The sequence below is a fragment of the Cytobacillus sp. genome (assembly GCF_032154635.1).
Taxonomy (GTDB): domain Bacteria; phylum Bacillota; class Bacilli; order Bacillales; family Cytobacillaceae; genus Cytobacillus.
The window spans coordinates 1-57671 of sequence record NZ_JALDXW010000016.1 but is presented as its reverse complement, the minus strand read 5'-3'; the positions used below and the strand labels follow the sequence as shown (position 1 = coordinate 57671).

The 57671-nt window shown below is 37.9% G+C and carries 52 protein-coding genes and 2 other annotated features (1 of these 54 running past the window's edge); of the genes, 9 read left to right on the top strand and 43 right to left on the bottom strand.

All coding sequences use genetic code 11. From position 1 onward, the window contains the following. Positions 1-1001, bottom strand: partial view of a M42 family metallopeptidase gene (locus RUH74_RS12940; protein ID WP_313800725.1) — the 5' portion only. It extends 85 nt beyond the left edge of the window; 1001 of the gene's 1086 nt are visible here — the first part of the coding sequence; its start codon is at positions 999-1001; its stop codon lies off the left edge, out of view. A 323-nt stretch (positions 1002-1324) separates the two neighbouring features. On the opposite strand from RUH74_RS12940, the gene RUH74_RS12935 reads away from it, so the two are divergent. From RUH74_RS12935 to RUH74_RS12925, 3 genes are all read left to right on the top strand, one after another. Next, positions 1325-1894, top strand: a complete 570-nt coding sequence (locus tag RUH74_RS12935; RefSeq protein ID WP_313800724.1) for a CotY/CotZ family spore coat protein — start codon at positions 1325-1327, stop codon at positions 1892-1894. A gap of 140 nt (positions 1895-2034) precedes the next feature. Continuing rightward, complete coding sequence (locus RUH74_RS12930) at positions 2035-2778, top strand: CsxC family protein (protein WP_313800723.1); 744 nt, start codon at positions 2035-2037, stop codon at positions 2776-2778. An 8-nt stretch (positions 2779-2786) separates the two neighbouring features. Next, positions 2787-4202, top strand: coding sequence for a hypothetical protein (locus tag RUH74_RS12925; protein WP_313800722.1), 1416 nt, complete (start codon positions 2787-2789; stop codon positions 4200-4202). A 64-nt stretch (positions 4203-4266) separates the two neighbouring features. Here the strand turns inward: RUH74_RS12925 and RUH74_RS12920 are convergent, their stop codons facing one another. After that, on the bottom strand, positions 4267-5106 hold the full coding sequence (locus tag RUH74_RS12920) for a CsxC family protein (protein WP_313800721.1): 840 nt from the start codon (positions 5104-5106) through the stop codon (positions 4267-4269). A gap of 157 nt (positions 5107-5263) precedes the next feature. Beyond that, complete coding sequence (locus RUH74_RS12915; protein ID WP_313800720.1) at positions 5264-5755, bottom strand: dUTP diphosphatase; 492 nt, start codon at positions 5753-5755, stop codon at positions 5264-5266. A gap of 139 nt (positions 5756-5894) precedes the next feature. On the opposite strand from RUH74_RS12915, the gene RUH74_RS12910 reads away from it, so the two are divergent. After that, positions 5895-6311: a sigma-w pathway protein ysdB gene (locus RUH74_RS12910; RefSeq protein ID WP_313800719.1), complete on the top strand. Its 417-nt coding sequence runs from the start codon at positions 5895-5897 to the stop codon at positions 6309-6311. 49 nt (positions 6312-6360) lie between these two features. Here the strand turns inward: RUH74_RS12910 and RUH74_RS12905 are convergent, their stop codons facing one another. The 28 genes from RUH74_RS12905 to citZ form a co-directional block, all read right to left on the bottom strand. Beyond that, positions 6361-6930: a TVP38/TMEM64 family protein gene (locus tag RUH74_RS12905; protein WP_313800718.1), complete on the bottom strand. Its 570-nt coding sequence runs from the start codon at positions 6928-6930 to the stop codon at positions 6361-6363. A 58-nt stretch (positions 6931-6988) separates the two neighbouring features. Continuing rightward, positions 6989-7258: a DUF1294 domain-containing protein gene (locus tag RUH74_RS12900; RefSeq protein WP_313800717.1), complete on the bottom strand. Its 270-nt coding sequence runs from the start codon at positions 7256-7258 to the stop codon at positions 6989-6991. Positions 7259-7459: 201 nt separating this feature from the next. Further along, positions 7460-7819 (bottom strand): 50S ribosomal protein L20, encoded by a 360-nt coding sequence (gene rplT / locus RUH74_RS12895; protein WP_102274312.1) that lies wholly within the window; start codon positions 7817-7819, stop codon positions 7460-7462. A gap of 25 nt (positions 7820-7844) precedes the next feature. After that, positions 7845-8045: a 50S ribosomal protein L35 gene (rpmI, locus tag RUH74_RS12890; RefSeq protein ID WP_009333215.1), complete on the bottom strand. Its 201-nt coding sequence runs from the start codon at positions 8043-8045 to the stop codon at positions 7845-7847. 14 nt (positions 8046-8059) lie between these two features. Further along, entirely contained in the window at positions 8060-8563 is a 504-nt protein-coding gene (gene infC, locus RUH74_RS12885; protein WP_313800716.1) for a translation initiation factor IF-3, read from the bottom strand. A 178-nt stretch (positions 8564-8741) separates the two neighbouring features. Further along, positions 8742-8875 (bottom strand) — a sequence feature (ribosomal protein L20 leader region). Positions 8876-9067: 192 nt separating this feature from the next. Further along, positions 9068-10999 (bottom strand): threonine--tRNA ligase, encoded by a 1932-nt coding sequence (thrS, locus tag RUH74_RS12880; RefSeq protein ID WP_313800715.1) that lies wholly within the window; start codon positions 10997-10999, stop codon positions 9068-9070. A gap of 47 nt (positions 11000-11046) precedes the next feature. Continuing rightward, positions 11047-11334: a binding site (T-box leader), on the bottom strand. Between the two features lie 60 nt (positions 11335-11394). After that, positions 11395-12267 (bottom strand): putative sporulation protein YtxC, encoded by an 873-nt coding sequence (ytxC, locus tag RUH74_RS12875; protein ID WP_313800714.1) that lies wholly within the window; start codon positions 12265-12267, stop codon positions 11395-11397. Positions 12268-12601: 334 nt separating this feature from the next. Next, positions 12602-13531 (bottom strand): primosomal protein DnaI, encoded by a 930-nt coding sequence (dnaI, locus tag RUH74_RS12870; RefSeq protein ID WP_313800713.1) that lies wholly within the window; start codon positions 13529-13531, stop codon positions 12602-12604. Further along, positions 13531-14952: a replication initiation and membrane attachment family protein gene (locus RUH74_RS12865; protein ID WP_313800767.1), complete on the bottom strand. Its 1422-nt coding sequence runs from the start codon at positions 14950-14952 to the stop codon at positions 13531-13533. The genes dnaI and RUH74_RS12865 overlap by 1 nt, the downstream gene beginning before the upstream one ends. A gap of 77 nt (positions 14953-15029) precedes the next feature. After that, entirely contained in the window at positions 15030-15488 is a 459-nt protein-coding gene (gene nrdR, locus RUH74_RS12860) for a transcriptional regulator NrdR (RefSeq protein ID WP_102274306.1), read from the bottom strand. Positions 15489-15635: 147 nt separating this feature from the next. Continuing rightward, positions 15636-16010, bottom strand: coding sequence for an adenosylmethionine decarboxylase (gene speD / locus RUH74_RS12855; RefSeq protein WP_053477268.1), 375 nt, complete (start codon positions 16008-16010; stop codon positions 15636-15638). Between the two features lie 332 nt (positions 16011-16342). Beyond that, positions 16343-18073: a thiol reductant ABC exporter subunit CydC gene (cydC, locus tag RUH74_RS12850; protein WP_313800712.1), complete on the bottom strand. Its 1731-nt coding sequence runs from the start codon at positions 18071-18073 to the stop codon at positions 16343-16345. Continuing rightward, positions 18070-19797 carry a thiol reductant ABC exporter subunit CydD gene (gene cydD, locus RUH74_RS12845; protein WP_313800711.1) on the bottom strand — a complete coding sequence of 576 codons (1728 nt, stop codon included), beginning with the start codon at positions 19795-19797 and terminating at the stop codon, positions 18070-18072. The genes cydC and cydD overlap by 4 nt, the downstream gene beginning before the upstream one ends. Beyond that, positions 19797-20810 carry a cytochrome d ubiquinol oxidase subunit II gene (gene cydB / locus RUH74_RS12840; protein ID WP_313800710.1) on the bottom strand — a complete coding sequence of 338 codons (1014 nt, stop codon included), beginning with the start codon at positions 20808-20810 and terminating at the stop codon, positions 19797-19799. The genes cydD and cydB overlap by 1 nt, the downstream gene beginning before the upstream one ends. Further along, positions 20797-22200, bottom strand: a complete 1404-nt coding sequence (locus tag RUH74_RS12835; RefSeq protein ID WP_313800709.1) for a cytochrome ubiquinol oxidase subunit I — start codon at positions 22198-22200, stop codon at positions 20797-20799. The genes cydB and RUH74_RS12835 overlap by 14 nt, the downstream gene beginning before the upstream one ends. A gap of 529 nt (positions 22201-22729) precedes the next feature. Then, positions 22730-23764, bottom strand: coding sequence for a glyceraldehyde-3-phosphate dehydrogenase (locus RUH74_RS12830; RefSeq protein WP_313800708.1), 1035 nt, complete (start codon positions 23762-23764; stop codon positions 22730-22732). Positions 23765-23944: 180 nt separating this feature from the next. Then, complete coding sequence (coaE, locus tag RUH74_RS12825; RefSeq protein ID WP_313800707.1) at positions 23945-24544, bottom strand: dephospho-CoA kinase; 600 nt, start codon at positions 24542-24544, stop codon at positions 23945-23947. A gap of 21 nt (positions 24545-24565) precedes the next feature. Then, on the bottom strand, positions 24566-25201 hold the full coding sequence (ytaF, locus tag RUH74_RS12820) for a sporulation membrane protein YtaF (protein ID WP_313800706.1): 636 nt from the start codon (positions 25199-25201) through the stop codon (positions 24566-24568). A 258-nt stretch (positions 25202-25459) separates the two neighbouring features. Further along, on the bottom strand, positions 25460-26287 hold the full coding sequence (gene mutM, locus RUH74_RS12815) for a DNA-formamidopyrimidine glycosylase (RefSeq protein WP_313800705.1): 828 nt from the start codon (positions 26285-26287) through the stop codon (positions 25460-25462). A 51-nt stretch (positions 26288-26338) separates the two neighbouring features. Next, on the bottom strand, positions 26339-28969 hold the full coding sequence (gene polA, locus RUH74_RS12810) for a DNA polymerase I (RefSeq protein WP_313800704.1): 2631 nt from the start codon (positions 28967-28969) through the stop codon (positions 26339-26341). 98 nt (positions 28970-29067) lie between these two features. Continuing rightward, a complete protein-coding gene (hflC, locus tag RUH74_RS12805; protein WP_313800703.1) occupies positions 29068-30003 on the bottom strand; it encodes a protease modulator HflC in 936 nt (311 codons plus the stop codon). Beyond that, positions 29996-30961, bottom strand: coding sequence for an FtsH protease activity modulator HflK (gene hflK / locus RUH74_RS12800; RefSeq protein ID WP_313800702.1), 966 nt, complete (start codon positions 30959-30961; stop codon positions 29996-29998). Before hflK ends, hflC begins: the two co-directional genes overlap by 8 nt. A 231-nt stretch (positions 30962-31192) precedes the next feature. Further along, positions 31193-32965 (bottom strand): two-component system histidine kinase PnpS, encoded by a 1773-nt coding sequence (pnpS, locus tag RUH74_RS12795; RefSeq protein ID WP_313800701.1) that lies wholly within the window; start codon positions 32963-32965, stop codon positions 31193-31195. Beyond that, positions 32962-33678, bottom strand: coding sequence for a response regulator transcription factor (locus tag RUH74_RS12790; RefSeq protein WP_313800700.1), 717 nt, complete (start codon positions 33676-33678; stop codon positions 32962-32964). The genes pnpS and RUH74_RS12790 overlap by 4 nt, the downstream gene beginning before the upstream one ends. A 200-nt stretch (positions 33679-33878) precedes the next feature. Further along, positions 33879-34355, bottom strand: a complete 477-nt coding sequence (locus RUH74_RS12785; protein WP_102274296.1) for a MaoC/PaaZ C-terminal domain-containing protein — start codon at positions 34353-34355, stop codon at positions 33879-33881. Between the two features lie 184 nt (positions 34356-34539). After that, a complete protein-coding gene (gene mdh / locus RUH74_RS12780) occupies positions 34540-35478 on the bottom strand; it encodes a malate dehydrogenase (protein ID WP_102274295.1) in 939 nt (312 codons plus the stop codon). A gap of 84 nt (positions 35479-35562) precedes the next feature. Next, entirely contained in the window at positions 35563-36831 is a 1269-nt protein-coding gene (icd, locus tag RUH74_RS12775) for an NADP-dependent isocitrate dehydrogenase (protein WP_313800699.1), read from the bottom strand. Positions 36832-37032: 201 nt separating this feature from the next. Next, positions 37033-38151 (bottom strand): citrate synthase, encoded by a 1119-nt coding sequence (citZ, locus tag RUH74_RS12770; RefSeq protein WP_313800698.1) that lies wholly within the window; start codon positions 38149-38151, stop codon positions 37033-37035. Between the two features lie 634 nt (positions 38152-38785). On the opposite strand from citZ, the gene ytvI reads away from it, so the two are divergent. Beyond that, positions 38786-39913, top strand: coding sequence for a sporulation integral membrane protein YtvI (gene ytvI / locus RUH74_RS12765; RefSeq protein ID WP_313800697.1), 1128 nt, complete (start codon positions 38786-38788; stop codon positions 39911-39913). A 110-nt stretch (positions 39914-40023) separates the two neighbouring features. On the opposite strand, the gene RUH74_RS12760 is transcribed toward ytvI, so the two are convergent. The 8 genes from RUH74_RS12760 to dnaE all read right to left on the bottom strand — a co-directional run bounded on the left by RUH74_RS12760 (position 40024) and on the right by dnaE (position 51014). Beyond that, complete coding sequence (locus RUH74_RS12760; protein ID WP_313800696.1) at positions 40024-40410, bottom strand: FxsA family protein; 387 nt, start codon at positions 40408-40410, stop codon at positions 40024-40026. A gap of 78 nt (positions 40411-40488) precedes the next feature. Then, a complete protein-coding gene (gene pyk, locus RUH74_RS12755; RefSeq protein ID WP_313800695.1) occupies positions 40489-42249 on the bottom strand; it encodes a pyruvate kinase in 1761 nt (586 codons plus the stop codon). An 88-nt stretch (positions 42250-42337) separates the two neighbouring features. Beyond that, positions 42338-43297 carry a 6-phosphofructokinase gene (gene pfkA, locus RUH74_RS12750; RefSeq protein WP_313800694.1) on the bottom strand — a complete coding sequence of 320 codons (960 nt, stop codon included), beginning with the start codon at positions 43295-43297 and terminating at the stop codon, positions 42338-42340. Between the two features lie 304 nt (positions 43298-43601). Further along, positions 43602-44579, bottom strand: a complete 978-nt coding sequence (accA, locus tag RUH74_RS12745; RefSeq protein ID WP_313800693.1) for an acetyl-CoA carboxylase carboxyl transferase subunit alpha — start codon at positions 44577-44579, stop codon at positions 43602-43604. Continuing rightward, on the bottom strand, positions 44573-45382 hold the full coding sequence (gene accD, locus RUH74_RS12740) for an acetyl-CoA carboxylase, carboxyltransferase subunit beta (RefSeq protein ID WP_313800766.1): 810 nt from the start codon (positions 45380-45382) through the stop codon (positions 44573-44575). The genes accA and accD overlap by 7 nt, the downstream gene beginning before the upstream one ends. A gap of 215 nt (positions 45383-45597) precedes the next feature. Further along, positions 45598-46221: a FadR/GntR family transcriptional regulator gene (locus RUH74_RS12735; protein WP_313800692.1), complete on the bottom strand. Its 624-nt coding sequence runs from the start codon at positions 46219-46221 to the stop codon at positions 45598-45600. 9 nt (positions 46222-46230) lie between these two features. Next, the gene (gene ystJ, locus RUH74_RS12730; RefSeq protein ID WP_313800691.1) at positions 46231-47469 is read right to left on the bottom strand and encodes an NADP-dependent malic enzyme; all 1239 of its coding nucleotides are present in this window, start codon (positions 47467-47469) and stop codon (positions 46231-46233) included. A 182-nt stretch (positions 47470-47651) separates the two neighbouring features. Continuing rightward, a complete protein-coding gene (gene dnaE, locus RUH74_RS12725) occupies positions 47652-51014 on the bottom strand; it encodes a DNA polymerase III subunit alpha (RefSeq protein ID WP_313800690.1) in 3363 nt (1120 codons plus the stop codon). A gap of 188 nt (positions 51015-51202) precedes the next feature. Here dnaE and ytrH point away from each other — a divergent pair, with 188 nt between their 5' ends. Beyond that, positions 51203-51538, top strand: coding sequence for a sporulation membrane protein YtrH (gene ytrH / locus RUH74_RS12720; protein WP_313800689.1), 336 nt, complete (start codon positions 51203-51205; stop codon positions 51536-51538). After that, on the top strand, positions 51535-52035 hold the full coding sequence (ytrI, locus tag RUH74_RS12715) for a sporulation membrane protein YtrI (RefSeq protein WP_313800688.1): 501 nt from the start codon (positions 51535-51537) through the stop codon (positions 52033-52035). The genes ytrH and ytrI overlap by 4 nt, the downstream gene beginning before the upstream one ends. A gap of 101 nt (positions 52036-52136) precedes the next feature. On the opposite strand, the gene RUH74_RS12710 is transcribed toward ytrI, so the two are convergent. Beyond that, entirely contained in the window at positions 52137-53072 is a 936-nt protein-coding gene (locus RUH74_RS12710; protein WP_313800687.1) for a DHH family phosphoesterase, read from the bottom strand. Positions 53073-53337: 265 nt separating this feature from the next. On the opposite strand from RUH74_RS12710, the gene RUH74_RS12705 reads away from it, so the two are divergent. After that, positions 53338-53634, top strand: a complete 297-nt coding sequence (locus RUH74_RS12705) for a YtpI family protein (protein WP_313800686.1) — start codon at positions 53338-53340, stop codon at positions 53632-53634. Positions 53635-53684: 50 nt separating this feature from the next. On the opposite strand, the gene RUH74_RS12700 is transcribed toward RUH74_RS12705, so the two are convergent. The 3 genes from RUH74_RS12700 to RUH74_RS12690 all read right to left on the bottom strand — a co-directional run bounded on the left by RUH74_RS12700 (position 53685) and on the right by RUH74_RS12690 (position 56317). Then, positions 53685-55001, bottom strand: a complete 1317-nt coding sequence (locus tag RUH74_RS12700; protein WP_313800685.1) for a CBS domain-containing protein — start codon at positions 54999-55001, stop codon at positions 53685-53687. Between the two features lie 103 nt (positions 55002-55104). After that, entirely contained in the window at positions 55105-55347 is a 243-nt protein-coding gene (locus tag RUH74_RS12695; protein ID WP_313800684.1) for a hypothetical protein, read from the bottom strand. A 289-nt stretch (positions 55348-55636) separates the two neighbouring features. Then, positions 55637-56317, bottom strand: coding sequence for a metal-dependent hydrolase (locus RUH74_RS12690; protein WP_313800683.1), 681 nt, complete (start codon positions 56315-56317; stop codon positions 55637-55639). 236 nt (positions 56318-56553) lie between these two features. On the opposite strand from RUH74_RS12690, the gene RUH74_RS12685 reads away from it, so the two are divergent. Continuing rightward, positions 56554-57651, top strand: a complete 1098-nt coding sequence (locus RUH74_RS12685) for a M24 family metallopeptidase (protein ID WP_313800682.1) — start codon at positions 56554-56556, stop codon at positions 57649-57651. Positions 57652-57671: the final 20 nt, after the last annotated feature.

Below are 57671 nucleotides of genomic sequence, written 5' to 3'. Positions count from 1 at the left end.
TCACGATGAAGCATTGCTGCATGTGAATGGATATAGCGAGTTGCAATGGTAATGGAAAGGGCCGGCACTCCATTATGTGTTAAATGGATTGCTCCAGAATCTGTACCGCCGCCAGGAACTGTATCAAATTGGTATGGGATATTCAGTTCGTCTGCAGTATCTGTTACAAGATCACGCAAGCCTTTATGAGATACCATAGATGCATCATAAAGGATTATTTGAGGACCTTTGCCCATTTTACTTAGAGCTTCTTTTTCAGTAATTCCTGGTGTATCCCCTGCAATACCAACATCAACACCGAAAGCAATGTCCGGTTCGATTTTTTGTGCGGATGTACGTGCACCGCGAAGTCCTACTTCTTCCTGAACAGTTCCGACACCATAAACAACATTTGGATGATCCACATCTTTTAGCTCTTTTAATACATCAATAGCAATTGCACAACCGATTCGGTTGTCCCAAGCTTTTGCTAATAACATTTTTTCGTTATTCATTACTGTAAATTCAAAATAAGGAACGACCATATCCCCTGGCTTAACTCCCCATCCAGCTGCTTCTTCTCGGCTAGATGCACCGATATCAATAAACATATCCTTAATATCTACTGGCTTTTTGCGTGCTTCTGGAGGAAGAATATGCGGTGGCTTGGAACCGATTACTCCTGTTACTTCTCCCTTGCTCGTTACAATGGTTACACGCTGTGCGAGCATTACTTGAGACCACCAGCCGCCTACTGTTTGGAAGCGAAGGAATCCTTTATCATCAATGTTTGTGATCATGAAGCCTACTTCATCCAAGTGACCCGCTACCATAATTTTTGGGCCGTCTGCTTTTCCTGTCTTCTTTGCAATTAAGCTGCCAAGTCCATCTGTAGTTACTTCATCAGCATATTGGCTTATATATTTTTTCATAACCTCGCGCGGTTCGCGCTCATTTCCTGGAATCCCTTTGGCATCCGTTAATTCCTTCAGCATTGATAAAGTTGCATCTAATTTAGTCATTATTTCGACTCCCTTAATAATTATGTATTCGTTTTTATTATACAAAACACATGAAATAATTGAAAGAATTATCAAACAAGATAGCTTTATTTTCATTTGGAGATTGCTTCGCAATTAGAACCTGCAATCAGAAATGAAGAAAACCTTTATCATCAATGCTCTTGATCATACAGCTCACTTCATCCAAACCATTATCAAAATGATTTGTTACCATTAAAAAAATTTACTATCTAAAAAATCTACTCATTAATGGACAGGAACTCAATCATTTGGCCTGTTTAGCCGTATGCTAATTATGAATATTTTATTAAGGGGTGAAAGGTATGGATATATGTAAAAAGTGCAAAAATTCATTTGAAAAAGATAGCTATGATTATCTTTGGGATCATGATGAAGCCAGCCACAAAGAGTATAACAAAAAGACATGTAATGATCATCATAAAGACAATGAAACCTGCGTGGAAGAAATATTACATGCGATACTCTTAGCACAAAGAAAAGCCGGCGATGACGGTCATGGAAAACACTCGTATGGGGTATATGAAGAAGAATGTAAACGAAAGAAGAACACGATCCCTATTATTCTGTATTGTGGCAGCTGTAAACCTTTTAAAGCATCTGGCGTAACAACATATACATCCTATTCAAAACAGAAAAAATTTGTTTGTATTTCTTCATTCATTTTTAAAATTATCGATCTTGATGAGAAATGTGTAACGCTTGAATTATTAATTATTAAATCTGATCAGAAATGTGAGGATCATGAACCAAAATCGCCATGCGATCAAATCGACGGCAAAAAGGTGGATGACTTAGTTAAAACCGGAATATTTATAAATGTTGATCTCTCATGTCTTTGTGCAGTCACATGCTTGCCACCAGTATATTTATAAATATGTTGATTTAAGCCCAGCGCAATATTTGTATTGGGCTTTCATTCTTTTATTGATTCCCAAAAACCAGTGGGTATTCACCGAAACATAAACTAATATCCTGCATAGGATGAATTAGTATAGATTGAGGAGGGGCCCAAATGTCTGAAGAACATAATATGAATGACTATGATTTAACCTTTAATGATGCTGATTGCGACTGTCATCACCAGCCTTTAATTCTTACAAAAGTGCCGGTTGTATTGGCTGAGGTTGATGTACAAATACATTTAGACGCCATAATAAAGTTTCCGGCACCTGTGTTAGAAATTAAAGATATTAAAAAGAATGTAAAATTAACTCAATGCAGACTTCTATTACCAACAAACAAATTATTTGTTAAGGGGTTTGTCCGAAAAAATATACAGTATGCAAGCCCCTGCAAAAATAACATAGATTACAGAAAAAAGAACATTGCATCAGATTTGCTTTCACTCACTGTTGATATTCCTTTTCAATGTGTAACTGAAATAAAAGACTTTTTGTCAAAGCCCGACATGCCAGAGATGAACATGCGCAATGAATTTGACTTTCTCACTTCTAGGCATCTGCCTAAGGGATGTCAAGAAAATAAAGAACTACAAACAAATGATCTTTCCCAATTTCATCAAGAAAGTACACAATTTTATAATGAACTCCCTTACTGCGAACTAATCTCTAGCAATATTGTTGAGTGGGATGAAGCGATTGATCGATGCCCTCTCCCTTATCACCTAGGGGAAGGAACTTTTACTAAAATAGAAGAAAAAATGGTTCTTGATCTCATCATTAAAGTGCTGCAAAAACAACAAGTACAAGTTTATCATTCAAAAGCACATAAAGATGAGCCTGATTGTGATTGTTAAAGGAATTCATGGCAGAACAAAGTGAGAGGGGGCATTCGAGATGCAGCTTATATAAGCAGCATCTTTCGGAAGTGATGAAAAAAGTAAAGAATATGGGTACTCATCGTAAATCTAATGTTCATTCACATGGTTCAATCTACAGTAAAACGAATCAGCAAATTACCTCTACTCCATTAATATATCCTCCCCCGGTTATCATTAGAAATCAATTGGAGCAAATAAAAGCCGATTTTGAATGCGAACAAGAGGATGTAACGAACGAAGAGGAGGAATTCAAAGATACTCCTGTACAAAGGAAGGAGAAAAATTCTTCTTTGCTGACTCCAACTTCACCTATGATCAAAGAAACTCATTTGACAGTTAAAGAGAATGCCCGAAGTAAAGAAGAATCAATTCAAAAGGAGGATAATGATCATATAACCGATGAGACTTTGTTTCAGGAACATCCGAATAACAACGATGAGGAGTCTATAACCGAATTGATTTTTGGAAAACAGAATGAATCTTCTTCAATACAATATAATGACTCTTCTAATATTAAAGAAGATTCTCCTTTTTATTCAGCTTTACTAGAAGAAGCTAGTCCAGATGGGGAATTGTTTATCCCAGATGAATCATCTTCTAATCTAGATCAGCAGTTGGATCCTCAATTCGGGAAAAATGAATTTCCAACTATTCTCGAAAGGATTTCCTCCATGCTGAAGGAAGTTCATACAGTTAAGGAACAACTTCCTATCTTAGAAGAGGAAGAAGAACATTCTTCTGAACAGGAAAGACCTTTTCTTTCTTTAGAGGAATCTTCGAGCATAATTGATGATGCAAATGAATCTTGCCATTTTACACTGTACAAGAACAATTCGACTGTGGACACACCAAAAAAAATAGTGAAATTCCCAGTATTGCTTGCCCAAGTGGACATAAATATTGATATTTGGGATTCCTTCGATTTATTAACGCCAACAACCAATGTAACAAAAATGGAATGGTCTAACCCATCTTTAAACTGTCAAATGCATTTACCTTCAGCTATTTTACTATTGAACGGAACATTAATGGCTAACATTGAATATGTAAAGGATGATCCTTCACACGATATTTGTGTCCTTAAGATTCCAATCTCGTGGAAAAAAATTAAAAACATTCACTGGGTTTCTCCGCCAATTTTACCTAATAGGAACCAAAGGGAATATTTGTTTTCATCTCCTCTTGAAAATGAAATTAGCATTCACCAAACATGTGAACAAGTTTTTGCTGATGACATAGAGTATGAGCTGCGCAAGGCAAGCTTTACTTGGCATAAGGAGCTTAGCTCAGAGAAAAAAACATCCATTCTCCATATTAAAGGCAGCATCCAGTTATCAATTGATCTCTTACAAAAACAATATATAGACGTTTATTCATTTGACCCTTTCCTGCAAGCATAAAAATGAATGAAGGGGTGCATTTAATTCAGTGCACCCCTTCATTCATTCATTCATTCATTCATCATTATTGACCCGTAATGTTCTTAAATTTTTCCCAAACATTTAGTGGCGTTTCTTCATTTTGAATTGTACTCATAGTCTCTACATCAGTCACTGCCGGTTCACATAGAGCTCCAGCCGTTCCAGGAGCACCTGCCCCACCGCCAACAATTTGCTGTCTTTGAGTCAATTTTAAAATTAGAATAACTTCCATTTTTTCTGTGATTTTATTAAAGCGGCCCCATTGATCAAAATTGTGTAAAATATCCCATTGATTCACAGCTGATGCAAGCAATTTGCAATTAATCGGCTCAGTATTCACTTCAAATGTGATTGAACCAAAATTGCAGCGGTCTGCTCCCATTCCATCCTTAGCAAGCTGTCTTCTTTCAAGAACATTACTTTTTACGCTAAATTCACCGAAAGGAAAGGCAACAGGGTTAGCCAATTCAACTTGTTGGAAGCACTTAAATGGAACATTTACATTAAAGTCCCTTACGAATCCGCTGCAGCTATCGACAAATTGAATATTTTTGTGAACAAAACCTTCCACAAATAGCTTAACTAAAAGTGGGTTACCAACGACTGGAAGCGCCTTGCATTGTGTTAACTTTACATTTTTTCGGATTTGCTTGATATCTCTTGCCGGAACTGGAAGCTGCACATCTGCTTCTGACAATGTTTGAATTAATACATCTGCAAGAACAACTGTTTCTTCAATTGTGTCAGCTGCTGCAAACTGATCTGCCTCACAAAATAAGGTCTTTGATTTAGCCTCTTGACATGCAGGCAGTGGTGGACATACTTCGTGTTTGCTATTCTGTGCCACACCTTGTCCACAACATCCATTATTAGTTCTTCTCATTCAATCCACTCCTTATTAAATATTGATTTTGCTTTTTGTTTCTCTATAACTTATGTCAATAAATAAAATTGGAGTGGACAAGTAACCTTAACTTATATTTTTTTTTAAAATTCATAAAGTCTTAGATTCGCCAAGACAGCTAATGAAGAAAAATATTCTAATATCCTTCCTTTTGCCTTTGATAATTTACTTCATTTTTATCCATATATGCCTTTTCTATATCTTCTGCATGAAAGCCTAATAGCTCCCCTAAGTGAATATATGCCTGAAACAATTCCTGATACTTCTCTAAGCATTTGCATTTTTTGAATTGGCTTACTTTCTCGAACACAATCAAAAACTGATCATTGATTGATTCTTCTACTTCCTTTTTTTCGATAAAGTCAATTTTCTGTTCAAAACCGCACTCTAATCCTAGAGAAAGAATAAAATGAACTCCGTCTACAAATTCTTCTAAAATTGTCTCCTTAGAAGAGGAGGGCTTTACGCTCCAAAACTTGAAACATCTTGTTTCATTTGCTAATTCCCCTAACTCTACTAATAAGGCAAGTATTTTACGATCAAACAAATCTTCGTTTTCTAATTGATGCTGGCTTTCGATATGCTGATCAAGCCCCTTTTGCATCGCAAATAATTTTTGATAATTCATGAGTCACCATCCTAATTTATTAACCTATCCGTTTACGTATTGCTATATGAGGACATAAAAATTATAACAAATAAAAAAAAAGTTGAAACTTTTTTAACGTCTATCCGTATTAAAAGGAAAATGCATTGGAGGGCTTGTTATGATGTGGCTGTTACGCTTTCTTTTATTTGCTCTTATTATCTTTCTAATATATACAACAGTAAGATACTTACTAAATCCAAAGCGCAAGCTAGAACTTGCCCATGAACAGAGGCGCTATTATTTTTTGGATGACCAAAATAATGTTCGTAAAAACTTCTTAATTACTTATAAAGGTGTGCTTTTTGAAGGAGAAAAATATTTAGGGACGACGGATAATGCCTTTGAGGTTATATCCATCTTTGTATGGCCTCGCAGTACATCCGCTCTTAAAGGAATGGTGCGGGAGGATTTTCATTTCATTGAAAAGAAAATTACCGAGCAATACCCTAATGCGAGAGTCGATTGGAAAAGTCCAATAAAGGAATTTATGGAAAAAGGTCATTCCTCCACCACACCTTTTGGAGACCTTATTTAAAAAACGTTCGGTTATGTCCGAACGTTTTTTTCTCCAGCTTTCGCATGTCTTATACGGTTTTAAAAAATTCCCGCCACTTTATGATAGTAACTTTCTCCCTTAAGATAAATACAAGAATGGCCAGCGAGAACAAGATAATCAGTATCATTGAAGGAGTAAATCTGCTAATAAACTCTCCAAATACAGTATAGAATACTGCTAAAGGCAAGTTCGTAATCCACGAATGCTTCAAATAATCTTGAAAGCTTTTATTTCTTTCAATAAGACAAAAATTTAATAAATGATAATGAATAAACGGAATTAGTCTTAATACAGTAATTTGACCTACCGTTAAATTCCGGTATTCTCCAAACCAGCGCTTTTTTAGTTTGCTTAGCTTTTTATGCATTTTCGGCATTTTATTAATAAGCATATAAAAGAAAATGCTGCTAAGCATTAAACCGATCATTGAAAATACACTGCCAAAGAAGCTCCCGAATAATATTCCACCCGTTAAGCAAACAAGTGGAACAGGGATAAATAAAAACTGTCGCAGAATATGAAATAAAATAAAGGCAATTGGCGCTAAAATTCCAGCCGTTTCAACCATCACAAACAGCATAGTTAGTTGATCATCCACCTTCGCTCACCTCTTTAGTTCCACCAGTCTCTTAAAGCTTATTTAGCAGTCAAGCCGGTTATGACAAAAGATTAAGGAGGTACAGGCAAAGAGCGATATCGACCAAAGCTAGGAGAGGCAATCCAATTTTAAACTGAAGATGTTTAGTTTTATGTCGAAACGCATTCATACCGAGAGTCATTCCAGTTGCTCCTAACGCTAATGCAACAAGCCAAAGTGTTTTTTCACTAATTCGGTACTCTTGCTTCTTTGCTTTTGCTTTATCTGCCTTCATTATGTAAAAACCTGCGAGATTTATAATAATTAAATAGATGATCAATAAATTCATTTCTACTCCCCTTTTAGCACATCTACAATAGACAAAAAACCATCCTCCTAAAAAGAGAATGGCTTTTTTATGTCCAGCGCAAGCGTCCTAGCTTTTCGAGTCATAAGCCAATACGTCAAGAAGATTAACGAATCATCTTCCTGCCGGCTTGTCTTATGCTTTTCATAGCTAATCAGACCGCTTTTCGCATTTCTAGCAAGATTATTTATTTAAGTTTTGCTTAGCAACTGATGCTAATTCAGCAAATGCTTTTTCATCAGCGATTGCTAATTCAGCAAGCATTTTGCGGTTTACTTCGATGCCAGCAAGCTTTAAACCATGCATTAAACGGCTGTAAGAAAGACCGTTCATACGAGCTGCTGCGTTGATACGAGTAACCCATAGTTTGCGGAAGTCGCGTTTTTTCTGACGACGATCGCGATAAGAATACATTAAAGATTTCATTACTTGTTGGTTAGCAACTTTATATAATGTATGTTTTGAACCGAAATAACCTTTTGCTAATTTAAGAACTTTTTTACGACGTTTGCGAGTAACTGTACCGCCTTTTACACGTGGCATATGATTTCCCTCCTAATTTCGAGCTTTACTTAAGATTTACTAATAAGTTACGGATGCGTTTGTAATCGCCTGAAGAAACAAGTGTTCCTTTGCGAAGCTTACGCTTTTGTTTTTGAGATTTGTTAGCAAACATATGGCTTCTGTAAGCGTGTGAACGCTTTAGTTTACCAGATCCTGTTCTTTTGAAACGCTTTGCAGCGCCGCGGTGAGTTTTCATTTTTGGCATTGGAATTCCTCCTCTTACTTGTCGTTTTTAGGTGCTAAGACCATAAACATGCTTCGGCCGTCCATTTTTGGATGTGATTCCACAACTCCAACTTCATTACACGCTTGTGCAAATCGGATTAAAACACGCTGGCCAATTTCCTTATGAGTAATCGCACGTCCTTTGAAACGGATCGACGCTTTCACTTTATCGCCTTTTTCAAGGAATTTAATCGCATTGCGAAGTTTTGTATTAAAATCATGTTCCTCAATTGTTGGACTTAGACGAACCTCTTTAATACTAATGATCTTCTGATTTTTACGAGCTTCTTTCTCTTTCTTCTGCTGCTCGAATTTGAACTTTCCGTAGTCCATAATACGGCCTACAGGAGGCTTTGCATTCGGTGCAACTAGAACAAGATCAAGATTTACACGAGCAGCAATTTCAAGTGCTTCGTTTTTTGATTTAATACCTAATTGCTCGCCATTCTGATCAATGAGACGAATTTCGCGGGCGCGAATGCCCTCGTTTAACAACATATCTTTGCTAATAGTTAGACACCTCCAAGGTTTAATGCGAACACAATGTTTGGGTCAAGAATGACACGAAAAGCGCAAGGCGCCTTGCTTTTATAAGAAGCTGCCAGCTGCACTAGACCAAAACTAAAGTCGCAAGTAATACATTTCATTCCGGCTCAGGTAGAGCAGATTTGTTTTAAACAAATAAAAAAAGTGTGGATGAAAACACCCACACTTTACGGACAAATTTAAACTTAAAATGTTCACGTAAAACCTGCTAACAGCTGACATTAGCGTCAATCAGGTGAGAAGCGGGTGCTTCTTCTTTTCCTCAAACTGTATTCAATTACCTTAGATACTATATCACAAAGCAGTATTCATGTCAAACGTTCATTTTTATAACAACGAATTGAATTATAACAACAGAACTGAAATCATGCAAGTAGTTTTTATCATTTAAGAATGTACTAAATAGGGGAACATCCATTTCCACGTACAAAAGAGAGGCGTAAGCCTCTCTTTAAATTAATGTTTTACTTCTGCTTTTAATCCTGTAACAAAGCTTTCAAATGAAACTGTTTCAGATTTTTGTTCTCCGTATTTGCGGACATTGACTGCCTTTTCTGCTGCCTCATTGTCTCCAACAACAAGCATATAAGGAATTTTCTGCATTTGTGCTTCACGGATTTTGTACCCGATTTTTTCATTCCGGTTATCAAGCTCCACTCGGAAGCCTTCTGCTTGCAATTGCTCTTGAACTTGTTTCGCATAATCGAAATGAACGTCTGGAGAAACTGGAATAACCTGCACTTGTACTGGAGCAAGCCAAGTTGGGAAAGCACCTTTATATTCTTCAATTAAAAAGGCAACAAATCGTTCCATTGTTGAAACAACACCACGGTGGATAACGACTGGACGATGCTGCTTTCCATCCTCACCAACATATGTTAAATCGAAACGTTCTGGCTGTAAGAAGTCAAGCTGAACTGTTGAAAGAGTCTCCTCTTTTCCAATAGCAGTTTTCACTTGAACATCCAATTTCGGACCGTAGAATGCTGCTTCTCCTTCTGCCTCATAATAATCAAGACCTAATTCATCCATCGCTTCTTTTAACATGGATTGTGCCTTTTCCCACATCTCGTCATCATCATAATACTTATCTGTATCAGCAGGATCACGATACGAAAGACGGAAAGAGTATTTAGTTAAATCAAAATCTTTGTATACATCAAGAATTAAATGAACAACACGCTTGAATTCATCCTTAATTTGGTCAGGACGAACAAAGATGTGGGCATCATTTAAAGTCATTCCGCGTACACGTTGAAGTCCTGATAATGCGCCAGACATTTCATAACGGTGCATTGTACCAAGTTCAGCAATTCGAATTGGAAGCTCACGATAGCTGTGAATGCTATTCTTGTACACCATCATATGATGTGGGCAATTCATCGGACGAAGAACAAGCTGTTCATTATCCATGTCCATTACAGGAAACATACCGTCTTGATAATGCCCCCAGTGACCAGAAGTTTTGTATAATTCCACACTTCCTAAAACTGGTGTATATACATGGTTGTATCCAAGACGCTCCTCTTTATCAACGATATATCTTTCTATAATACGACGGATTGTAGCACCTTTTGGAAGCCATAATGGCAGCCCTTGGCCGACTAATTGGGAGTTTGTGAATAAGCTTAATTCTTTCCCTATTTTACGGTGGTCACGCTCTTTCGCTTCTTCAAGCAAGCGTAAATGTTCAGCTAAATCTTCCTTCTTGAAAAAAGCTGTTCCATAAATACGCTGAAGCATTTTATTATCGCTATTTCCGCGCCAGTACGCACCAGCAATGCTCAATAGTTTAAATTCTTTTAGCTTTCCAGTAGAAGGAACGTGAACCCCGCGGCAAAGATCAATGAAGTCTCCTTGCTCATAAAGTGTAACCGTCTCATCAGCTGGAATCGCTTCGATTAGCTCAAGCTTATATTCATCGCCGATTTCCTTGAATAGCTGAACCGCTTCATCCCGGCTTACTTCTTTACGTACGATCTCAATATTTTCATTAATGATTTTCTTCATTTCTTTTTCAATTAAAGGCAGATCTTCTGGTGTAATCGATTGGTCAAGATCCATGTCATAGTAAAATCCGCCTTCAATCACAGGGCCCACACCAAGCTTAACATTTTTATATAAACGCTTGATCGCCTGTGCCATTAGATGGGCTGAGCTGTGACGTAGAATTTCTAATGCCTCTTCACTATCTTGAGTAATAATTTCTATTGCCCCATCTTCCAGAATTGGTCGGCGAAGATCGTACATTTGCCCATTAAATTTACCGGCAAGTGATTTTTTCTTCAGTCCGGGACTGATGGAAGCAGCAATTTCTTCTGTTGTCGTTCCTTTTGAAAACTCCTTCACTGCGCCATCTGGGAACGAAACTTTGATAACTTCTGACATAACACATCCTCCTATTTTTTGTAAAAAATAAAAAAACTCGTCCCTAAAAAAGGGACGAGTTAGTATACACACGTGGTTCCACCCTACTTCTCATTTTAAGTAAATACGAAAAATGACTTGTAGCAAGATAACGGCTTGTTCCGTCAACCCATACTATTTTGAGGAATGGTTAGCAAGCAGCGTAACTGATTTCATATAGCATCCCATTCAATCAAAATTTCAAAGTTGAAGTTCAAAGGTGGTAAGCATTTCAATCGTGTTAGGAAGTTTGCAGCCAGGCCTTCCCTCTCTAGAAACCGTTATTTGAATGCCCTTGTCCTCATCATTACAATTACTGTTTATCTTAATATGTACTGTATTATAGTTTGTTATTATCGGAAATGCAAGGGCTGACGTTATATTTTTTCCTCTGTAGTAATGGAAAACTGCCTTTTTCTTTCATAGAACTTTGCAATCGGAACAAAAATTAACCTTTCTTCAAAAATATTTTGAATGGTTCTGACAAGCGGCTGTTCCATATCCTCGGCATATAAATAGATCGAGGTTGGTGCAATAGAAAGCAAAGGAGCGATTGTAACAGAATCAACATATACTGGGTGGTTAAATAATAGCTTACGATCAATCATTCTTGTAAGGTCTGAACGCTTGATTTCATAAAAATGCTCATCAAAAAAGTGAATCCCATCATCGATGAGCAAATGAATATGGTTTAGCTTTGCCTCCCTGCCCGACAGAAAATCCCTTAATGTTTGAATAAACATCTGATATTCCTGTTCCATCTTATATTCATCAATCGATATCTCCACATATTTAGCCAATTGGTCCATTAACGGGCGCATCCTGAATTTCACAAAGGAATCAAAGGAAAAGGCGATATTTTCTTGAAAAATTTGGCTGATAGCTTCCTTCAAATTCTTTTCGACGTCTAGGTCACTAACAAACACTGCCAGATCCTCTCTGCTTCCTTCAAGTATTGAGTGGATGATTTCTAGTATTTGCTGCTGTTCTTCTTCATCTTCATAATAATAATGTTCTGCTAAAATTCTGCGAAACCAGTAATCCTGTTTGCTTTTTTTAATAAATTGATAAAAAGCTTCTTTGAAGATATCTGCATACTTCTTCCCATTTGACCTAATATTCATTTTAACTATATGTTGATCTTCAAAACGAAGAATGTTAGTAGATAATGCAGAAGATGCCAGATAAAGCTGTAAGTATTGGTAAAAATCCTTGGCATCTTCATTCTTTTGGAAAATGATTTCGATCAACCAAATCCCCCCTTTATTAAAATCTCTGTTTTTAATGTATATGGGGGACTTGGACAAAATAGAAGTATCCGCATAAAAGTCTTAAAAACAAATGCGGAAGCGCCTTGATCATCGCCGTACGGACTGGACCGCCCCTGACGAGATAAAGGAAACACGAAGAGCGATAGCGATTTGATGTTGACTTATCGTAAGAGGGGAAGGGAAGTCAAATAGGCGATAGGCGCTGGAGCTGGATGGAGACAACCTGTCACAAAGTTCCCCAAATCATCCGTTTAAATAATTTCCTAGAAAAATAAAAGCTGCCAGATTATCTGACAGCTAAATTATATTTTTGTTATACCCTCCGATTTGGTCCTTCTACTAAAACGGGTTCGGCTAAGTATTTAATACGCTCCATGATCCGTCTTGCTTTCATCTTCTCCTCTTCGCCACGCTGACTGTATGACAAATGATGCTCTAGCTCGTGAAAATCAAAGTTTGACGTAAAGAATGTCGGCAAGCTCTCAAGCATTCTAAACTGAAGAATCGGACCGAGTACCTCATCTCTTGTCCAGCTCGACATCGTTTCTGCTCCAATATCATCGAACATCAGAACAGGTACCTTTTTAATGGCGGCAATTTTATCATTTAATGTTGAATCCGCAATCGAGCTTTTCATTTCCCGTAAAAATTCAGGTACATAGACGATCATCGAGGATACTTTTTTGTTTGCAAGTTCATTTGCAATAGCACCCAATAAATACGATTTTCCAACTCCAAACTTCCCATAGAAGTAGATCCCTTTTTGTTTTGAGTCAGGTTTGTAGCTCATCAGAAAGGATGCCGCTTTCTGGACAGCATCAATCCTGTCATCATCCTCGTAAATAGAATCAAAGGACGCATGGAGAATATCGCTAGGGACATACAAACTTTGAATCAGCTTTTCATTTTTGCGTTTTTCATCTTCCATCACTTTACGTGGACATTTATCATAATGAAGGTCAATGCTTCCCCTTTGAATGACAAGCTTTGGGTGATAGCCCTTCATCATATTTATACAGTTATCAAGGTTTGAACATTGATTGCATTCCTTACTTTGCTGAGTATATTCATATAGTTTTATTAAGCTTTTATTTATCATATCATCTGTTATTTCATCTTCATGGCTTTTTAAAAAAGCTTGCACATCAGGGTTATTCAATGTCTCTCTGCGCTGCATTTCATACCTTTTTTGAAAGTCTCCCTTTCCAGCAAGACGTTTTAATGTATCATTAATTTTTTCCATTAATTAGTTCCCTCCCCTGAACGCAATTTCTTCAATGTTTCTTCCAGTTCCCTTTTTTTCAATTTCAGTTCTTCGTCATCTTTCTTCTTGCCAGCGGGACTTGTCTTCTCTTGATCATCAAACCAATCCGGCAGCATTTCAGTGCGAATGGGCTTCTTTTTTCCTGAAGATTTTGTTGTCTTAGGCGTTTTCTTCCCATCAGCCCATTCAGTATATTGTTTATGCTCATTCTTTGCTAAAACAAAAGCTTCTTTTGCTGTTGTAATTTTCTTTCTTGCCCAATGACTCGCAATTTTTTCCACGTATGCTTTGGTTAATTTCATATCTGACTTTAGCATAACATATTGAATTAGAACATTAACGACTCCCGGTAAAAGCTTTTGCTGAAACATCACATCTTCAATAATTTGCAAGTCCGCCTTTGAAGGCTCTGCACCGCCTGATATATCTTTTAATAATTGCCTCGGTGAAGTCATCTCTAAATAACGAAGCAGCTCTTCTTCCTTCGTTTCTGGCTCTTTTTGTTGCGTTTGCTGCAGAACAGGCTGTGTTCGATCAACAAGTGATGGCAGCTGGTCATAATTTGTAAGCTGATACCAATCTCTTGCAGACTTTCTTAGCTCTTCAATATTTATTTCATTATTTTCGGTTAGGGCGCTAATCACAATGTTTTTCATTTGAATTGGATCAATCCCATATAGATAGGCAAGATTACTTATTGCATTTTTCACTCTATTCGTTAATGCCTTCTTTGGTACAAGCGATTCATTTAAACCAGCTGCTAGAAGGTCAAAATTAAATTGTACTTGGCTAACTTGAATGCCCTCGGGATCATTTCTTCCAATAAAGCGCTGACCATCAGATGGAAGAATGATTGGTTCTGTATCTGAAGTAAAGGAAATTGATTCCTGATGCCCAGACATGTACACATCCTGAAAGGATTTCGTTACATCCTGATACTCATCCTTCGAAGGAATGTTATCGTCAGAGAAAAAACGTTTCAATCTTGAATATTGGCTTTTGCCCACTTTTCTATACAAATAAACATTGAGCATTCCATCTAAGAAAAATTCCTCAGGCGTTAATGGAGGGATAAGCTCATAAATGAATGAACGGGATTCTTCATCTTTTTTTTCAAATACTTTCAAAAGACCCATTCCTTCTAGCTTCACACGTGCCTGATAAATCCTTTCTAAGTTCATATCCATAAAGTTCATTAGGCTATGATGGGTATTGGAACTGGACCATAATCGATTTTCTGCAAGCTCCGCCCATAATGTCATATACAAACTAAAGCAGGTTGATCCAATTAAAGGCTGATACAAAAAGGTGAGCACTTTCCGGTCATATTCATGCAATAATCCGTTCGCTGCAACCGTATATCTATCTACAGGGAGCATTTCTTGCCAATGCTGAGCCATCATCCATCAACCTTTCATATTATTCATCTAAATCAAAGTAAAAAAAGAGCTAAAAAGAGGTTTTTAGCTCAGAAAAATTATTGCTCTTTTTTTATCAATTCTTTTAGCTCTTCAATAAATACATTAATATCCTTAAATTGTCTATAGACTGAAGCAAACCTTACATAGGCAACATCATCAATCTTGGCTAGCCTATCCATAACCATTTCGCCTACAGCTTCACTCTTAATTTCTGAAACTCCATTGCTGCGTAACTCCTTTTCAACTCCAGAAGTTATTTCCTCTAATTCTTTTAGAGCAACTGGCCTTTTTTCACAAGCTTTAATTAGTCCCCGTAATATCTTATCACGGCTAAACTCTTCCCTTGTCCCTTCTTTTTTTACAACAATAAGCGGAATTTCCTCCACCTTTTCAAAGGTTGTAAAACGATACCCGCAAGCCTCACATTCCCTTCTGCGCCGGATAGATCGGTAATCATCGACGGGACGGGAATCTAGAACACGGGTATTGTTGCTTTGACATGAAGGACATTTCATAATTATCAGCTCCGAATCCTAATCGTTCATATATGTATGATACTCTTATTGTACTATTTTTTATGAAAAACCCCAACAGTATAATCTAAGACAAAATAAAAAGAGGTGCATAAAATACACCTCTTGAGTTTCACATCTCAATATTCATTATAGAATGTTAGATTGCTTAACTTGAACTGGACCCATACCACGAGGAATCTCAATATTCTCACATGTCTCGGCTCCTAAAGCCTCTGCAATGAAATTAGCAGCAATGCTAGGATCAAGATCACCACATGTATATACATCAATACTTGCATATCCATGTTCTGGGAAGCTATGAATCGTTAAATGTGACTCGGAAATGATCACCACTCCGCTAACACCTTGTGGTGCAAATTTATGAAAGGCAACCTCGCGAATTTCAGCACCAGATTTTAATGCTGCACCTACAAACGTTCTTTCAATAAAATCCATATCATTTAACTTTTCAAAATCGCATCCCCATAATTCCGAGATAACATGACGACCCATTGTTTCCATATTCAAATTTCCCCCTTTAACAATAATAATGAATTTCTAAGTTTCCAATGGTTCACGACTACCACGGGGGAAAGTTAGTCCAGAGAGGTCCTAACCCTTTAAGTAGCCATTATAACCAAAATTTAAGAAGTTCACGAGGACTAGTATACTTTGTTTGATTTCTTTTTGCAATATATGCTTTTAAAAAAATTGTTAGCAGGGCTTCGTGTGTTCTATTCAAATATAACAAATCCTATTTAGGATAGGACGAAAATGGTGAACAAATCCCTCTTCCCGGTAATGCCCGTGTATTAACAAGAAAATTCACCGATGGTGCAAAAATTTGGTGAGCTTCATCCTTCGCCACGGTCTAATAAATATAGTTGTCGATAGCGTTCACTCGTCTCCATTAATTGGTTATGTGTCCCACTCATCGTGACCTGCCCTTTATCTAAAAAAATGATCTGATCCATTTTTTCAATCCCAATTAGATGATGTGTGATTAAAATAATTGTTTTATCCTTTAAAGCAGAGAACATTGTTTCGAGCAAATCAGCTTCTGTTTGCGGGTCTAGCCCCACTGTCGGTTCATCCAATATAACAATCGGCGTATTTTTTAATAATATCCGCGCTAAAGCAATTCGCTGCCTTTCCCCACCGGAGAACCGCTGACCTGTCTCTTCCATTTGAGTTTGGATTCCCTTCGGAAGTGAACGAATATAGTGATCGAGCTTTACTTGCTTGATTACCTCAGCAACTTCCTCTGCAGTAGCCTCTTTGTTGCCTAACCGAATATTATTTTCTACTGTTGTTGCAAATAAGTATGGCTTTTGGTTTAACACACTCAACAATTTATAAATGTTTTCTTTATATGCTTCTGGGTGCTGTCCATGAATACTTACCGTTCCAGTATTTTGGGAAAGTGCACCTTGGAGCAATTGTAACAATGTTGACTTCCCTGAACCGCTTTTTCCAAGTAATGCAATTTTTTGACCATACGGAATAGAGAAAGAAACATGCTGTAGGGCATTTTCTTTTTCCCCGATATAACGATAGGAAACCTCATGAAATAAAACCTTTGGATGAATAGATACTTCTGTTTTTTCGGTAACTGCTGTTTCCACTGGTACATTCTGGCGGATGTTTTCAATGCGCTGTAACGAATCCTGATATACAGGGATTCGCTCCATCGCCTGTGAGAGTGGGGCCATTCCTTCTAAAATTGGTAGCGTAACTAATGTAAATGCAGCAATATAGGTTGGCATGATCTCACCAGCCTGAGCCGCATAGCCAGCCCACACTCCGACAATAATTAAGATGAGACCTGACAATACTTGCAACTGAAACGCACGAGATTGGTTCCAAAATGCCATTCTTTTTTCTATCCTATGGCTCTCCTGACTTTCCAAGGTGAATTTCTTGATAAAACGTTCTTTCTTCCCACTAATAATCCAGTCACTCAATCCAAATAAAGCATCTGTAAATGTTTGATATAACCGACTTCGTTTTTCTTTTAACTCCATCTGCTGTTTTTTCAGAAAGAATAAGGAGAGAAGCGGATAAACAAAAACGATGATACTCAAACAAAATGCCATCCATAATGCAAATACCCAATCAAACAAGGCTAAAATACTAATGGTATAAACAAATAGAAACAGTGCAATGATCGTCGGAAAGATGGTTCGAATATAAACATCCTGCAAATGTTCAATATCATCTGCAAGTGTGCCGATTATATCCCCTGTTTGAAAGCGAGAGCGGATAAATAATGCTTGTGGCTCTAACATTCCGTACAACTTAACTCGCATATCAGCCAGTATTTTTAATACTGCATTATGTCCCGTCAATCTTTCTAAATACCTCGTTACTGCTCGTGATATTCCAAAGGTCCGAACACCAACGATTGGAATTTGGAGAAGAAGAATGGTTGCTGGCATTTCTGAAGCACTTGTGATTAAATACCCTGACGTAAATGTTAGCATTGATGCGGCAAGAGCGGTTAATACGCCTAAAAAAATCGTAACACCCATTAACCATTTAAATTGTTTTAAATAGGGAGCCACATAAATTCGAAATAAGTTCATTCCGCACTTCCCCCTCTTTGTGCGTTTATTAGTCGATAATATGCACCTTTTTGATGATAAAGCTCATCATGTGTTCCCTTTTCAACCAGCTGCCCATCTTCCAGCACCAAAATAACATCCATATTTCTCATCCAATGCAGACGGTGCGTTGCGAAAAAGACAAGTTTATTTTCTAGTAATGGCAGCATCATGCTCTTAATCTCATGTTCTGTTTCAATATCTAAATGGGCTGTTGGTTCATCAACTAGCATAATCGGGCGGCCCTGCAGCACCCCGCGTGCTAACGCAATTCGCTGTTCTTCTCCTCCACTTAAACTTCGACCGCCTTGACCAATTTTTTCATCTAAACCACTAGGTAGACTTTTGATTAAATCGATTAAACCTGTCATCTCTGCTGCTTGTTCTATTTTTTCTCTTGAAGAATTCGGTTCGTACAAGCTAATATTTTCTGCGATTGTTCCGGCAAAAATATATGGATGCTGCGGAACATATGTCACTTGTTTCTGCCAATCTTGCAAAGATAAATGAGCTAAGTTTGTTTCATCCATCATGATTTTCCCATCTGTCGGATGAGAAAAGCCAGATAATATATCGATAAGCGTGGATTTTCCAGCTCCTGACATCCCAACAATTCCTACCTTTTTGAAGCCGCTCACTTGAAAGCTAATATTTTTCAATAGCAGCCTCTCTTCTTCATCTGAACTTTTAGTTAATTGTTCAACAGATAAGGTACTTTCTTCATGCCATTGTGGAACTGATATCTCACTATCCCCACTAGCATAGGTCTCTTTTTCAAGTAACTCATGGATTTTTTCTCCTGCTTCCTTTCCATCCATTGTCGCATGGTAATCATTCCCTAAATCACGCACTGGCAAGAAATATTCCGGAGCTAAAATGAGGATTGCTAACGCAGCCTCAAAGCCAATATGGCCATCTATGAGGCGCAGTCCTAGCTCGACAGCAACAATCGCAACAGATAAACTAGCAAAAAAATCTAAAGAAAATGTCGATAAAAAAGCCACCCTTAGTGTGCGGTTCGTGGCAATCCGGTATTTATTACTAACCGTTTCAATTGCATCTTGATGGACTTTACTTTGTCCCAAATATTTTAACGTAGCAAGCCCCCGCAACGAATCCACAAAATGACGGGAAAGCAGCTGATATGTATCCCATTGCGCATCCATTTGTTTTTGTGCCATCAACCCTAATAGGACAAGAAAAACAATCATAATCGGCATGACAACAGCAAGAACGATAGCCGAAGTCATATCTACGATTAAAATGTAAATAAGTAAGACCACCGGAATACAAACAGTTGCTATCGAACGGGGAATAAAAAGCTCGAGATACTTTCGGAAATTTGGTATTCCTTCTAAACATAGTGTGATCATGTTTCCAGAACCTTGCTTCCCGATCCCGCGAGGGCCAAGCTCAAATAACTTGCGGACGAGTAATTGCTGAATGAAAAGGGAAGTTTGATCAGCAAACCGATAGGCAAGTCTTTCCTTTGCCCATTGGAAAAAATGCCGTAGCATATACGTTACAATAAAACCATAAAAAGAGGGAAGGACTGCCGACCAAGCAGTCCCTTTAAACATTTTCACAATCGCTTCCGATAAATAAATCGCTTGAAAAATAATTGTGATGGCCTGTGCAACTGTAAGTATTCCAACTAATATTATGAGGACTTTACTTCCCTTATAGTGGAAAAGTTGTTTGTTCATTAGTATTCTAAATGCTCCTTACTTGTTACACGTTTGCGGAATATATAGTAGCTCCAAATTGTGTAACCAAGAACAATCGGAACCATAATCGCTGCAACAATTGTCATAAATTTCAATGAATATTCACCAGAAGCTGCATTGTAGACAGTCAAATTATTGGCAATATCTATGGAACTAATCAACACATTCGGGAATAATGTAATAAAGAACGATGAGGTGACGAGTATCATTATTAAGCCTGTTACAGTAAAGCTGAGTCCTTCTTTTTTATTACGTAATAAAGGATATAAAAGTAGGTATAAAACAATTGCAAGCCCAAACACTGGAATTAGGATGGCACCTTTTTCTATAAATGCATCTGTGTAAAACACTGTTAATGCAACAAAAAGCACAACAACTGCTCCAGAAACCATATACATTTTCAACGCTGCTTGACGGGCACGCTCACGAAGGGGGTCTACCGTTTTTAATGTAATGAACATTAAACCATGCAAATATGATAACAATACGAAAGCAATTCCGCCGACAACAGTATATACATTGACAATATCAAAGAATCCTGCGTGCATATTCATATTTTCATCAATAGGTAGCCCTTTTACTAGACTAGTAAATAAAACACCTAACAAAAACGGTGGTAAAAGACTGCCAAGAAATATCGACCAATCCCACGTTTGAATCCAACTCCTTGAATCAGCCTTTCCTCTAAACTCAAAGGCAACACCCCTCGCAATTAGAGCGAGCAAGAGAATAACGAACGGTAAATAATAACCGCTAAACAAAGTCGCATACCAATGAGGAAACGCTGCGAACATCGCTCCTCCGGCAGTAAGCAACCACACTTCATTGGCATCCCAAAACGGACCAATTGTATTAATCAATACACGTTTTTCTAAATCATTTTTTGCAATGAACTTTGTACTCATTCCAACCCCAAAGTCAAATCCTTCAAGAAAAACAAAACCAACGAACAAAACACCGACAAGAACAAACCACAACTCACTTAACTGCATTGTTCAGCCCTCCTGAATTAAAAGGATCTGAGGCAGAAATATCTTCTTTCGGCTTCTCATTTGGTCCTTTTTTAATCACTCTAATGAATAAATACACCATCGCAATTCCAAGCAACGTATATATTAATGTGAAAGAAATAAGCGAAAACAAAATTTGTCCTGAGGATACATTTGGTGAAACCCCATCAGCGGTTAACATTAAGCCATTTACAACCCACGGCTGACGACCGATTTCAGACATAATCCACCCAAACCAGTTTGCAATATAAGGAAGGAATATTGCCGGAACTAACCATTTTAAGTAGCGAGTACTCTTTTCGATTTTTTTACGCCATGTTAAGAATAGTCCAACCGCGCTAAGCAATATGATGAGACCGCCTGCTGCCACCATAATGCGGAAGCTCCAAAATGTCGTTTTAACAGGAGGAATATAGTTTCCTTCTCCAAATTCTTGCACATACTTTTCTTGTAACGTGTTCATCCCTTTTACTTTTCCAGAAAACTCACCATATGCTAAATAACTTAACATGTAAGGGATTTCAAGCCTAGCTGTACTTTCTTTGTTTACTACATCAATATTCGCAAAAACTGTCCATGAGGCTGGATCCTCACTATCTTCCCACAGTCCTTCAGCAGCAGCCATTTTCATCGGCTGAGCATCCATTAGATAGGTAGATTGGGCGTGTCCTGAAAAAGCAATTCCAAGCCCTGATACGAAACCAACAATTAAAGAAATGGTCATCGAGCGTTTAAAAAAGTCGATTTCCCTTTTCTTCAATAAATTCCACGCACTTATACCAATAACCAGGAAAGCACCAGTTGTAAAGGCTCCAAAAATCGTATGTGGGAAAGCTACCCACAGCTTTTCGTTTGCAAGTAAAGCACCAATATCATTCATTTCAGCCCGACCATTTTGAATGGTATAACCAACTGGATTTTGCATAAATGAGTTAGCAGCCAAAATCCATAATGCTGATAAAATCGTCCCGATTGATACAATCCAAATACAAGCTAAATGTAATCGTTTGGGCAGTTTATCCCAGCCGAAAATCCACAATCCGATAAAGGTCGATTCAACAAAAAAAGCAAGCAATGCCTCAATGGCTAGCGGTGGACCAAACACATCACCGACAAAACGGGAGTAATCTGACCAATTCATTCCAAACTGGAATTCCTGTATAATTCCCGTTACAACCCCCACCGCAAAATTTATTAAGAAAAAGATTCCCCAAAACTTAGCCATCTTCTTATACATTTCTTGTTTCTTAATTAGATACATCGTCTGCATAATAGCAATGATGAAAGCTAATCCGATGGATAATGGAACAAAGATAAAGTGAAACAGTGTGGTGGACATAAACTGAATCCGTGCGAGTATAAGTTCTTCCATAAGACGTATCTCTCCTATATTTGTTTTGATTTACTATACCAATATAGTAAGAGTTATATATGTGCTTCCCGTGGGGGGCATGTTACAAAGTATTGAATAAATACAAACAACTTTTCAACACTTGCTTTTTTGTTGAATAAATCACTGCATATAATTTGACATTACACTTCGATGCCGTGATTTACATCACAACAATATTATTCTTTGCTTCTTGCAGCAATCGCTAAAATTCTTTTCTATTCATCTTTATTTTTAAACGTCCATGCTACTAATGATTTTGCACCCTCCGTAAAAAAACACCCTCATGAGAATCCCAATAACCATACTCGGATTCTCATGAGGGTGTTCCTCTTTAAAGCAAATTATTTTCTATTTATATACTAAACAATATAGTGTACATTTATCTTTCTGGAAAACGACCACGATTTACAGATCTAACAAATAATTGTTTTAAAGTTTGATCCGGCCGTTTAGCCAATTTAAAATAGGCCTGCCGGTGTACCGGCAAGCCTCCATTATTTACGATTATTTAGTTTCCAACTTTTACAATTGATGAGTTAAATAATTCCTGAGCTACATATTTTGTTAAGTCAACTACACGGCAAGAATAGCCCCACTCGTTATCATACCATGCTAGGACTTTCACTTTATTCGAACCAATTACCATTGTAGATAATCCATCGATAATAGCAGAATGTTCATTTGTATTAAAATCGATAGAAACTAGTGGTTCATCTGTAATGTCTAAAACACCGTTTAAAGAACCTTTAGAGGCTGTTTCGAATGCCTCATTGATCTGATCAATTGTGACATCCGATTTAAGGTCAACAACTAAATCTACAAGTGATACGTTTGGAGTTGGAACACGTAAAGCCATTCCATGAAGTTTTCCTTTTAAATGCGGAAGTACTAATGATAATGCCTTTGCTGCACCTGTTGATGTCGGGATAATTGACTGGCCGCATGCACGCGCACGGCGTAAATCCTTATGTGGATTATCAATATTTTTCTGATCGTTTGTATACGCATGAACAGTTGTCATTAATCCATTTTCAATTCCGAATTGTTCATCAAGAACCTTTGCAACGGGTGCCAAGCAGTTTGTCGTACAAGAAGCATTTGAAATAACATCATGCTCCTCAATGTTTAATGCGCTTTCATTTACGCCCATAACAATTGTCACATCTTCATTCTTTCCTGGTGCTGTTAAAATTACTTTCTTCGCTCCAGCCTCTAAATGAAGAGCAGCTTTATCTCTTGAATTAAATTTCCCCGTTGCTTCAATAACGATATCAATATTTAATTGCTTCCATGGAAGTTCTTCTGGGTTACGGTTGCTCAATAATTGCACTCTTTTTCCGTTAACAATAATTGCTCCCTCTTCAGCAACAATTTCCCCTTCAAATTTGCCATGATTTGTATCATATTTTATTAAGTGTGCCAACGTCTCTGCAGGATAGCTTGCATTGATGGCAATCACATCAAGTTTGTCATCAAGAATGGCCTTTCTAAATACCATTCGTCCAATTCTTCCAAAACCATTAATTGCAATTTTCGCCTTCATATTACGGCCCCTTCCACATTAATGTTATACTTTTAATGCTTGTTGTTATAATTAGTATAACATATTGGTGGACATTTGTGATAATTAAAATGTGGAATTTAAATGTTTTATTATTCTGTTAATTAAATATAAAAAAGAGCCCTTCGGCTCTTTTTCTTCTCAGTGAATTTATTTCGCTATTCATAGGGCATTCCAATTAGTAAGGATATCCAACAATTGTTTCTTTGTTTCTTCGATTGTTCCATTATTATTAATTACTGCATCTGCCAATTGAATTTTTTCCTTTAAAGGCATTTGCGAATGAATTCTTGCAATAGCATCCTCTTTCGAAAGGTGATTGCGTTCCATTAATCTTTCTAATTGAATAGTTTCATCGACATATACTAATAGTGTTCTATCCACTAAAAATGTGAGCTTACTTTCGAAAAGCAGCGGAATATCCATAATAATTAACTTTTCTCCATCAGCAACTGCCTTTTCTTTTTTCATGATCATTCTTTTACGAACAGCTGGGTGTACGATATTATTGAGTACAAAACGCTTTTCTTGATTATGAAATATTATTGAGCCTAATTTTCCACGATCAATTGATTCATCTACATGCAAAACTTCCTCACCGAATTGGCTGATAATTTCATAATAGGCTTCCTCGCCCTTCTCCACGGCTAAACGAGCTTCAATATCTGCATCAAAAACTGTAATTCCTTTTTCGATTAAGATGGAAGAGACGGTGCTTTTCCCGCTTGCAATTCCACCTGTTAAGCCGACAACTATAGACATTCGTTAATTCACCCTAAACCTTTAAATTTTCCATATTCCCAGCAGAATTAAAAGAATGCCAGGAATGAATGAACATTTTTGTACCCAACTGCTTTTTGAAAAAAGTGTGCCGATCTTCATCCCAATGAAAACAAAAAGTGAACTCATGATCGCCACAGTTAATGCTAAATAATAAGGAGAATAGCCAAGCATAGCTGCCCCAATTCCCGCACCAAAAGCATCAAGTGATAAAGCAACCCCGAGCATTAATGCCTCTATTCCCGTAATAGTCCCTGATTTGTCAAAGTCTGCAGACATTGGCTTTTGTAAAATATTAATGACGAGCCCTAACGATTTTATCTCAAAATTGACAATCGTTTTCTCGTGAGGAAGTACATCCTTTGCTTTTTCAGTCCGGAAAAATTGATACAAAACCCATGCACCAAGACCAATAAGAATGATTCCTCCTAAGCTTTCCGCAAATGCGGGAGATAAAAATTGAGTTGAAATACGGCCAAGCATCATTGCAGTCATTAATGCAACGGCAGAACAACAGGCGATTATGCCAATTGATTTAAATGGAATATGCATTTTTCTTATGCCATAAGTTAATCCAACACTGAAGCTATCTAGACTTACAGCAAACGCCAATAACAAAAGTGTGATTGTGTGCATCATATAAATAGGACTCCTCCCTGACAATCGCTAAGATAGTATATGGAAGAAGCCTATCCAGTGTTAATATGAAATGCGGAGGCGGCTTGATCATCGACGTACTAACTGGAAGGGCATCGACTGAGATATAGGAGACACATTCGCGAGAGCGTATGGATGTCGACTTATCGTAGGGAGAGGACCTGAAGTTAGATAGGCGATAGCCGCTGTAGCTAGACAAACCGAAATGCGGAGGCGGCTGGTCAGCCCCTTTTTAAAAACTTACTTCGCCTGGCACTCTGGGCAAAAGACCGTCCCGCGTCCACCTGATACAATTCTTTCTAGTGTGCTTCCGCAAATCCTACACTCTTCACCTTTTCTCCCATAGACAAATAGCTCAAGCTGAAACATGCCAATTTGCCCTTGGGAGTTTACGTACGATCGAATCGTACTCCCTCCTTTTTGTACAGCTTCTGATAAGGTATTTGAAATTTCCTGATGAAGTCTTTCTATCTCTTCTTTAGTTAAATCATCAGCGGCCCTTTCCGGATGAATTCCCGAGCGAAATAACGCTTCATCCACATAAATATTTCCAAGACCTACCACAACTTTTTGATCCAGTAAAACTGCCTTTATATTTCTTTTTGTTTTCGAGAGCTTTGAAGCTAATGCTTCAACCGTAAAGTCTGAAGAAAAGGGCTCTGGTCCTAATTGTGATAGCGGGAGGGTGTTGAATTCCTGTCCTTTAACATAAAGATGCATGGTCCCAAACTTCCGTACATCCTTATAGCGCAACTCCGTTCCATCCGTAAAATGAAAGATTACATGAGTATGCTTTTCTACGGGCTCTATTTTTTGGAACACACCGTACTTCCCTTCCATTCTCAAATGAGAGATAAGCGCATAGTCATCTGTGTAGAGGATTAAGAATTTCCCTCTTCTTCCAATGTCCTTTATCGTCTGGCCGACTAATGCATCCTGAAATTGAGCAATTTCTTCTGGTTGCTTGATAATCTTTGGCCAAAAAACGGAAACGTGTTCAATTTCTTTATTGCTCACTAATTCCAATAGTGTCCTGCGGACGGTTTCTACCTCTGGTAATTCAGGCATGCTCTATCACTTCCTGTACAATCATCATTTCATTTATATTTATTATCTGCTTTATTTAGCATCAAACCATGTTGGTCCATAGGCGTAATCAACCTTAAGCGGAACCTTAAGCTCAACTGCATTTTCCATCACTTCTGGAACAATTTTTTTCAAAATATCTAATTCATCCATAGGAGCTTCAAAGATCAATTCGTCATGTACTTGTAAAAGCAAACGAGTTTTTAAGTTTTCTCTTTTCAAACGTTCGGCCATATCGATCATTGCTTTTTTTATAATATCAGCCGCACTTCCTTGAATCGGCGTGTTCATCGCTGTCCGTTCCGCAAAGCTGCGCAGATTAAAATTACGGCTTGTTATTTCAGGGAGATATCTTCTGCGATGAAGAAGTGTGGAGACATATCCTTTTTGCTTGGCATCAGAAACAATATCCTCCATATATGCTTTGACCCCTGGATAGCTTTCTAGATAACGGTCAATAAATTGACCAGCTTCCTTCCGTGTAATCCCAAGACTTTGCGATAAACCATAATCACTAATTCCATATACAATCCCAAAGTTAACTGCTTTTGCATGCCGGCGCATATTGGAAGTTACATCCGCTTCACTCACATGAAATACTTCCATCGCAGTTTTTGTATGGATGTCCATATCCTGTTTAAAAGCCTCAATCAGCTTATCATCCTTTGCAATATGAGCAAGTACACGAAGCTCAATTTGAGAATAATCAGCAGCAAAGATGACCCAGTCTTTTTCTGAAGGGATAAATGCCTGCCTGATTTTTCTTCCCTCCTCTAGACGGATAGGGATATTCTGAAGGTTTGGATCTGTTGAACTTAACCTTCCTGTTTGTGTTAAAGCCTGATTAAATCTAGTATGCACTTTTTCATTGTCCTTGTTGACAATCTTAAGCAAGCCCTCAATGTATGTGGACTGAAGCTTTCCAAGCTGGCGATAATCGAGGATTTCTCTAACGATTTCATGCTTCGTTTCAAGCTTCTCTAGAACATCCGCTGAGGTTGAATACCCCGTTTTTGTTTTTTTATAAACAGGCAGCCCTAGCTTTTCGAAAAGAATAACTCCAAGCTGTTTCGGTGAGTTGATATTAAATTTTTCTCCTGCTAGCTCATGAATTCGGCTCTCAATAGCAATTAATTTTGAATAAATCTCTTCTCCCATGGCTTTTAATCGTTCAAGATCCATTTTAACCCCACAGGATTCCATATCAGCAAGAATTAAAGATAAAGGCATTTCTAATTCATAGAAAAGCTCTGCCTGTTGATTATCCTTCAGTTCCTTATCAAGCTTATCTTTCAACGCTTCTAATGCAGCAGCTTTTCTTGCAAGATGTACAGCTAGCTCACCTTCTTCTGGCACCCGTCTTTTGGCTCCTTTTCCATAAAACGCTTCATCTGATTGAATGGATTCGTAGCCATGGCTTTTGGCCACAGAAGCAACATCCTCAATGGTTGCTGATGGATTAATTAAGTAAGAAGCAATGAGGAGATCAAAGCTCACTCCTGCTAAATGAATGCCATGATGCCGCAGGGATACTTCAGACCTTTTCGCATCATAAACAACTTTTTCTTTGCTTGCATCCTCTGCCCATTCCTTAAAGATTTGTGAAGCTAACGCTTTCTCTGTGGAAATATAGAAAGTACCTTTATCATTAGCAATTGAAAAACCAATAATATCTGCATAATGATAATTATCCTCGAGCACCTCAATGTAAAAAGCGTTCTCAGCTGAAAAAATATCCTCTGTGATCTCATTAACAACTTCAAATTCAATTTCTTCAAGTTTCACTTCTTCTGATCCAATATCTCCGCTAAGCTTGTCCAATAATGAATTAAATCCTAGTTCTTTATAAATACTGACTACCTTTTCTCTTTCATACCCTTCGTATTCCACTTCACTTAACTGTATTTCAATAGGTGCTTCTCTCGTAATTGTTGCTAATTCCTTACTCATTAATGCCTGATCTTTAAATTCCTCTAGCTTTTCCTTCAGCTTATTCCCGCTAACTTTATCGACGGAAGATATAACAGTCTCCAGTGATCCAAATTCCTTCAGTAATTTTAATGCTGTCTTTTCACCAATGCCTGGCACACCTGGGATATTATCTGAAGCGTCCCCCATTAATCCCTTCATATCAATAATTCGATCCGGTGTGATGCCATACTTTTCTTGTATGTGTGCTGGAGTATAATCTTCAATTTCGGTAATTCCCTTCCGAGTGATTGAAACGGTAGTTTTTTCCGAGCTTAATTGCGTCAAATCCTTGTCACCTGAAATAATTTTCACTTCAAAGTCATCATTTTCAGCATGAAGGGAGAGCGTTCCGATAATATCATCTGCTTCATAGTTTTCTAATTCATAGCGAGAGATTCCATAAGCATCTAACAGCTCACGGATAAAGGGAAACTGTTCGGATAGCTCTGGCGGTGTCTTTTGTCTCCCGCCTTTATATTCACTAAATGTCTTATGACGGAATGTTGTCTTCCCAGCATCAAATGCAACTAATAGATGTGTAGGCTTTTCATCTTCCAATATTCGATTAAGCATCATTGTAAATCCATAAATAGCATTCGTATGAATCCCTTTATCATTGTTCAGAAGAGGCAAGGCAAAAAAAGCACGGTAAGCAATGCTGTTGCCGTCAATTAAAACAAGCTTCTTTTTCAAAAAAATTCTCCTTCCTTTGCCTAAAGCAAAAAACCGTTATTTTCCTCCATTTTATCATGAGTAGATAAAGAATGAAAAATAACGGTTTTATATATGATTTAGTTTGTATTTCCCATTAATAAACGGGCATATGGTGAATCCGATGGCAAGACAATGACTGTTTCCCCGTTGATTGTCTTTTTATAGGATTCTAATGTGCGGTACAGGGAATAGAAGCTAGGGTCTTTTGAAAAAGCTTCATTATATATTTTCGCAGCTCCGCCTTCTCCATCCGCTCGAATTTCTTCAGCATCCGCCTGAGCTTTAGACAATATTTCTTTTACCTCTTTATCCGTTTTTGCGATGATAATATTTTTATCCGCATCCCCTTTTGATAAATATTCCTGAGCTTTCGATTGACGTTCGGAAATCATTCTCGTATAAACCGACTGTTCATTCTCCGCAGGCAAGTCCGTACGCTTCATTCTTACATCTGTAACAATAATCCCATAATTATCCTGGTTAAGCAATTCGTTCACTTTTTCAGTGATTCGGTCATTTAAAGATCCTCTAGAAGACTTTTCATCATTAATAATCTCATCGTAATCTAGCTGCCCCAGTTCTGTACGTGTAACAGAGTAGATGAATTCCTCCATTCTCGACTCTGCACTTTCTAGCGTTCTGGCGTTAGCGATCAGTTTCTTCGGATCTTCTATACGCCAAACCGCATAGTTGTCAATAATAATCCGCTTTTTATCCTTTGTATTAATCTCAGCTTCTGATACATCATAGGTCAATTGATATTTAGGAAGAGTAGAGACACTTTGGACAAACGGAATTTTATATGATAATCCTGGTTCGCTTTCAATTCTCACTACTTCACCAAACTGCCTGATTACCTTATATTCCCCTTCCTTTACAACGAAAAGATTACTAATAAGGATACCAATTAAGACAAAAAGGATCACAAAGAAGATACCGAGCTTAATATACTTTCTCCATTGCAGATTATTTCCCCCGCGCTCATTCATATTAACGACATTTTGATCACTCATTATTTTCACTTCCTTCTGCTTTTAGCTTAGGCTCCTCTTTTTCTAAAGGACGAATCGGGAAGTATTTCATTGTATTTCCGTCATCATTCATAATATAAATTTCTGCATTTGGAAGCACTTGCTCAAGTGTTTCAATAACTAAGCGCTCTCTCGTAATATCTGGACTGTTTTTATATTCATTGTAAAGCTTATTAAATACAGCCACATCCCCGCGCGCTCTTTCTAAACGAGCAGCCTTCTCTCCTTCTGCTCTCGAAATAAGCGCATCTTTTTCACCATTTGCTTCATTCATTTTTTGATTTTTATACTTTTGGGCTTCATTCAACTTTGTATTCGCTGTTTCTCTTGCATCTGTTACATCTGTGAATGCCTTTCGCACTTCATCATTTGGAAGTTCAACGTCTTGGAGCTTTACCGCCAAAACAGATATCCCAATATCATATTTTTCTATTAGCGATGTTAGCAGTTCTCTAACATCTGACTCAATAGTAGCCTTTCCCGATGTTAAGGCATCATCAATTTTTGAGCTCCCGATAATACTTCTTAAAGATGCTGACGTAGCATCATGAAGGATCTCTTTTGGATTCTCTGCATTATATAAATATTTTTCCGGATTGGTTATCTTCCATTGAACAACGAGATCAGCCATGACAATATTTTCGTCTCCAGTAATCATCTTCGTTTCTTCAGGAAAATCTTTAGACTTCCCCTTTTTATCTTCATAACCAAATTGGAGACTAAATGTCTCCTTTGAAAGCTTTTCTACACTTTGAATCGGCCATGGCAATTTAAAATGAAGCCCCGGCTCTGTTATTCCTTCCTCCACTTTTCCAAAGGTTAAAATAACCGCTTGATCAGACTCATCTACCGTATACCATGTCGTAAAGGCCGTAATGCCCAATATAAGGATTAACAATATTAGTCCAGTTACTGTATAAATTCTTTTTAGACTGACCATTCACTTTCCCCCTCCAATACATTTCGTTAACTTTTTATACGATCTCATCATAAAAAGGTTTCAATTATATGACAAAACAAAAAATGAAAAAGGAGAAAGCAGGGGTTGCTTTCTCCTTTTTCTAACTCCTTGGATGAAGGGGTTTTTCAATTATTATTGTAACTGGCAGATATTAAGAGATTATAAAGAGGTTGTAAAAAACGTGTAAATTTTAAAAGAGCTTGCTTCCAATCATTTATCATGAAAACGTTTATTAAGCTCCACTAAAAATGTCGTTCCTTTTCCTACCTGACTAGTAACTATGATATTTCCTTTATGGGCTTCTACAATGTGTTTCACAATAGCAAGTCCAAGACCTGTTCCTCCGGAATTGCGGCTCCGGGCCTTGTCTACACGATAAAATCTTTCAAAAATCCTTGGAACTTCACTCGCTTCCATCCCAATTCCTGTATCCTTCACTTCAACAAATAATTTCGATGCTGATTCGCTTAAACGTAGAAAAACTTGCCCGCCATTTGGTGTGTAGGATATTGCATTTGAAACAAGATTTAGAAAGACTTGTTTCAGACGATCTGCATCCCCCTCGATTAAAATAGATTCCTTATCGGCTTCAAACTGAAGCGTAATTTCTTTTTCAGCAGCCTTCTTATTCAATATAGCGATTACTTCTTCAAGTGTTGTTCTTATATTATATTGTTGGATAGCAAGGTGAAAACCAAGCTGCTCCATTTTTGAAAGATCTAATAAATCTTGTATGAGCGATTGCAATCGGTCACTTTCTTGCAAAATGATTTTTAAAAAAGCTGCAAGTGCTTCCTTATCCTCCATCGCCCCATCTAAAAGTGTTTCAGAAAATCCTTTTATTGAAGTAATGGGTGTTTTCAATTCATGAGAGACATTCGCCACAAAATCTTTTCTAACTTGTTCAAGCTTTTTTAAATCTGAGATATCGTGAAAAACAAGTAATATCCCTTTCCAAACATCATTTGTTCCAATGATTGGTACTCCGTATACTTCGAAATGCTGTCTCCCATGGCTAAGCGGGATAAAAATTTGCTTCCTTATTTTTTGTTCAGTCATGAAAAGCTCTTCAATTATGGAGGTAATTTCCTGTTGCTCAATCACTTCATAATATAGTTTATTCGTATATTCAGAATCATGAACACGAAAAAGTTCTTTATAAGGACGATTGATTAAGCTGATATACCCTTTTTTATCGATTAATATTAGGCCGCTTCCCATATTTTCAATAAGAGCTGCAAGGCGATCCTGATGCATTTCCTGCGATTTTTGCATATCTTGAAGATTCCTTGCAAGAATATTTATGGAAGCACTAAGCATCCCCGTCTCATCAATCTGATCTTCATATGTCCGAGCCCGATAATTCCCTTTTGCTAATTCAATCGCTGTTTTTGTTGCAGCTTCGATAGGCTTTGTATAGCGGTTCATAATTCTGGTTCCTAATAGAAGAATAACAATAAAGGCAAATCCTAAACTAATAATTAATATCCACCAAATCTGTTGATAAGCCTTATTAATTTCCGCCATTTTTGTACTAAGGAGAACAAAGCCCTCATCTGCTCCTGATTGAACAATCGGTCTCCAGTAATAATGAAGATCATACCCGTCATCTACCTCGATTAAATGGTGGCCGGCTGCATCCTTTTTAATCATACTTTTTATGACTGCATGATGATCGTTATTGCTGCTGGCACCCTTTAACGGCTTGCTATCATAAATAATTGCTCCTGAAACATCAACAATAGTCACGCGAGCTTTTAACACCTTGCTAAATGTATCGATAGATCCGCTTTTTAGTGCTCGAATGCCGCCCTCGTCTTCAATATAACTTGATATCATCCGAGTCTCTTTTTTTAATCGTTCATCAAATGCGTTTAAATAGTAGCTTTTATAGAGCTGTCCCAACAATATTCCTAGCCCGATCAGTACGGCGAATATTAATGTAATTAATGCGAAAAGAAGCCTAGTTCGAAATTTAATCATTCTCCTTTAGGCTCCTCAAGCTTATAGCCTAATCCTCGAATGGTTTTTATATAAATAGGTTTTTTCGTATTTTGCTCAATCTTTTCTCGCAAATGGCTAATATGTACGTCCACAATCCGAGTATCCCCTGCAAAGTCATAATTCCATACTGCACTAAGAAGCTGATCCCTCGTAAGTACACGGCCCTTATTTTTCGCTAAATATAAAAGAAGCTCAAATTCTTTAGGAGTTAGTTCTATCAACTCATTTTCAATATAGGCTTCATAATGATCTGGAATGATTTTCAAACCAGCAATTCGAACATGGCCAGGTTCTTCCTCTGTCACAACTGGTGTATCCATTTGTATTTGTGTTCTCCGCAATATTGCTTTTACCCTTGCAACTACTTCTCTTGGGCTAAACGGTTTCGTCATATAGTCATCAGCACCCAACTCTAGACCAAGCACTTTATCAAACTCATCATCTTTTGCAGTTAACATTAATATAGGTATAAGCACCTTCTGTTGACGAAGCTGTTTGCATACCTCAATCCCATCAAGTTTTGGAAGCATGAGGTCAAGCACGATTAAATCTGGCGAATGGGATAAAGCCTGATTGATTCCCTCCTCCCCATCCATAGCTGTAATCACATTGAAGCCTGCCTGCTGTAAGTTATACTCCAATAATGTTAGGATTGATTGTTCATCATCAACAACAAGTATTGTCTTCTCCATATTTGCCTCCAAGTTGATATATTCCCCTGTTCATTCATCCAAGTTCGCAATATTACCAAATCATGTATCTTACCTACTAATATAAACTGTGTAACTATTTGGAACAAGGAAAACAATTAATAATATCCATTATTCAGACTGACATTTTTTTCGAAGAAAAAGAGACATGCATTCGCACATCCCTTCTAAAAATAATGAAGTTAAAAATTATCCAGCGCTTCGCCTTCCATTTTATTAAGGCGATGAGGAGGGCAAACTAATAATTTCCCTTTTATCACGGTTTCCTCATCCTCATTTGTCCCAATTACCTCTATTTGAACCGTATGGCTGCTGTTGCTAACCTCTGTAACTTCAAATAAAAACTGTACTGTACCGTAATGATAGACAGGTTTTAAAAATTCGATTTCTTGTTTTAAAATATGGCTTCCTGGTCCAGGCAAATATTTAGAAATAGCAGAATTTATAATCCCATTCAACATTATACTTGGTACAATTGGCTTTTTATATGGCGTCTGTGAGGCATAGTCATGTTGAATATATAGTGGATTCGCATCATTCGTAAGGCCTAAATATAATAATAAATCCTTGTCTTCTATTTTTTCAGTTAAAGTTAATTTCTCTCCAGCAGAGATTTCTTCAATCTTCCTACCTAATTTTCTTTTTTTCCCAAGTAACATTTTTCTGCACCTCCAAAGTTATGTAAACGATTTCAATGATACTTAAAAAAATAGCAAATAATTATTAAAATTATCAGTCTATTTATTCTATTATATCACTATTATTTTATCCAAAGAAGGAATAAAATAAAAAAATTCGGGAGTTTCCCGAATTTTTTTATTTATCTTACTATCAGACAATTTTTTATGCCAGAACAGCCATTACATTCCTAACAGCTTCTGCAGATTTATCTAATGCAGCTTTTTCATCTGCTGTTAATTCAAGCTCGATTACTTTTTCAATCCCATTTGCACCAAGGATCGTCGGAACACCTAAATAAATGCCATCATAGCCATATTCCCCTTCGAGATATGCGATGGATGGGAGCACCCGGCGCTGATCTTTAAGGATCGCTTCGCACATTTCAACTAATGATGCAGCTGGAGCATAATAAGCACTTCCATTACCTAATAAGTTCACAATTTCACCGCCGCCTTTACGCGTGCGTTCAACAATTGCTTCAAGGCGCTCTTTTGAAATTAGTGTCTCTAATGGAATCCCACCTGCATAAGAATAACGTACTAAAGGAACCATATCATCGCCATGACCGCCAAGAACAAAGCCAGTAATATCTTTTACAGACAGATTTAATTCTTGAGCAATAAATGTTCGGAAGCGAGCCGTATCTAGAACACCCGATTGACCAATTACACGATTTTTAGGGAAGCCGGACTCTTTAAAAATTGTATATGTCATAGCATCTACAGGATTTGTTAAAACAACAATGAAACAATTAGGGGAATGCTTTGCAATCTCTTGCGCGACACTTTTCATAATTTTTTGATTCGTCTGTACTAAGTCATCACGGCTCATGCCAGGCTTACGCGCAATTCCTGCCGTTACAACAACAATATCTGAATCAGCTGTATCCTCATAGCTGGAAGTACCAGTAATGTTTGCATCAAATCCTTGAACAGGGCTTGCTTCAAGCATATCTAAAGCTTTCCCTTTTGTTGGGTTTTCCATTTGTGGGATATCAACTAAAACGACATCTCCTAGTTCCTTTTGAGCAAGCAAAAATGCAGTAGTTGCACCAGTAAAACCTCCACCAATAACGGAAATCTTTTTACGTTTCAATGACATGACTCGTTCCTCCTTAAGATTATGATTGTATGCAAGGAGGGCTGTTCTTGATCCAAGAACAGCCTCCTAAAAACATATTATATATTACCCCATATTCTTAATTAATTCATCACCAAATTCAGAGCATTTTACTTCTGTTGCACCATCCATCAGACGGGCAAAGTCGTAAGTTACAACTTTAGAGGCAATTGATTTTTCCATCGATTTTACAATCATATCTGCTGCTTCGTTCCAGCCTAAATGCTCAAGCATTAGTACACCAGAAAGGATAACAGAAGAAGGATTTACTTTATCTAATCCCGCATATTTCGGAGCTGTTCCGTGTGTTGCTTCAAAGATCGCATGGCCTGTTTCATAATTAATGTTTGCTCCAGGAGCAATACCAATTCCGCCAACCTGAGCAGCTAGTGCATCGGAGATATAATCGCCATTAAGGTTCATTGTTGCTACAACATCAAATTCTTTTGGACGAGTAAGAATTTGCTGTAAGAAAATATCTGCAATCGCATCTTTAACGATAATTTTGCCTGCCGCTTCCGCTTCTGCTTGCGCTTTGTTTGCAGCTTCTGCACCTTGCTCATCTTTAATACGGTCATATTGTGCCCAAGTGAAAACTTTATCTCCATATTCTCTCTCAGCAAGCTCGTAGCCCCAATTTTTAAAGGCACCTTCAGTGAATTTCATGATATTCCCTTTATGAACTAAAGTTAGTGATTTACGACCTTCTTTAATTGCATATTCAATTGCCGCACGTACTAAACGGCTTGTTCCTTCTTCAGAAACTGGTTTAATTCCGATACCAGATGTCTCAGGGAAACGAATTTTATTCACACCCATTTCATCTTGAAGGAAAGCAATTAGCTTCTTCACTTCATCTGAACCTTTTGCATATTCAATTCCAGCGTAGATATCTTCAGTGTTTTCACGGAAAATAACCATGTCTGTATCTTGAGGACGCTTAACTGGTGAAGGCACACCTTCAAACCAGCGTACAGGACGTAAACATACGAATAGATCTAATTCTTGGCGAAGAGCAACGTTTAATGAACGAATCCCGCCTCCAATTGGAGTTGTTAAAGGACCTTTAATCGCGATTAAATATTCATTGATTACATCTAAAGTTTCGGAAGGAAGCCATTCACCTGTTTGATTAAATGCTTTTTCTCCTGCCAATACTTCTTTCCAGACAATTTTTCGTTCGCCATTATATGCTTTTTCTACTGCTGCATCTAATACTCTTGATGCTGAAGCCCAAATATCAGGACCCGTTCCGTCTCCTTCAATAAATGGAACGATTGGATTGTTTGGTACATTTAATACTCCATTGCTAACCGTGATTTTTTCACCTTGCATTGTATATTCCCTCCATTTTTAAAAAGCAGCGGCAGTTTCTAGCCTTTGGCTTTATATGTATATGAAACTGCCTTCGCAAATATCAGAATCAAAGGTTAGAAGGCGAATGCCCCTAACCCTCCTTCTTTCTCTATTACAGCAACATTTGATAAAAATGTAAACGCTGTTTATTAAAATATATAGTCGCCTGTACTTTTCTTCTTACCCTCTTAGCCCTATGGGAACATATTCTTGCATTCCAGGACCTGTGTAATCAGCACGTGGGCGGATTAAACGGTTGTTTTCATATTGTTCAAGAATATGAGCCAGCCATCCAGATACACGGCTTACAGCAAAAATAGGTGTGAATAAGTCATGGTCAATTCCTAAACTGTGATAGACAGAAGCAGAATAGAAATCAACATTCGGCGGCAGATTTTTCTCGCCTGTTACAATTTCTTCGATTTGAGTAGACATTTGATACCAATGTGGTTCACCAGTAAGTTCAGTTAGTTTCTTCGACATTTCTCTTAAGTGTTTTGCACGCGGATCTCCTTGACGGTATACACGATGACCAAAGCCCATAATTTTTTCTTTCTTTTCTAGTTTTCCACGAATATATGAATCTACATTTTCAAGAGTGCCAATATCAGTCAGCATTTTCATTACTGCTTCATTTGCTCCCCCATGTAATGGCCCCTTAAGTGCACCGATAGCAGCTGTAATTCCAGAATAAACGTCTGATAAAGTTGCCACACATACACGCGCAGTGAAAGTAGAGGCATTTAACTCATGGTCGGCATGTAGAACTAATGCTTTATCAATTGCTTCAACTGCAATAGGCTCTGGTTCCTTGCCAGATAGCATATATAAGAAGTTCGCTGCAAAACCGAGATCTTTTCTAGGAGCAATTGGCTCTAACCCTTTCCTCACTCGTGCAAATGCTGCTACAATTGAAGGCATTTTTGCCTGCAAGCGAATGGCTTTATTATAATTTGCTTCTGGATCCATGACATCAGCGTCTTCATCATACAACCCTAAAAGAGAAACAGCTGAACGAAGGGCAGCCATTGGATGCACTTGGTCGATTGGATACATTTTGAAATGGTCTAACACTTCCTTAGGTAACCCCGCATTGTCAGCTAACTGATTTTTTAATTCCGCAAGCTCCGTTTGAGTAGGAAGCTTTCTATGCCATAAAAGATAAATTACCTCTTCAAAACTTGCATTTACAGCTAAATCATCAATATTATAGCCAACATAAGTTAACGTGTCATCAATGATAGAGCTGATAGATGATGTAGTAGCCACTACCCCTTCAAGTCCGCGTGTTGCTGTCATACTGAATCTCTCCTTTACATAATAAATTTCCCCATACCCTTTGTCTGTATTACTTTTGAAGTTAAATCCCATCATTTAACCTTTGAAAAAATATTCTGATATTTACAGGCGTAATTTCAGCCTTTTAAAAACCGATTCGTACGCCCAACTACAGACCAAGCTTTGAATAACAGAAGTCAACAAACAATGAGCGATTGCTCAACATAATGAAAAAGAAAATGCTTACATTTTGCCACAAAAAATTAAACCTAAAATAGTAGAATAATAGGATGAAATAAGATTTTCATAGAGCCCTGTGAAAATGATTGTACACTTAAGTCCTATTATAAACAATTATCTGACTTTTGTGAATGAAAAGTGGCGAAAATGTGAAAAAATTATTATTTTTCAAGAAAAGTTATTTACCATTCAAGGACTAGAAGTCTTAAACAACTTTTCACCATGAAGCTATTCTAACATAACTTTATAAATATTAGAAATATATTTGCTTTTCACCCTGTATTCTTTCAGAAGATAGATTTACGATATTTCCTTATTTTCCAAGGCAAATTTGAATCCTTTTGCATTTATAACTCGTAGTGGAATGGTGTATGATGAAAGATAATGAACATTCCTAAAAATAGGAGGTATTTATTTGAATCCTGTATATTTACATAGGACATTAAGATTTCTTTTCGTGCTCGGCTTTGTCGTGCTCCTGCTCTTAAGCTGTTTTTATTTATCTAAAGTAACATATCCTTTTATTATCGGATTTGCCATCGCATTTCTAATTAATCCACTTGTCAACTTTTTTGAAAGAAAAGGTAGAATGCCACGTTCCTTAGCTGTTCTTGTTAGCATAGTAATCATTATCGGGGTCTTTGCTGGCCTGATTACTTTACTTATTGCAGAAATTGTCTCTGGTGCAGATTATCTTTCGAATGTGGTTCCAAAGCATTTAGATACGCTTATTGATTATATTGAGGAATTTTTTGCAGCACAAATCATTCCACTTTATAACCAGCTGACTAGCTTATTTAAGGATTTAGGCACTGGACAGCAGGATACAATCGTAGAAAATATTAAAAATGTCGGCAGTCATATTGGCACAACGGTCGGTGCTTTCATCCAAAACTTCTTTGGAAAAATCCCTAATATTATTTCATGGTTTCCTAATGCTGCAACTGTGCTAATTTTCTCTTTGCTAGGGACATTTTTCATTAGTAAGGATTGGTATCGCCTCTCAACACTTGGCAGCAAGCTGATTCCTAGCCGTGCTAAGGCGAGCGGCAAAACAGTATTTGCCGATTTAAAAAAGGCATTATTCGGATTTATTAAGGCACAGGCTACATTAATTTCGATTACGACCGTCATCATTTTAGTCGGATTGCTAATTCTTCGTGTAGACTATGCAATCACGATTGCTTTAATTACAGGACTTGTTGATGTCATCCCCTATTTGGGAACGGGGTTAATTTTCGTTCCGTGGATTATATATGAGGCGATAGCCGGGGAGATGAGCATGGCAATCGGATTAGGCGTTTTGTATGTGATTGTTCTTGTACAGCGTCAAGTAATGGAGCCCAAAATCCTATCTTCTAATATTGGAATGGACCCGCTGGCCACATTGGTTGCATTATTTGTCGGTTTTAAACTCATTGGCTTTCTTGGCTTGATAGTCGGACCTGTTACCCTTGTTATTTTAACTACCTTGCATCGAGCAAATGTATTCCGTGATATTTGGGCATTTATTATGGGGAAAAACAATGAAAATAAAGCCTAGCATAGAAAAATAGAATGACGCCATCCGATTTAAAAACGATATTCGCCGTCATATCAGTTATACTCGCCAAACCACCAAAAAAGGTCACTCTCCAGGAGCGACCTTTTTCTTTAACGTATAATCGTAACCGTATTTTTATCCATCCATCTTCTAAATCCTTTTATAATCTGTTTTTTAAAAAAGGATTGTGTCATCGGGGCTAACAACAAAAAGCCAGTAATATCGGTAATAAACCCTGGTGTAAGCAATAGAATGCCGCCTGCTAAAATACAAATGCCTTCTAAAATTGCTTCACCAGGCATTTGTCCATACTGAAGCTGCTCCTGCACCTTTCTTAGCGTCTCAAGACCTTGCTTTTTTGCAAGATATGCCCCAAGAATTCCTGTAAAAATAATAGCGCCTAACGTGGGCCATACACCAATCAAATTGCCAGATAGCAATAAGACACCGATTTCCGCTGTGGGTACAATAATTAGTAGTAAGAGTAAGTAGCGCATGATGCCACCTCTTTTGTATTTGATTACTCCCTATTATAGCAGAAACTCCATGATCTATATAATTTATGCTCTTGTCATTTATAGAACACTTGCATGCCCATTGTAGATAACACCACGATTAGAGTCAACAGTAATTTCCTGTCCGTCTTTTAGTAAGGTTGTGGCATTTTCAACACCAACGATTACTGGAATCCCTACATTTAAACCTACGACTGCCGCATGGCTTGTCAGTCCGCCTTCTTCAGTAATTAGTGCACTGCATTTTTCAATTGCAGGAACCATATCACGATCCGATCCAATTGTTACTAAAATCGAGCCTTCATTTACTTTAGCTAAAGCTTCTTCAGCATTACGTGCAATTACGACCTTTCCAAAAGCAGACTTACGGCCAATCCCCTGTGCTTTAGCAAGAATGTCGCCTACTACATGAATTTTCATAAGATTTGTCGTCCCTGCCTCACCCACTGGTACACCTGCAGTTATAACAACTAAATCACCGGATGAAACAATTCCGCTATTTAAGCTTTCTTCTACTGCTGTATCTAGCATATCATCTGTAGTTATTGCCTTTTTGCCAATGCACGTATATACACCCCAAACTAATGCAAGTCGGCGTGATACATAATCATAAGATGTAACAGCAACAATTGGTGCCTTAGGGCGATATTTAGAAATCATTCTTGCTGTATGACCACTTTCAGTCGGAGTTATAATCGCATCTACATCTAAATTTAAAGCCGTATGGGCAACAGATTGGCCAATTGCATCGGTAATATTATGTTCGTTATCTTTACTGCGGTTAGATAAAATTTCTTTATGAGCTAGTGCAGATTCCGCCCGTGATGCAATATTATGCATTGTTTGAACAGCCTCAACAGGGTATGTTCCAGCAGCTGTTTCGCCTGAAAGCATAATCGCATCTGTCCCATCAAATATAGCGTTCGCAACATCGCTTGCTTCCGCGCGGGTCGGGCGAGGATTACGCTGCATAGAATCGAGCATTTGCGTCGCAGTAATAACCGGCTTTCCTTGAGCGTTACATTTTTTAATTAATTTCTTTTGAACTAATGGTACTTCTTCAGCTGGTATTTCAACCCCAAGATCTCCCCTCGCAACCATCAAGCCGTCTGAAACCTCGAGAATTTCATCGATTTTATCGACGCCTTCCTGATTCTCAATTTTTGGGATAATATGAATATGCGAAGCATTATTCTCTTCTAAAAGCTGTCTAATTTCTAATACATCTGACGCTCTTCGAACAAAGGAGGCAGCGATGAAATCAATTTCTTGTTCAATCCCAAAAAGAATGTCTTTTGCATCTTTTTCAGTAATACCCGGTAAATTGACAGATACACCTGGCACGTTCACACCCTTTTTATTTTTCAATGTACCGGTATTTAGTATTTTCGTATAGATTTCTTTCGTTTCATGGTCAATTTTTGTCACTTCAAGACCAATTAGTCCATCATCTAGCAAAATCTTTGAACCAATGTGAATATCATCAATTAATCCTGCATATGTAACAGAAAATTTCTCTGTCGTCCCCTCTACTTCATTCATGGAAACGATAATATCGTTTCCAGCAATTAATTCAAGCGCATCATTTTTCATATTATGTGTGCGAATTTCTGGTCCCTTTGTATCCAATAAGATAGCAATTGTTTTTCCTGTTCGTTTTGCTGCTTCCCTAATATTTTGAATTCGCATCCCATGTTCTTCAAAATTCCCATGTGAAAAATTCAAGCGGGCAACATTCATACCAGCTTCAATAAGTTGAATTAATTTTTCTACACTCTCACTAGCCGGGCCAATCGTACATACAATCTTGGTTTTACGCATACTTACTCCTCCTCATTAGAAAAGCGAAAAACGTCTATTATCTTGATACTAGACAGTTATCTGGTTTTATTCTTGCTTTCCATTCAAATTATATAGAAAGCTCTTGTGATAATTTGTATAAATCCATATCGATTACATGCTCTTTGTCGAGAATATCAATAATATCATGGTCAACAACCTGATTATTTACAATTCCGACGGCACGTCCTCCTTTGCCTTCCAGCAAAAGCTCTACGGCTCGTGCACCTAAACGACTAGCTAGGACGCGGTCAAATGCAGTAGGAGAACCACCGCGCTGCATATGGCCTAAAACAGATACCCTTGTATCAAAATTAGTTGCTTCTTCAAGCTCTTTCGCAAATTCCATGCCGCTTGATACACCTTCAGCAACAATAATAATGCTATGTTTCTTGCCGCGTTCATGCCCCTTCACTAATCGAGTAGCAATTTCATCCATATTATAATTTTCTTCCGGAATCAATATCGTTTCCGCACCACCCGCAAGTCCTGACCAAAGTGCTATATCTCCTGCATTTCTTCCCATAACTTCAATGATAAATATTCGTTCGTGAGAGGTTGCCGTATCACGAATTTTATCGATCGCATCAATAACCGTGTTTAAGGCTGTATCAAATCCAATGGTAAACTGTGTACCTTCGATATCATTATCTATTGTTCCAGGCACACCTGAGCATGGAAATCCTTGTTCAGTTAAAGCTTTTGCCCCCCGGTACGATCCATCTCCGCCAATGACTACAAGCCCTTCAATTCCATGCTTTTTTAATTGCTCAATCCCTTTTTGCTGGCCTTCTTTCGTTCTAAATTCTTCGCATCTTGCTGAATAGAGAATCGTACCGCCACGATGAATAATATCTCCAACAGAACCTAATTCAAGCTTTTTAATATTTCCACTAATTAAGCCTGCATATCCGCCATACACTCCATAAATTTCCACATTATGATAGATTGCCTTCCGAACAACTGCTCGAACAGCTGCATTCATACCTGGAGAATCTCCCCCGCTTGTCAGTACACCAATTCTTTTCAAATGGATCACCTCGAAAATATTTCCCAATTCCTTATGTAGGCCATTCACCTATTAATTTAATTCGTTTGATTATTCATACCATCTTAATTATAAGCTAAACAAGCTCTATTTTTTCGTAATGAATAAGCATCCCATTTTATTAGCATATAGGTATATATTTCTTCTACTTATTAAAATACCATGAAGAAACAGCTATCACAACTTAATGAAGGCAATACGTAAAAAAAGTGAATGAAGAAGCATGAAAAAACACAAAAAATTCTTACTCCTTTTCACAAAAGAAAAGCGTGCTCCAAGCACGCTTTTAATTTACACCAATAAACTCCTTTATAAAGGAGTGCTCACCAATCGATTTGTATTTATCATATCGATGAGAAACTAACTGCTCCTCACTCAGCCCTCGAAGCTCCTTAAGTGATTTATAAAGAATGGCATCCATTTCTTCTGCCTGTGCTTTTACATCTTTATGTGCTCCACCTTTTACTTCTGGAATAATTTCATCAACTATTCCTAATTCTTTCAAATCAGGTGCAGTAATTTTCATGCTCTCGGCGGCCTTCTTTGCTTGTCCAGCATCCTTCCATAAAATTGCGGCTGCTCCCTCTGGCGAAATAACAGAGTATGTGGAGTTTTCTAGCATGTGAATATGGTTGCCGACTCCAAGTGCTAATGCTCCTCCACTTCCTCCTTCTCCGATCACAATACAGACAACAGGTACTTTTAAACTGGCCATTTCAAATAAATTGCGTGCGATTGCTTCACTCTGCCCCCGCTCCTCTGCTGCTTTACCAGGGTAGGCTCCCTTCGTATCGATAAAGCAAATGATCGGCCTTTTAAATTTATCTGCCTGTTTCATAAGTCTTAGCGCTTTTCGGTAGCCTTCGGGATGTGGCATTCCAAAGTTTCTGCGGATATTCTCTTTCGTATCCTTTCCTCTTTGATGACCAATTACAGTAACAGGCAATCCCTTATACTTTGCAATTCCCCCGACGATTGCCTCATCATCGCCATATGTCCGATCCCCATGGCATTCAAAGAAATCAGTAAAAAGAAGGGAAATGTAATCTAAAGTTGTTGGGCGTCCTGGATGACGAGCAATTTGCACCCGATCCCAAGGCTTCATATGATCATAAATATCTGCTTCTAACTTTTCTAACCGAGCTTCCAGCTTTTCTATTTCAGAAGATAGATCGACATCTGCATCCATAGTAAAATCCTTAAGCTCCGCTATTTTCTTTCTAAGTTCAATCACCGGTTTTTCAAATTCAAGCTCTCCTACCATTCGAGGTCACCACCTTGTTGATGTATAGATAAAATAGTAGCAATCTTTTCTTTCAGCTCTAGTCTGGATATCACAGCATCTAACTGCCCGTGCTTTAATAGAAACTCGGCAGTCTGGAAATCCTCTGGTAATTCCTCTCGAATCGTTTGTTCAATAATCCTTCTGCCTGCAAAGCCAATTAATGCACCCGGTTCAGCTAAATTATAGTCACCTAGAGAAGCGAAGCTTGCAGATACGCCTCCAGTCGTCGGATGTGTCATGATGGAGATAATTAATCCACCATGATCACTAAATCTTTTTAAGGCAACACTTGTTTTGGCCATTTGCATTAAGCTAAGAACGCCTTCTTGCATTCTTGCGCCGCCAGAGGCAGTAAATATGATAAAAGGAACGGATAACTCATCCGCTTTCTCAATAGCCAGTGTAATTTTTTCTCCTACAACAGACCCCATACTTCCCATTCGGAAGGTAGAATCCATTACAGCCACAACGATAGATTGTCCATCAACTGTGCCTATTCCTGTTACAACCGCTTCATTAATTTCCGTTTTCTTTCTATCCTTTTCAAGCTTTTCAAGATAATCTGGAAAGTTCAACGGATTTTCTGAAATCATACCAGCATTCAATTCTTCAAAACTATTTTCATCAAGGAAGCTAGCTAAACGCTCTTTTGAGTTCATTGAATGATGGTATTGGCAATGAAAACATACTTTTAAATTTTTAACAAGTTCTTTTGTATACATGATTTTTTTACAATTAGGACATTTTGTCATAATTCCTTCGGGAACATCATGCTTTGCCATTTCCGAAGGGATTGTGGCATATTTTTTCTTTTTGGTTTTTGTAAAAACTTTCAGCAAAGTGAAACCTCCCTGTAACGTTCGATCATATTTAAAAGTGGTCAGACCACCTCTATGAAAAATAATACCCCTGAATATCCATCGTTATAATCAAGAGTGGCTCGTCTATCCTATTCAATATAAAATAAAACTGTTACAAAATGTGCAAAAAATTGTCGTTAAATCTTCGACAATTTTCTTAATGTTTTATATGCGTTCCCTACTAGTGACTCTTTCCTGGTTATCAACATGTCAACTAATTGCACATACTCCTCTTTTGATGGAACCATTTGATCCAGATGCAAGGAATTATAATAGTCTTTTAATATTATCCACATTCTAAGGAATAAATGATTTTCGGTTAATCGAACGACCTTTAAAAAAAATTCATCATCGGTATATGAAGCTGTCTCAGCCCAGCTTTTGAATTCTTGCAGCTGATCGTTAGATGTCTTATGAAGATTTAGCCATAAGCAATCTAACTCAATTAAATATTTTGTTTCAATGATATCTCGTTTTGCATTCTCATCCTGGAGGATAAATGTACTTAGTAACTGTACGAGCTGATGTCCGCCATAATCGCGGATATATGTCCCTTCCCCCCTCCTCGTCTCAATGAGACCAAGAAGCTCAAGCGCCCTGAGTGCTTCACGAACGGACGAGCGCCCCACATTTAGGCGCTCAGACAGTTCACGTTCAGAAGGTAATTTATCACCAGGCTTTAAATTATTTCTTTCAATCATAAGCCTAAGCTCTTTTACAATTTCAATATAAATCTTTGTGTCTTTTTGAGACTGGCTCACGTTAATGGATCACTCACTTTTCCCAATAACAGATAGTTTTCTTGTTTTTTCTTTAATCTCATCGGGATTTACTTTAATCCTAGCAACACCTGTTTCCATTGCTGCTTTTGCTACTGCTGCTGCTACTTCAGGAGCTACTCTTGGATCAAACGGCGCAGGAATGACATAGTCAGCATGTAATTCTTCATCTTTTACTAAGCTTGCAATTGCCTCGACTGCAGCAATTTTCATTTTTTCATTGATATGTGTTGCTCTAACATCTAAAGCACCGCGGAAAATTCCAGGGAATGCAAGAACATTATTCACTTGGTTAGGAAAATCAGATCTTCCCGTTCCGATCACAGAGGCTCCGGCTGCTTTTGCTTCTTCCGGCATAATTTCAGGTGTTGGATTAGCCATTGCAAAAATAATCGGATCCTGATTCATTGTCTGAACCATTTCAGCAGTTAATGAACCTGCAGCTGAAACACCGATAAATACATCTGCACCTTTAATGACATCAGCAAGACTTCCTTTTGCATTATCGCGATTTGTGTATTTGGCTACTTCATTTTTAATATCGTTCATTCCATCTGGGCGCCCTTCATAAATAGCCCCTTTTCGATCACACATGATAATGTCACGCACTCCATACGTGTATAGAAGTTTAATAATAGCAATTCCTGCTGCCCCTGCACCGTTAGCAACTACACGAATTTCATTCATTTTCTTGCCGACAATCTTTAATGCATTTACTAGACCGGCAACAGTTACAATGGCCGTTCCATGCTGATCGTCGTGGAAAACAGGAATGTTTGCTTCTTTCTTTAGACGCTCTTCAATTTCAAAGCATCTTGGAGCGGCAATATCTTCGAGATTGACTCCACCGAAAGTTGGTTCGAGCATTTTCACCGTTTCAACGATTTTATCGATATCTGTTGTATTCAAACAAATTGGAAAAGCATCCACACCTGCAAAGCTTTTAAAAAGAACTGCCTTTCCTTCCATTACTGGAAGTGCTGCTTCAGGGCCAATATTTCCTAGGCCTAGCACCGCAGTACCATCTGAAACTACAGCAACCATGTTACCCTTCATTGTATATTCATATACTGTTTCCGGCTTATCATAGATCTCCTTACACGGCTCAGCAACACCTGGGGAATAGGCTAAGCTTAAATCTGCGGCATTTTTTACTTCTACTTTAGATTTTGATTCTAATTTCCCTTTGTTCATTCTATGCATATGAAGTGCTTCTTCACGTAAAGTCATCTATTTTTCACTCCTTATATTAACTGCTTGTACAAAGCAGTAACTTAAACATCCCAATTAATGAAATCAGCGGGCTGATTTCGCAACATCTCGCTTGCGTCCACCTACACGCCACCTCTAGAACGGTGGTCAGACCAGTCGTTTCTTAACAAATATACCACAAATGTTGATGTTGTAAAGTACTAGCGTTTGAGGATGACATTATTTTCACCTAGTATTTCCTGCAGCTTTTCAATAAAACTTGCAGACGGATTTACCAGATCCTCTTCACCTAACCGAAGGCTTTTTTTCGAGCTTTCATAAAATATAACCACTTGGCTTTTTCCTTCATTTTGTCGAAATAACCTTTTTAACCCATAAAGTAGTTCTGCATTTTCATGCTCTTTGGTAATTTTCAAATATAAAGACGGTGCTTTATTTTCTTCCTTTTCAATTGCTGCTTGGACTTCATCCATCGATTGAATGATAAATTGGCGTTTCCCTTCTCTTGTTTCGATCTTCCCTTCGATAAAAAGGAGATTTCCCTGTTTTATATAATTGGAGAAGCGATTAAACACGTCTGGAAATACCACTGCTTCCATCTCATCCGTCTCATCACTAATAGATAAAAACGCCATCGGTACCCCTTTTTTCGTACGAATCTTCTTTACTTCTGTTAGATAGACAACGGACTTCCCTCTTTTAATGGAAGGCTGCAGTTCACATAGTGGGGTCGCGCCCAAAATTGAAAATTTTCCCGTATAAATCGAAACGGGATGATTGGATAGAAAGAATCCAAGAACCTCTTTTTCAAAAGCAAGTTTTTCCTTCGTTGGAATCGGGTCAACCTTTGTATATTTAGGCTTTGGAAAAAAGTCAGCCTCAGAAAGAAAATCAAAATGCTCATCATCCGTTTTCATTAATTGCGCATGGTCGATTGCTGCATCTACTGTTGCAAGCAAAACAGCACGATCTTCCCCAAATTCATCGAAGCTTCCTGAATGGATGAGTGCCTCTATAATTTTCCGATTAGCTGCTTTGGATGAAACTCGAATGCAAAAATCAAACAGATCATGAAACCTTTTACTCTTCCTTGATTGGAAAATCTCTTTCAGCACCGCTGCTCCAAGCCCTTTAATCGCAGCTAAGCTATATCTAATGGCATCCTTTTCTACTAAAAATGAATAACCGCTGCTGTTAATGGAAGGGGACAAAATCTTAAGATTCATTTGCTTCAATTCTCTAATATATTGAGAGACTTTCCCCTCATTTCCGATAGCCGATGTTAGAAGAGCGGCCATAAAATATAGCGGATAATGCGCTTTTAAGTAGGCTAGCTGATAGGAAATGAGACTATACGCAACAGCATGGCTTCGATTGAAGCCATAATTAGCAAAACGGACAATTAAATCATATATTTCATTTGCTGTTTTCTCGCCATATCCTTTTTCCAAAGCACCACCAACAAAATGTCCTCGTTCTCGGTCTAGCACTTCCTTTTGTTTCTTACTAACGGCACGCCGCAGCAAATCAGCTTCACCAAGTGTAAATCCTGCCATTGTTGCAGCTATTTGCATAATTTGCTCCTGATAGACAATGACACCATACGTGTTTTTAAGAATTGGAATAAGGTCTGGGTGAGGATATTCAACTTGTTTATTCCCATGCTTTCTATCTATGAAATGAGGGATGTTTTCCATCGGCCCTGGCCGGTATAAAGCATTTACCGCGACAATATCTTCAAAAGTGTTCGGGCGAAGTTTTTTTAATACTTTTCTCATTCCGTCTGACTCAAGTTGAAAAATGCCAGTTGTTTCCGCACGGCTTAATAATTCAAAAGTAGCCTTATCGTGAAGCGGAATGGAATTCACTTCGAGTTTCTTGCCTGTCTTTTTATGAATTGACGTTAAAATATTTTCAATTAAGGTTAAATTACGCAGTCCCAGAAAATCCATTTTCAATAAACCAACATCTTCAAGATGTTCCATCGAATATTGTGTCAAATACACATTGTCGTGTCCACTTTGAATTGGGATTACACTAACTAGCGGTTTCTCACTTATGACAACGCCAGCGGCATGTGTGGATGTATGTCGTGGCAATCCTTCAAGCTTAAGGGCTGTTTCAAACAGCCTCCGGTTTAAGCTCGATTCAGCAATAAACATTCTTAATAAGTCCGACTCTTTATAAGCATCTTTTAAAGTGATACCAACCCTAGATGGAATTTTTCTTGATAGATTATCAAGCTCTTTTGGATTTAATCCGAAAGCTCTGCCTACATCACGCAATGCTGCTTTAGCTGCAAGTGTGCCAAACGTTATGATTTGTGCAACGTGAAGCTCTCCATATTTCTCAGAAACATACTTAATGACTTCATCCCTTCGGTGATCAGGAAAATCAATATCAATATCCGGCATTGAGATTCGTTCAGGATTCAGGAATCTTTCGAATAAAAGCTGATATTCTATTGGGTCTACGTCCGTTATATGCAAAACAAACGCAACCATTGACCCAGCTGCCGAGCCCCGACCAGGACCAGTTAAAATCCCGTTCTCCTTTGAAAACTTCATAAAGTCCCATACTATTAAGAAGTAATCACTAAACTTCATCTTTTTAATAATCTGAAGCTCATATTTTAACCGCTCATAATGCTCTTCTGTTGCATGGCGATATCTTTCCTTAAACCCTGCCCAGCACACCTCTTCAAGAAGCTGATCAGCTGTTTGATTCTTTGCAACTGGGTACTTTGGCAGATTCTGCTGGTGAAGCTCCAGCAGAACATTACATCGCTCGGCAATTTTGATCGTATTCTCCAATGCATCTGGATACCCCGTAAATAACTCAACCATTTCTTGTGCGTCTTTCAAATAATATTCGTCGTTCTTTAGCCTTTCCCTATCCTCATCCTGTAGCTTCACACCATTTTTGATTGCTAATAAGCATTCCTGTGCAAAGGCATCTTCCTTAGATAAATAGTACACCTGATTGGAAACGGCTAGCTGTATGTTCATTTCATTGGCGAGTGTATCAATACCATTAAGGATTTTCTTCTCCTCATCAATTTGGTGGTTTTGCAGCGAAAGATAAAAATGATTTCTATCGAAAATTTGTATATACTTAGCTGCTGCATTTTTTGCCTTTACGTATTCATCATGAACTAAATGGTATTCAATTTCTCCTTCCATTCCTGGACTGACGGCTATTAAACCATCAGAATATGCTTTTAGCCATTTCATCGGAATTCCTTCTTGGGATTTCGTTTGGACAACACTTGTTATTTTTAATAGATTTTGAAATCCAACTTGATTTTTTGCTAGGAGAACAATTGGAAATGACATTTCAGTGGCTTGTTCGCTAATCACATCAACCGTCAATCCTAAAATGGGTTTGATCGATTGCTTTAAACATTCCTTATAAAAAGCAACAGTCCCGTACATCACGTTTCGATCGGTTAATGCAAGTGAGCCGAACCCTTTTCGTTTTGCATCCGCTACTAGCTGCTCAACCGTTGCTGTACTTGTTAGCAAGCTATATGCACTATATACATGAAGGTGAATAAATGACACATCTCTCACACCCTTATTTCTTCTACTTTTTCTATTATAAGACTCATCCATAAAAAAAGAAAATACGTTCTCTTTTTTATCGTATACAAAAAGGATAAAACAAATAAACATATTATGAACGGTTTGTCCATATGATGAAGTAATCGTTAATCTTACTAACGAATAAATCTCTAGTAAGGAAGGATGTCATGAAGATCCAGCCTTTTTTTGCAACATTATTTGATAGTTATTTTATTGCACTCGGTGTGCTAATCGGCGGTTCCATTATTGGCAGCCTGTCCGCTTTCCTAACAGGAAAACCTCCTTTGACAGAGGCCTATCGAATTTCTAATATTATTCGAATTTGGGCCATTATCGCTGCGATTGGGGGTACATTTGATACATTATATAGCTTTGAAAAAGGGGTTCTCCAAGGAGAAACAAAGGATATTTTCAAGCAATTTCTCCTTATTTTATCTGCGTTCGGCGGTGCGCAAACCGGAGCAATGCTAATTAATTGGCTGACACAGGAGCATATTTCATGAGAATTCCGCCGCATTATCGACAGCCTGTTTGGCAGCGCTTTTTAGCTGGTGTTGCCATTGGCGGCATGATCAGCTGGTTTATTTTCTTATATATTTTTGGTGAGTGGCAGGAGAAGTACAGTAAGGAAATAAAAGAGCATGAAGACACTATTGCTGAATTAAATAAGGAAAAAGAAATATGGCAAGAAGAATTTAAAGCGCTCAATAAAAAGAATCGTGAACTGCTAACCATACAAGATATTAAAGTAAAAATTGGAAATGGTAATAAATACAAGCTGGATCTTTATAGTATATTTGAAATAGAAGATCAAATAAAAGAGGATCTCTTAAATATGAAGGCGAAGGATATTGATACAGTATATAAGAGCAGAGAGCTAATTGAGAGAATCATTGAAAACAAAACGATTAAGATAAATGAAAAGCGGTACAAGGTTGAGGTTAAACAAATGGTCATCTATACCACGCTATTCATTCAATTAGAAATTATGCTAGATTAAGTTTTAAAGATTGAAATGTCTAATCGGCCTAGAGATAAAGTAAAGCTACAATCAGCGGGGTGCTCCTTCATCCCCACTGATTGTTTGTTGATCAACTATTTTTATTTTTTACAAATTTCTTCTAAATCTTTAATTACTGCGTCCATGTCCTCCCATGAATAAATAGAAGCTCCTGCGGCAAGCGGATGTCCACCGCCATTATAATTTCGTGCGATGTCATTAATAATCGGGCCTTTTGAACGAAGCCTCACACGAATTTGGTCCTCTTCTTCAATAAAGAATACCCATGCATTTATTCCAGCAATATTGCCTAAAGAACCGACAAGAAGGGAAGCTTCAGAAGCCTTTACTTGAAACTCCTTAAGCAATTCCTTTCTTAATACCATGGCAGCTGCACCATTTTGTTTCATTTCAAAATTTAGAAGAACATAGCCATTTAATTTAACGACATTCGGAGATAATTCATACATTTTATCAAATAGCTCCGTCCGTGAGAATTTATAATGGATTAACTCTCCCGCATAAGCGAATGTTTTTTCTGATGTGCTTGGAAAAAGAAAGCGGCCAGTATCTCCTACAATGCCTGCAAACAATAGCCTTGCCGCCTCATTAGACATTTTCAGCCCTTTTTCTTTTCCTGATAAATAAAATTCATAGATCATTTCACTGACAGAACTTGCATCTGTATCGACCCACATCATATCTCCGTATGCATCCACGTTGGGATGATGATCAATTTTTATTAGCTTATCACCTAAAGTATAGCGAGTATCACAAATACGCTCAGCGTTTGCCGTATCACAAACAATCACTAGCGCACCTTTATATGTTTCATCAGAAATCTCATCCATCCTGCGCAAGAAGTGCAGTGTCTCTTCCTCTTTGCCAACTGTATAAACATTTTTTTCCGGAAAGGATGCTTTCAAAATTTCGGCGAGCCCTCCCTGTGAACCATATGCATCGGGATCTGGTCGTACATGCCGGTGGATAATAATTGTTTCATATTGTTTAATAACCTCTAAAATTTCCGCTTTCATTTTCTGCTCCTTTATTTAATAGTTAGTTTACAATTGAACTTTACTGTCAAAAAAGTATTATTTAGCTACATTCATGGTCATATGTAATGTCGGCTGGTCTATTTTCACTGCGCTGGTTATTACTTCGTCCATAATGGCCTGTTTTATTAGGCCTATCAACAAATTACTTTTTACAGAGAAGAAAAGAAATATATAGCTACCAATAGCAATTTTTCCTGTTTCACGTTAAAATAATATGAGATTGTCGAATCTTGGAGGTAATAAAATGCCTGTTCTCGTTATATTAATCGTTATCTCACTTGCTTTTTACTTGGTTTATAAAGTCAAATATGTCCGCAGCAAGAGACCAGCAGAAAGAAAGTGGATTTCCGCTAAATCAAGTATAGCCCTTGGCCTTTTTGTAGCTCTTTTCGGTATAAACCAGTTATTTTTAAATGGTAATACGGTAACCTATATTATAGCTGGTATTTTTATCCTGGTAGGCGGCTTTAGCATCTATGCTGGCTTTAAAGCCTACAAATATTATTTGCCGCTTGCAGCAAAAGAAGCACAGGAAGCCTAATTATCTTATTGCTAAAGACGCTCCATTTAGGAACGTCTTTTCATTTTTCCCTATCTTTCAATCAATTGGCACATCATCATTGCTTTGCCAACAAGAATCCCTTCATTAAAAACCTCAACATCAACCTTACCGAATTTTCTTCCAACTTCGAGCACTTTTGGATAAATAGCTAACGTGCTTTCAATTTGGACAGGCTTCAGGAAATAGATAGTCATATTTTCTACGACTAAATCCCCTTTTTTATAGTTTCTTAACACACGGCTAGCTGCTTCAGAGACGATCGTCGTAAATACACCGTATGAGATGGTTCCCAAATGATTAGTCATTTGCGGGGTCACCTCACAGCCGTATACATCTTCTCCCTTCGTCTTTCCGCTTGTAAGGACAAGCTGATTGGTTACAATATCATCTATTGTTTCACCAACTTGGGGCTGACGCTGAATCATTTGCAGAGCTTTTAGTACATCCTGTCTGCTAATAATTCCTTCAATTCTATTTGAATCATCAACAACAGGCAGGACCTCGATTCCTTCCCAAACCATCATATGGGAGGATGAAGCGACACTCGTCTTTCTTCCTACCGTCATTGGATTTTTTGTCATGATTTTATCAATCGGCGTGCTTGGATCATGTCCCATAATATCTTTAGATGTCACCATGCCAACGACTTTTGAGTTTTTATCAATAACCGGAAATCTGCTATGCTGTGTTTCCCGATTATATTTTAGCCAATCATAGATCTTATCCGTCGTTTTTACACAAATGGTTTCTTCAACAGGAGTTAGGATATCCTCTACAAGAACAATCTCCTTTTTTATTAACTGGTCATAGATCGCCCGATTAATCATCGTTGCAACCGTAAATGTGTCATAGCTACTTGAAATAATTGGCAACTGCAGTTCATCTGCTAATTTCTTCACACTATCATCTGTATCAAAGCCTCCTGTAATAAGAACCGCAGCCCCAGCTTTTAGTGCAAACTCATGTACCTGTGTACGATTGCCGACGATTAAAAGACTTCCAGCATCCGTATATCTCCTCATCGCCTCAAGCTTCATCGCCCCGATGACAAACTTATTTAAAGTTTTATGCAAGCCATCTCTTCCGCCTAATACTTGACCATCTACAATATTTACAACCTCTGCAAAAGTAAGTTTTTCAATGTTCTCCTTCTTCTTCCGCTCAATTCGGATGGTTCCTACACGTTCAATCGTGCTGACATATCCCTTATTTTCCGCCTCTTTAATGGCTCTGTATGCCGTTCCTTCACTTACTGTCAGTGCCTTGGCGATCTGTCTAACTGATATTTTTTCCCCTACAGGCAATTGATCGATATATTGTAAAATTTGTTCATGTTTCGTAGCCAAGACGTTCACCCTTTTTATATAATTCCTATAATTTCATTATAAGGTTAAAAACGCCTTAATTACAATTCGTTGTGAAAATGTCATTAATAATATTTATTTACTATTAGAAGGAACGTGCCCTCTTTTTATTAGTCACTTTCTCTTTTATTTTTATATGTCTTGTTGTATTTTTGGGAGAATAGAGCAAGGCGGTCAAATTCCCTGCAATCACAATGAGAGCAAACACAAGCCAAGAAATAGCAAATATTCCTGCAAGACCTCCATTGAAAACATCAAGCCTTGGAGCAGCGTAATATAAAAGAAGGCCGCAAACTAATAAGCATAGCAAATACCGATTTTTATTCATCAACAATCCTCCTTAAAACTTCTTCATTAATATTTATGCGGACAGGCTGAAATCATGTATAAGAAAAGTGCATGCGCCTTGGTCATCGTTCGTACAAACGCAGAAGGGCAACGGCTGAGATATAGGAAACACGGTGAGGAGAGCGAACTGATGTTGACGCAATCGTTGCGGAGAAAACCTGAAGTTTGATAGGCCATAGGCACTGGAGCTAGACGATTCGCTAACCCCAAAGTTATAAATTCTGATACTATTTAAAAAGCACAGCTCTTATTTCAGCTGTGCCCTAACATTATAATTCAATGATTTCGCCTGCATGCAACACTTGTCCAATGCCTTCATCCAGCATGTTTACAAATTGATGCGGATCCTGCTTTATTGGCGGGAACGTATTAAAGTGAATAGGCACGACCTTTTTTGCTCCTAAAATCTTAGCAGCGTATGCTGCATCCTCAGGACCCATCGTAAAATTGTCGCCTATCGGCAGGAAGGCAAGATCAATTGGATGGCGATCTCCAATTAGCTTCATATCTGAAAATAGCCCTGTATCCCCTGCGTGGTAAAGCGTTTTGCCCTCGATTGTTAAAAGCACTCCTGCAGGCATGCCGAGATAAATAATTTCATTATTCTCCGTTTCTAAACCTGTCCCATGAAAAGCAGGTGTCAGCTTGACCTTGCCGAAATCAAATTCATATGCACCGCCAATACTCATCCCATGCGTATTCAGACCTTGCCAGCTTAAATAAGTAGCAAGTTCAAAATTCGCAATAACTAATGAATTATTTTTCTTTGCCAATTCAACTGTATCACCGAGATGATCACCATGCCCATGCGTGACGATAATAACATCTGGCTTCACTTCGTCCACCTTTAAGTCTGTTAAATCATTTCCTTTAATAAATGGATCAAATAAAATTATCTTCCCGTTTGATTCAATTTTTACAACAGAATGTCCATGATAGGATACCTTCATTTCTATTCCCCTTTCTAATCTTCTATTACAGTAGTTTACTTCAACGAAGAATTCATTTTCTCCTGCCTTTAAAAGCCATTCCCTTTTTACAAACGGTTCTAAAAGTTTACTTTTTAATCGTTAGTTGCTACTCTTTTTATATAGCTTTGTTAAACATCATGTTAGTGCACTAAACCTTTTTTAACAATAGCTAAAGTTAACATAGTCTTTGATATAAACATTAGGGGGTTAAATCCGTGAACACACGATTAAAGAAGCTATCTGAATGGATGAGAGAAAACGATATACAGGTTTGCTTTATTACAGCACCTGAAAATGTATTTTATTTTAGCGGTTTTTTGAGCGATCCTCATGAAAGGCTTCTTGGCTTAGCCGTTTTTCAAGAGGAAGAGCCATTCCTTGTATGCCCAGCAATGGAAAAACCAGATGCAAAAAATGCTGGCTGGGACAATGAGATTATCGGATATAGCGACATTGACAATCCTTGGGAGTTTATACATAAGGCAATCGAAAATAGAATATCAAAAGTTTCTAAAGTTGCGATTGAAAAGGAACATATGAACGTTGAACGGTACGAAGCAATCTCCAGCCTATTCAATGGGGCTTCATTTGTCTCTGCAGAAGAAAAGTTAAGAAAGCTTCGTATGGTGAAGGATGAGAAAGAGCTTGAAATTATTCGTGAGGCATGTGCATTAGCTGATTTCGCCATTGAAACAGGGTGTGCAGAAATCAAGGAAGGCAAAACAGAGCTTGATGTGCTAGCAGCTATTGAATTTGCCTTAAAGAAAAAAGGCGTAAATGAAATGTCATTCTCCACCATGGTATTAACTGGTGCAAACGGGGCTTCTCCCCACGGTACTCCAGGAATGACGAAGATTCAAAAGGGTGATCTTGTCCTATTTGATTTAGGCGTTGTTTGGAATGGATACTGCTCTGATATTACTCGTACAGTGGCTTATGGGGATATAAATGATAAACAAAAGGAAATATATGATACCGTTTTAAAAGCACAGCTTGCGGCTGTTGAAGCAAGTAAGCCAGGCATCGCCTGCTCTAAAATTGACTTAACAGCTAGAAACATTATTGCAGAAGCTGGTTATGGTGAGTATTTCCCTCATCGTCTTGGACATGGGCTAGGTATAAGTGTTCATGAGTATCCATCTTTAACAGAAACAAACCCTCTTTTACTTGAAGAAGGTATGGTGTTTACAATCGAACCCGGCATTTATGTACCACAGGTAGCTGGTGTTCGAATTGAGGATGATTTAGCTGTAACAAAAGATGGGGTAAAAATCTTAACTAAATTTCCAAAAGAACTTCAAATCATTCGGTAAAATTAAAAAAGCTGTCATGC

What these genes read in the sequence shown, in the direction of transcription:
- RUH74_RS12935 (WP_313800724.1), top strand. Translation starts at nt 1,325, where the DNA reads ATGGATATATGTAAAAAGTGCAAAAATTCATTTGAAAAAGATAGCTAT.
- RUH74_RS12930 (WP_313800723.1), top strand. Translation starts at nt 2,035, where the DNA reads ATGTCTGAAGAACATAATATGAATGACTATGATTTAACCTTTAATGAT.
- RUH74_RS12925 (WP_313800722.1), top strand. Translation starts at nt 2,787, where the DNA reads ATGGCAGAACAAAGTGAGAGGGGGCATTCGAGATGCAGCTTATATAAG.
- RUH74_RS12920 (WP_313800721.1), bottom strand. Translation starts at nt 5,106, where the DNA reads ATGAGAAGAACTAATAATGGATGTTGTGGACAAGGTGTGGCACAGAAT.
- RUH74_RS12915 (WP_313800720.1), bottom strand. Translation starts at nt 5,755, where the DNA reads ATGAATTATCAAAAATTATTTGCGATGCAAAAGGGGCTTGATCAGCAT.
- RUH74_RS12910 (WP_313800719.1), top strand. Translation starts at nt 5,895, where the DNA reads ATGATGTGGCTGTTACGCTTTCTTTTATTTGCTCTTATTATCTTTCTA.
- RUH74_RS12900 (WP_313800717.1), bottom strand. Translation starts at nt 7,258, where the DNA reads ATGAATTTATTGATCATCTATTTAATTATTATAAATCTCGCAGGTTTT.
- rplT (WP_102274312.1), bottom strand. Translation starts at nt 7,819, where the DNA reads ATGCCACGTGTAAAAGGCGGTACAGTTACTCGCAAACGTCGTAAAAAA.
- rpmI (WP_009333215.1), bottom strand. Translation starts at nt 8,045, where the DNA reads ATGCCAAAAATGAAAACTCACCGCGGCGCTGCAAAGCGTTTCAAAAGA.
- infC (WP_313800716.1), bottom strand. Translation starts at nt 8,563, where the DNA reads ATGTTGTTAAACGAGGGCATTCGCGCCCGCGAAATTCGTCTCATTGAT.
- thrS (WP_313800715.1), bottom strand. Translation starts at nt 10,999, where the DNA reads ATGTCAGAAGTTATCAAAGTTTCGTTCCCAGATGGCGCAGTGAAGGAG.
- dnaI (WP_313800713.1), bottom strand. Translation starts at nt 13,531, where the DNA reads ATGGAAAAAATTAATGATACATTAAAACGTCTTGCTGGAAAGGGAGAC.
- RUH74_RS12865 (WP_313800767.1), bottom strand. Translation starts at nt 14,952, where the DNA reads ATGGCTCAGCATTGGCAAGAAATGCTCCCTGTAGATAGATATACGGTT.
- nrdR (WP_102274306.1), bottom strand. Translation starts at nt 15,488, where the DNA reads ATGAAATGTCCTTCATGTCAAAGCAACAATACCCGTGTTCTAGATTCC.
- speD (WP_053477268.1), bottom strand. Translation starts at nt 16,010, where the DNA reads ATGGAAACAATGGGTCGTCATGTTATCTCGGAATTATGGGGATGCGAT.
- cydC (WP_313800712.1), bottom strand. Translation starts at nt 18,073, where the DNA reads ATGAACTTATTTCGAATTTATGTGGCTCCCTATTTAAAACAATTTAAA.
- cydD (WP_313800711.1), bottom strand. Translation starts at nt 19,797, where the DNA reads ATGAACAAACAACTTTTCCACTATAAGGGAAGTAAAGTCCTCATAATA.
- cydB (WP_313800710.1), bottom strand. Translation starts at nt 20,810, where the DNA reads ATGCAGTTAAGTGAGTTGTGGTTTGTTCTTGTCGGTGTTTTGTTCGTT.
- RUH74_RS12835 (WP_313800709.1), bottom strand. Translation starts at nt 22,200, where the DNA reads ATGGAAGAACTTATACTCGCACGGATTCAGTTTATGTCCACCACACTG.
- RUH74_RS12830 (WP_313800708.1), bottom strand. Translation starts at nt 23,764, where the DNA reads ATGAAGGCGAAAATTGCAATTAATGGTTTTGGAAGAATTGGACGAATG.
- coaE (WP_313800707.1), bottom strand. Translation starts at nt 24,544, where the DNA reads ATGTCTATAGTTGTCGGCTTAACAGGTGGAATTGCAAGCGGGAAAAGC.
- ytaF (WP_313800706.1), bottom strand. Translation starts at nt 25,201, where the DNA reads ATGATGCACACAATCACACTTTTGTTATTGGCGTTTGCTGTAAGTCTA.
- mutM (WP_313800705.1), bottom strand. Translation starts at nt 26,287, where the DNA reads ATGCCTGAATTACCAGAGGTAGAAACCGTCCGCAGGACACTATTGGAA.
- hflC (WP_313800703.1), bottom strand. Translation starts at nt 30,003, where the DNA reads ATGAGTGATCAAAATGTCGTTAATATGAATGAGCGCGGGGGAAATAAT.
- hflK (WP_313800702.1), bottom strand. Translation starts at nt 30,961, where the DNA reads ATGGTCAGTCTAAAAAGAATTTATACAGTAACTGGACTAATATTGTTA.
- pnpS (WP_313800701.1), bottom strand. Translation starts at nt 32,965, where the DNA reads ATGATTAAATTTCGAACTAGGCTTCTTTTCGCATTAATTACATTAATA.
- RUH74_RS12790 (WP_313800700.1), bottom strand. Translation starts at nt 33,678, where the DNA reads ATGGAGAAGACAATACTTGTTGTTGATGATGAACAATCAATCCTAACA.
- RUH74_RS12785 (WP_102274296.1), bottom strand. Translation starts at nt 34,355, where the DNA reads ATGTTACTTGGGAAAAAAAGAAAATTAGGTAGGAAGATTGAAGAAATC.
- mdh (WP_102274295.1), bottom strand. Translation starts at nt 35,478, where the DNA reads ATGTCATTGAAACGTAAAAAGATTTCCGTTATTGGTGGAGGTTTTACT.
- icd (WP_313800699.1), bottom strand. Translation starts at nt 36,831, where the DNA reads ATGCAAGGTGAAAAAATCACGGTTAGCAATGGAGTATTAAATGTACCA.
- citZ (WP_313800698.1), bottom strand. Translation starts at nt 38,151, where the DNA reads ATGACAGCAACACGCGGACTTGAAGGGGTAGTGGCTACTACATCATCT.
- RUH74_RS12760 (WP_313800696.1), bottom strand. Translation starts at nt 40,410, where the DNA reads ATGCGCTACTTACTCTTACTACTAATTATTGTACCCACAGCGGAAATC.
- pyk (WP_313800695.1), bottom strand. Translation starts at nt 42,249, where the DNA reads ATGCGTAAAACCAAGATTGTATGTACGATTGGCCCGGCTAGTGAGAGT.
- accA (WP_313800693.1), bottom strand. Translation starts at nt 44,579, where the DNA reads ATGGTAGGAGAGCTTGAATTTGAAAAACCGGTGATTGAACTTAGAAAG.
- accD (WP_313800766.1), bottom strand. Translation starts at nt 45,382, where the DNA reads ATGGCAAAGCATGATGTTCCCGAAGGAATTATGACAAAATGTCCTAAT.
- ystJ (WP_313800691.1), bottom strand. Translation starts at nt 47,469, where the DNA reads ATGACTTTACGTGAAGAAGCACTTCATATGCATAGAATGAACAAAGGG.
- ytrH (WP_313800689.1), top strand. Translation starts at nt 51,203, where the DNA reads ATGAAGATCCAGCCTTTTTTTGCAACATTATTTGATAGTTATTTTATT.
- ytrI (WP_313800688.1), top strand. Translation starts at nt 51,535, where the DNA reads ATGAGAATTCCGCCGCATTATCGACAGCCTGTTTGGCAGCGCTTTTTA.
- RUH74_RS12710 (WP_313800687.1), bottom strand. Translation starts at nt 53,072, where the DNA reads ATGAAAGCGGAAATTTTAGAGGTTATTAAACAATATGAAACAATTATT.
- RUH74_RS12705 (WP_313800686.1), top strand. Translation starts at nt 53,338, where the DNA reads ATGCCTGTTCTCGTTATATTAATCGTTATCTCACTTGCTTTTTACTTG.
- RUH74_RS12695 (WP_313800684.1), bottom strand. Translation starts at nt 55,347, where the DNA reads ATGAATAAAAATCGGTATTTGCTATGCTTATTAGTTTGCGGCCTTCTT.
- RUH74_RS12690 (WP_313800683.1), bottom strand. Translation starts at nt 56,317, where the DNA reads ATGAAGGTATCCTATCATGGACATTCTGTTGTAAAAATTGAATCAAAC.